At 62.7% G+C, this 48,243-nt stretch carries 28 protein-coding genes and 5 pseudogenes; 21 read left to right on the forward strand and 12 right to left on the reverse strand.

Translation table 11 applies throughout. The features are described from left to right. Nucleotides 1–126: 126 nt before the first annotated feature. The 6 genes and pseudogenes from V5B39_RS10520 to V5B39_RS10545 form a co-directional block, all read left to right on the forward strand. Nucleotides 127–773 (forward strand): annotated as a pseudogene (locus V5B39_RS10520) (IS91 family transposase); the annotation flags it as partial. 411 nt (nucleotides 774–1,184) lie between these two features. Beyond that, nucleotides 1,185–2,525: an SWIM zinc finger family protein gene (locus V5B39_RS10525; RefSeq protein ID WP_332342845.1), complete on the forward strand. Its 1,341-nt coding sequence runs from the start codon at nucleotides 1,185–1,187 to the stop codon at nucleotides 2,523–2,525. Then, a complete protein-coding gene (locus V5B39_RS10530; RefSeq protein ID WP_332342846.1) occupies nucleotides 2,522–4,051 on the forward strand; it encodes a DUF5691 domain-containing protein in 1,530 nt (509 codons plus the stop codon). Before V5B39_RS10525 ends, V5B39_RS10530 begins: the two co-directional genes overlap by 4 nt. A gap of 25 nt (nucleotides 4,052–4,076) precedes the next feature. Further along, on the forward strand, nucleotides 4,077–5,165 hold the full coding sequence (locus tag V5B39_RS10535) for an ATP-binding protein (protein ID WP_332342847.1): 1,089 nt from the start codon (nucleotides 4,077–4,079) through the stop codon (nucleotides 5,163–5,165). 71 nt (nucleotides 5,166–5,236) lie between these two features. Next, nucleotides 5,237–7,495, forward strand: coding sequence for a DUF5682 family protein (locus tag V5B39_RS10540; protein WP_332342869.1), 2,259 nt, complete (start codon nucleotides 5,237–5,239; stop codon nucleotides 7,493–7,495). Beyond that, nucleotides 7,495–8,694, forward strand: a complete 1,200-nt coding sequence (locus tag V5B39_RS10545; RefSeq protein ID WP_332342848.1) for a VWA domain-containing protein — start codon at nucleotides 7,495–7,497, stop codon at nucleotides 8,692–8,694. The genes V5B39_RS10540 and V5B39_RS10545 overlap by 1 nt, the downstream gene beginning before the upstream one ends. Nucleotides 8,695–8,857: 163 nt before the next feature. On the opposite strand, the gene V5B39_RS10550 is transcribed toward V5B39_RS10545, so the two are convergent. The 6 genes from V5B39_RS10550 to urtA form a co-directional block, all read right to left on the reverse strand. Then, nucleotides 8,858–11,062: an SLC26A/SulP transporter family protein gene (locus V5B39_RS10550; RefSeq protein ID WP_332342849.1), complete on the reverse strand. Its 2,205-nt coding sequence runs from the start codon at nucleotides 11,060–11,062 to the stop codon at nucleotides 8,858–8,860. A gap of 260 nt (nucleotides 11,063–11,322) precedes the next feature. Next, complete coding sequence (gene urtE, locus V5B39_RS10555; RefSeq protein ID WP_332342850.1) at nucleotides 11,323–12,015, reverse strand: urea ABC transporter ATP-binding subunit UrtE; 693 nt, start codon at nucleotides 12,013–12,015, stop codon at nucleotides 11,323–11,325. A gap of 7 nt (nucleotides 12,016–12,022) precedes the next feature. Continuing rightward, nucleotides 12,023–12,859 carry an urea ABC transporter ATP-binding protein UrtD gene (urtD, locus tag V5B39_RS10560; protein WP_332342851.1) on the reverse strand — a complete coding sequence of 279 codons (837 nt, stop codon included), beginning with the start codon at nucleotides 12,857–12,859 and terminating at the stop codon, nucleotides 12,023–12,025. Then, nucleotides 12,856–14,013 (reverse strand): urea ABC transporter permease subunit UrtC, encoded by a 1,158-nt coding sequence (gene urtC, locus V5B39_RS10565; protein ID WP_434735683.1) that lies wholly within the window; start codon nucleotides 14,011–14,013, stop codon nucleotides 12,856–12,858. Before urtC ends, urtD begins: the two co-directional genes overlap by 4 nt. A 16-nt stretch (nucleotides 14,014–14,029) precedes the next feature. After that, on the reverse strand, nucleotides 14,030–15,619 hold the full coding sequence (urtB, locus tag V5B39_RS10570) for an urea ABC transporter permease subunit UrtB (protein ID WP_332342852.1): 1,590 nt from the start codon (nucleotides 15,617–15,619) through the stop codon (nucleotides 14,030–14,032). A gap of 85 nt (nucleotides 15,620–15,704) precedes the next feature. Beyond that, the gene (urtA, locus tag V5B39_RS10575) at nucleotides 15,705–16,973 is read right to left on the reverse strand and encodes an urea ABC transporter substrate-binding protein (protein WP_332342853.1); all 1,269 of its coding nucleotides are present in this window, start codon (nucleotides 16,971–16,973) and stop codon (nucleotides 15,705–15,707) included. Nucleotides 16,974–17,312: 339 nt separating this feature from the next. On the opposite strand from urtA, the gene V5B39_RS10580 reads away from it, so the two are divergent. The 3 genes from V5B39_RS10580 (at nucleotide 17,313) to V5B39_RS10590 (ending at nucleotide 19,781) form a co-directional block, all read left to right on the forward strand. After that, nucleotides 17,313–18,497 (forward strand): glycerate kinase, encoded by a 1,185-nt coding sequence (locus V5B39_RS10580; protein WP_332342871.1) that lies wholly within the window; start codon nucleotides 17,313–17,315, stop codon nucleotides 18,495–18,497. Nucleotides 18,498–18,585: 88 nt separating this feature from the next. Then, nucleotides 18,586–18,963 carry a transposase gene (locus tag V5B39_RS10585; RefSeq protein WP_332342854.1) on the forward strand — a complete coding sequence of 126 codons (378 nt, stop codon included), beginning with the start codon at nucleotides 18,586–18,588 and terminating at the stop codon, nucleotides 18,961–18,963. A 275-nt stretch (nucleotides 18,964–19,238) separates the two neighbouring features. Continuing rightward, on the forward strand, nucleotides 19,239–19,781 hold the full coding sequence (locus V5B39_RS10590; protein ID WP_332342855.1) for an OmpA family protein: 543 nt from the start codon (nucleotides 19,239–19,241) through the stop codon (nucleotides 19,779–19,781). 45 nt (nucleotides 19,782–19,826) lie between these two features. On the opposite strand, the gene V5B39_RS10595 is transcribed toward V5B39_RS10590, so the two are convergent. The 3 genes from V5B39_RS10595 to V5B39_RS10605 all read right to left on the reverse strand — a co-directional run bounded on the left by V5B39_RS10595 (nucleotide 19,827) and on the right by V5B39_RS10605 (nucleotide 26,138). After that, on the reverse strand, nucleotides 19,827–21,686 hold the full coding sequence (locus V5B39_RS10595; RefSeq protein ID WP_332342856.1) for a serine/threonine-protein kinase: 1,860 nt from the start codon (nucleotides 21,684–21,686) through the stop codon (nucleotides 19,827–19,829). A 238-nt stretch (nucleotides 21,687–21,924) separates the two neighbouring features. Continuing rightward, the gene (locus V5B39_RS10600) at nucleotides 21,925–24,813 is read right to left on the reverse strand and encodes a caspase family protein (RefSeq protein ID WP_332342857.1); all 2,889 of its coding nucleotides are present in this window, start codon (nucleotides 24,811–24,813) and stop codon (nucleotides 21,925–21,927) included. A gap of 125 nt (nucleotides 24,814–24,938) precedes the next feature. After that, nucleotides 24,939–26,138, reverse strand: coding sequence for an OmpA family protein (locus V5B39_RS10605; protein WP_332342858.1), 1,200 nt, complete (start codon nucleotides 26,136–26,138; stop codon nucleotides 24,939–24,941). A gap of 343 nt (nucleotides 26,139–26,481) precedes the next feature. Between V5B39_RS10605 and V5B39_RS10610 the strand changes: the two are divergent. The 8 genes and pseudogenes from V5B39_RS10610 to V5B39_RS10650 form a co-directional block, all read left to right on the forward strand. Next, nucleotides 26,482–26,637, forward strand: a pseudogene (locus V5B39_RS10610) (dihydroorotase); the annotation flags it as partial. Nucleotides 26,638–27,116: 479 nt separating this feature from the next. After that, the gene (locus V5B39_RS10620) at nucleotides 27,117–27,410 is read left to right on the forward strand and encodes a hypothetical protein (protein WP_434735684.1); all 294 of its coding nucleotides are present in this window, start codon (nucleotides 27,117–27,119) and stop codon (nucleotides 27,408–27,410) included. Nucleotides 27,411–27,574: 164 nt separating this feature from the next. Further along, a complete protein-coding gene (mutL, locus tag V5B39_RS10625) occupies nucleotides 27,575–29,401 on the forward strand; it encodes a DNA mismatch repair endonuclease MutL (protein ID WP_332342874.1) in 1,827 nt (608 codons plus the stop codon). Beyond that, the gene (gene miaA / locus V5B39_RS10630) at nucleotides 29,398–30,354 is read left to right on the forward strand and encodes a tRNA (adenosine(37)-N6)-dimethylallyltransferase MiaA (protein WP_332342859.1); all 957 of its coding nucleotides are present in this window, start codon (nucleotides 29,398–29,400) and stop codon (nucleotides 30,352–30,354) included. Before mutL ends, miaA begins: the two co-directional genes overlap by 4 nt. Before the next feature lie 242 nt (nucleotides 30,355–30,596). Next, complete coding sequence (locus V5B39_RS10635; protein WP_332342860.1) at nucleotides 30,597–32,849, forward strand: TonB-dependent hemoglobin/transferrin/lactoferrin family receptor; 2,253 nt, start codon at nucleotides 30,597–30,599, stop codon at nucleotides 32,847–32,849. A gap of 90 nt (nucleotides 32,850–32,939) precedes the next feature. Then, complete coding sequence (cobN, locus tag V5B39_RS10640) at nucleotides 32,940–36,917, forward strand: cobaltochelatase subunit CobN (protein WP_332342861.1); 3,978 nt, start codon at nucleotides 32,940–32,942, stop codon at nucleotides 36,915–36,917. A gap of 596 nt (nucleotides 36,918–37,513) precedes the next feature. Continuing rightward, complete coding sequence (locus tag V5B39_RS10645) at nucleotides 37,514–38,008, forward strand: MotA/TolQ/ExbB proton channel family protein (protein ID WP_332342862.1); 495 nt, start codon at nucleotides 37,514–37,516, stop codon at nucleotides 38,006–38,008. 2 nt (nucleotides 38,009–38,010) lie between these two features. Next, nucleotides 38,011–38,328 carry a DUF2149 domain-containing protein gene (locus V5B39_RS10650; RefSeq protein ID WP_332342875.1) on the forward strand — a complete coding sequence of 106 codons (318 nt, stop codon included), beginning with the start codon at nucleotides 38,011–38,013 and terminating at the stop codon, nucleotides 38,326–38,328. 237 nt (nucleotides 38,329–38,565) lie between these two features. Here V5B39_RS10650 and V5B39_RS10655 read toward each other — a convergent pair. Further along, nucleotides 38,566–39,678: pseudogene (locus V5B39_RS10655) on the reverse strand (TonB-dependent receptor). A 318-nt stretch (nucleotides 39,679–39,996) separates the two neighbouring features. Here V5B39_RS10655 and katG point away from each other — a divergent pair. Beyond that, nucleotides 39,997–42,183, forward strand: a complete 2,187-nt coding sequence (katG, locus tag V5B39_RS10660) for a catalase/peroxidase HPI (protein WP_332342863.1) — start codon at nucleotides 39,997–39,999, stop codon at nucleotides 42,181–42,183. Between the two features lie 268 nt (nucleotides 42,184–42,451). After that, nucleotides 42,452–44,353 carry an acyltransferase family protein gene (locus V5B39_RS10665; protein WP_332342864.1) on the forward strand — a complete coding sequence of 634 codons (1,902 nt, stop codon included), beginning with the start codon at nucleotides 42,452–42,454 and terminating at the stop codon, nucleotides 44,351–44,353. Between the two features lie 85 nt (nucleotides 44,354–44,438). Here V5B39_RS10665 and V5B39_RS10670 read toward each other — a convergent pair whose 3' ends face one another. Next, the gene (locus tag V5B39_RS10670) at nucleotides 44,439–44,978 is read right to left on the reverse strand and encodes a DUF3617 domain-containing protein (RefSeq protein ID WP_332342865.1); all 540 of its coding nucleotides are present in this window, start codon (nucleotides 44,976–44,978) and stop codon (nucleotides 44,439–44,441) included. 303 nt (nucleotides 44,979–45,281) lie between these two features. Between V5B39_RS10670 and V5B39_RS22185 the strand changes: the two are divergent. Beyond that, a pseudogene (locus V5B39_RS22185) lies at nucleotides 45,282–45,701 on the forward strand (IS66 family transposase); the annotation flags it as partial. Nucleotides 45,702–45,804: 103 nt separating this feature from the next. Beyond that, a pseudogene (locus tag V5B39_RS10680) lies at nucleotides 45,805–47,013 on the forward strand (IS256 family transposase). A gap of 531 nt (nucleotides 47,014–47,544) precedes the next feature. Here V5B39_RS10680 and V5B39_RS10685 read toward each other — a convergent pair. Next, a partial coding sequence (locus V5B39_RS10685) for a GDP-mannose 4,6-dehydratase (protein WP_332342867.1) occupies nucleotides 47,545–48,243 on the reverse strand: 699 nt, incomplete at its 5' end.

Genomic DNA, 48,243 nt, shown 5'->3' on the forward strand with positions numbered 1-48,243 from the left:
CGGCATAAACGCGAGAGAAAATACCTCTCTCGCATTTATTCCACGGTCCTCTTGACCCCCTTTCAGCCATCACTTCCCATGCTCTCCCAAATGAACCAAAAACCATGAAACGAAGCATACAAGGGGATCGCGCCGAAAAAGGGCTTCCTGTTTCCGGTGCACGCCCTGTCGCGCGTCTTTCGCGGCAAGTTCGTCGACGGACTCGAAGCTTGGCACAACGCTGACCGGGACTGCTGGCCACTCCTGCCGACTGGCGACGGCTCAAGCAACGGCTCCCTGTGCATGACTGGGGGGCTATGCCAAGCAACCGCTGGGCGGCCTGGAAGCGGTACTCGAATACCTCGGTCGCTACACGCACCGGGTGGCGGTCTCCAACGAGCGTATCCTCGGCATCGACGGCAACGACGGCAACGACGTGCTCCTGCGCGTCCGCGCCGATCCCACCAGCGGCAAGAAGCGCACCCTGCGCGCGCCCGGCACCGAGTTCATCGACTGTTTTCTGGAACCCGTCTTGTCGGCCGGTTTCAAGCGCATCCGTCACGACGGCCTGCTCTCGCCGGCGCGCAAGAAGGACGCTCTGGCGGCCGCCCGCGCGGCGCCCAATGGGCCGCCACCGGAACCGGCGGTGATCGAGTCGGTCGCCGACTTCAGGCAACGCGTGGCACGCATCGAGCAGGCACGCTGCCCGCATTGCGGCCTTGGAGAGTGTCGTGGGGTTTCCCACCCTTCTGCCTCAACGCGATCAGCCGAAGCCGCGCGAGCCTCCTGGATAGTGGCAGTCCTTCCTTGCTCCCCTCCGCAATCGGACGGCAGCGCCATCCGCGGTGTCGTTCGCCTTATTTGCGGGCAAGCCCTTCCACGCCCCTCGCGTTCACCGCTGCCACCTCTACCGCGTTTCCTTTCGCCCACTTTCCCGCCCCTCGGCGAGTATCGATCCGCTCCAGCACCTCATCCCAAACGATTGACTTTGGCCGGCCCAGCCCTACAATCCCCATAATGATCGCCATTGCGGCGGTTTAGTCCAACGAATATCTTTGCCTCCCGCTTACAGCGGGCATTCTTCTCGTGACGCCGCACAAGAAGTTCATGATCACTGGCTGGTGGCTGCGCGAAATACTCGCTGGCCTGCCGCGATTTCCTTCCTGCGAGGGTATTCGCGAAGAGCTGATCCGGGAGCCTGTGCTTTGACCATCATCGCTGCAGAGGCCGTACTGGCACTGGCGCCGGACGCGGCGTCCGCGAATGCGGCGCGCGCGCTGGTGATGCCTGCCCGGTGGCCGGTTCTGGGGGCCAACGATGTCGCCGTATGGGGCGCATGTCAAGGCAGCGGATCAAAACCGTACCAGACACAAATCGGGATCGCCGGCACCACCCCGGTTTTTCGTTGTAGCTGTCCGAGTCGCAAGTTTCCCTGCAAGCACGCTCTGGCGCTGCTGCTGTTGCGTGCCAAACAGGAAGAACTATTCACCCAGACCGACGCCCCGGCCTGGGTCAGCGAATGGTTGAGCACGCGCGCCGAGAAAGATCGGAAGAAGGAGGAAAAGCAGCGCCCAGAGACCGCCTCTCCTGTCGATCCCGAAGTCGCCGAGCAGCGCGATCTGAAACGCCAGGCACAGCGCTGGAACCGCATCGAAGGTGCGGCGACCGAGTTGGAGGCATGGCTGTACGATCAGATCGGTCGCGGGCTGGGCACCCTTGGCGATGAGCAGCTCGGGGGATGGCATACCATGGCCGCCCGCATGGTGGATGCGCAAGCTCCCGGATTGGCATTGAGAGTGAGGGAGGCGGCGCAAGGCATCCGCCGGGGCACAGACTGGCCCGAGCGGCTGTTGCATCGCATTGGCCTATTGTATTTGCTGTGCGCCGCCATCCGGCGCCGTGCAGGGCTATCCCCGGAGATGCAGGCCGAGCTTCGCACCGTCGCGGGTTGGCCGTATGAAAAATCCGAGGTTCTGAGCACAGGAAAACGTCTGGCCGACCAGTGGACCGTGTTGGGACAAATCAGGGAAGAAAACGAAGACCACCTGACGGAACGGCGGGTATGGTTGCATGGAAAAAGCAGTGGCCGACGCGCCTTGCTGCTGGAGCATGCCTTTGCCGGCAAGGGATTTGAGCATTCCTGGCTGAACGGCTCCACCGTCGAAGCAACCCTGGCCTATTTTCCTGGCACCAGCATGCTACGGGCACTGGTCGCCGAGGTGACGGCAAGCGCACAGACCCAATGGCCGGATTCGACCTTGAGCGCCGAGTGGCAAACGGTTGCCCAACGTGTCGCAAGCAGCCCCTGGGTTCGCTCGCACCCGATGGTTTTGTCGGCGGCAATACCCCTGCGAGCCGGTGACCATGCCTTTTTGATGGTCGAAGATCAAATCATGGCGCTGCATCTGGGCGATGGCGACACCTGGAGATTGCTGGCCCACAGCGGTGGTCACCCACTCACGATGATGGGCGAATGGGATGGACTGGCGCTGCGGCCGCTCAGCGCATGGGGTTTCGATGGGCTATGGCAAAGGAGTCCGGAATGAGTACCTGGGCCGCATTGCTGTCGGTAGCCATGGTGGGTACGGAACGGCAGGTTCCCGTTGTGCCTGGGCTGGATGGAGCGATCGGTGATCTGCTGGCAGAGCTTGCTGTGCTTGGCGACCCCCCCGCCCAATGGGTACTGCAAATGGCCGCCGTATTGGCGACCTGCGCTCAGGCCGGCGTGCAGGGTACGGCCTGGCCGGGGCCTGTGCCGGCTGCAGCGGCCAGGGAAGTGCTGACTACCGTAGACCATACTTCACTCATAGTCTTGTTGGCCTGGACACTGCGCGACGGGCCGCAACGCCTGCAACACCTTGTTTTCCGATCACTGGCATCCCAGGGCTGTCGCTTGCCGATCGATCTGCTGCCATTGGCACTGGAACAAGGGCGCCGCTCGGTGGCTTTGCGCGAATCATTGCAGCCCGTTCTGGGTGAGCGCGGGGTCTGGCTGGCAGGGCAGAATCCCGCCTGGAACTATGCTTTCGGCGTAGCGGCTGCGGCGGCTGAAGAAGTGTGCTGGACTGAAGGCAGTCTGGCGCAACGGCGCGCGCTGTTGCGCGAGGAGCGCCGGCGCAATCCTTCTGCGGCGCGTGAACGGCTGACCCGACTCCTCGGCGATTTGCCTGGACGCGAACGTGCCGAGCTGATAGGCGAGCTGGCAACCGGCTTGTCGATGGACGATGAAGCACTTCTCGACAGCTTGCGCAAAGATCGTAGCCGCGAGGTAAAGCAGGTGACGCTGGGTTTGTTGCTGCGACTGCCCGACTGCGCCCACGTACAGCGGGCGCAGCAGCGCATGCAAGCACTGTTGTGGCAGGAAAGGGGGTTGTTGCGCAAGCACTGGCGGCTCGACGCGCCATCCGCCGTGGCCGACGAGTGGAAAGCTGATGGCATTGAAGCGACACGGCCCACCCACGACGTGCTTGGCGAACGGGCCTGGTGGTTGTTTCAACTGGCCCGGCAGGTACCACTCGCCTGGTGGGACCGATACACCGGCATGAACCCCGGCGATCTGGTCAAGTGGGCGGCTGCCAGTGACTGGGCGGATGCCCTGCTGCGGGCATGGCGCGAAGTGCTGGCTGTCGAACCGGAGGTAGCCTGGTGCGAAGCCTTGTTGGACCACTCACCGAAGACACCGTTTGCCGACCATGACATGACCCTTCTCGCCTGCTTGCCCCTGGCGCGACGCGAACGCTATTGGGAAAAGCAGTTGAAGGATGGCGGCCGATCCCGATTGCGAGTGTTGGTCCATCAACTGCTACAGGCCTGCCCAGCCGGGGAATGCCTCTCAGCCAGTCTGTCGCTGGCCATCGTCAGTGCGGTCGCCGAAGCGGTCGGGCAGCATGCTGATTTCAGCAACGATTACGCCTTGCGTGCCGCCCTGCCGGAGCTTTGCTGCGTATTGCAGGGTGCGGCGCTGGGGCAGATGCTGGCGGTATCCGACGAAGCTGCCGGCAAGCCCGCGTTGCCGGAACTATGGCATACCGTCAGGCAGATCATCGCGACGCGGCAGGCCCTGAATTGTTAACGTATTGCTCGACCCCGAGGACCCCATGACCGCATCCATTGCCATTCGTGAACATGCCGAGACACAATTTGCAGAAGAACTGTCAGAACTGAAAAAACACGACACGCGTGCCCGTCCGCCAAACTGGGAGCTATCGCCATGGGCCGTGATCACCTACCTGATGGGTGGCAAGCTCGACAGCGGTTTGACGATCAGCGCCAAATACATTGGCAATCAGCGCCTGATGGAAATTGCCGTGGCAACCCTGGCAACCGACCGGGCATTGTTGTTGTACGGGGTGCCCGGCACCGCCAAGTCGTGGGTATCGGAACACCTGGCTGCGGCCATCAGCGGCGATTCGACATTGCTTATCCAGGGCACGGCAGGTACCAGTGAGGAACAATTGCGTTATGGCTGGAATTACGCGCAGTTGCTGGCACATGGGCCTTCTGAACAGGCCCTGGTTCCGAGCCCTCTGATGAATGCCATGCGGACCGGCAAGACCGCCCGTGTCGAAGAACTCACCCGCATCCCCGCGGATGTGCAGGATACGCTGATCACCATCCTGTCGGAGAAATCCCTGCCCATCCCCGAGCTCAACAGCGAGGTCCAGGCAAGGCGTGGCTTCAACGTCATCGCCACTGCCAACAACCGCGACAAGGGGGTCAACGAACTGTCTTCGGCGCTCAAGCGCCGTTTCAATACGGTGGTGCTACCGGTGCCCGCCAGTGAAGACGAAGAAGTCTCGATTGTCGTCAAACGGGTGGCCGAAATGGGCCGTGCCCTGCAACTGCCGGCGGAGCCGCCGGCGCTCAAGGAAGTCCGGCGCCTGGTGCAAATCTTTCGGGAACTGCGCAGTGGCCGAACCGCCGATGAAAAAACGCAGGTCAAGTCGCCCACCTCCACGCTATCGACCGCCGAGGCCATCTCGGTCATCAATAGCGGCATGGCGCTGGCTGGCCATTTCGGCGATGGCGTCATGCGCCCGCATGACCTCGCCTCCGGTTTGCTCGGTGCCGTGGTGAAAGATCCGATCCAGGACAATATCGTATGGAACGAGTATCTGGAAACGGTGGTGAAAGAACGTTCCGACTGGAAGGATCTGTACCGCGCCTGCCACGAACAGCAAACCTGAGCGCCACCGCAATGGCTGCACCGCATCTTTTTGGCATACGTCACCACGGCCCCGGTTGTGCTCGCAGCCTGGTGCGCGCATTGGATGCCCTGCTACCCGATTGCATTCTGGTTGAGGGTCCGCCGGAAAGCGAAGGCTTGCTGCAGGCCGTGGTGGCCGAGGGCATGCAGCCACCGGTGGCCTTGCTGAGTTATTGTCCCGATGAGCCACCACTGGCGGTGTATCACCCCTTCGCCGAGTTTTCGCCGGAGTGGCAGGCGATCCAATGGGCGGTATTGCATGCCGTGCCGGTACGCTTGATCGATCTGCCGATGGCCAATGGCCTGGCATTGCAAAAGGCACGTCGGCAAGCGGATAAAGCGTGTCCAAAACCGGCGAGCGCAGAAACCCCCACTGCACCAGACCACCGGGATGATGCCAGTGAAGAAGCCGGCGCACTGGCGAACCAGACAGCCCGCGATGACGACCGCACAGGCGACCCGCTGAACTGGCTGGCGAACGCCGCCGGCTATGCCGATGGCGAAAGCTGGTGGAATCACATGGTGGAGGAACGCGGCGACGGCGAACAGCTTTTTGCCGCGGTGGCCGAAGCCATGACAGCCTTGCGGGCAGACTGGGGTGAGCAGCGCGATGATCCACAGGAATCGCAGCGCGAGGTACTGCGCGAAGCGCACATGCGCCAGTGCCTGCGCGAGGCACAAAAAACCGGCGCGGAGCGCATTGCGGTGGTCTGTGGCGCCTGGCACTTGCCTGCCCTGCAGACCTCCGCCACCATGAAAGCCGATCAAGCCTTGCTCAAGGGTCTGCCCAGGGTCAAGGTGCAGTCCACCTGGGTGCCGTGGACCTACCGGCACCTCACGCGCAGCAGCGGCTATGGCGCCGGCATTGTCTCGCCTGGCTGGTATGAGCATTTGTGGCGCAGCCAGCATCTCCCGCAACTGCGCACGGTCGGATGGCTGGCGCGCGTAGCGCAGCGGATGCGCGAACGGGATCTGGATTGCTCGTCGGCGCACCTGATCGAAGCCACACGTCTGGCCGATGCGCTTGCAGCCATGCGCGAGCGTCCCGCTGCCGGACTCGAAGAATTGCAGGAGGCCACGCGCTCGGTCTTTGCCATGGGGGACGATTCGCTGCTGCATTTCATTGCCGACGAACTGGTGGTGGGTGACCGACTGGGCAGCGTGCCTGCCGACGTACCCACCGTCCCCCTGCAGCGCGATGTGGAACAGGCGCAGAAAACCTTGCGGCTTAAACCGGAGGCCCGGCAGCGCACGCTCGATCTGGATTTGCGCAACAGCAACGACCTGGCCCGCAGCCATTTGCTACACCGCCTGCGGTTACTCGACGTGCACTGGGGTGAGTTGGCCAAAGTGGGCCGCTCGCATGGCACTTTCCACGAAGTGTGGGTACTGCAGTGGCAGCCCGAGTTCCTGTTGCAACTGATTGAGGCCAGCCAGTGGGGACAGACACTGGTTCAGGCGGCCGCCGCTTGGGTGATCGACCAGGTCGGACGCGTCAGTGACCTGGCCGAACTTGCCGCACTGGTGGATCGGGTCCTGCTGGCCGACCTGGATGCTACCGTGCCCGCCGTCACGCAGGCGCTGCAAAGCAGAGCGGCACTCACCGGCGATGTGCTGCAGTTACTGGCCACGCTGCCGCCTCTGGCAAACGTCTTCCGCTATGGCAACGTGCGTCAGACCGATGCCGCGATGGTGGCGCAGGTCTTGGACGGACTGATCGTACGCACCGCAATTGCCATGCCATTGGCTTGCCGTAGCGTGGACGATGCGGCCGCTCAGAGTCTGCGCGAGAAATTGCTGGCCGCCCACACTGCAGTAGCGTTGCGTCAGGGCCAGGAGGAGACCCAGGCCTGGCGGCAGGCACTGCAGCAGATCGCAAGCAGCCCCCACACCAGCCAACTGCTGCAAGGCGTGGCGGTTCGCCTGCTGCTCGACGATGCGGTCTGGTCCGTTGAACAGGTCGCGCAGGCGATGTCGTTCGAACTTTCCATGGGGGCCGAACCGGGCAAAGCCGCAGCCTGGCTGGAGGGGTTCCTGAACCGCAATGCACTGGTGCTTCTCCATGATATGCGGGTATGGCAATTGATTGACGAATGGCTGGTTGGTCTGCGCGAAGAACACTTCGTCTGCGTGCTGCCTCTGGTACGACGCACTTTCTCGACCTTCAGCGCCAGCGAGCGCAGTGATCTGGCGCAACGCGCCGGACAGGGCCGGGTGGTCACAGCCATGCCGAAACCGCTTGCCGGCTGGAACGAAGAGCGGGCTGCCCTGCCCTTGCCGTTCCTGCGCCAGTTGCTGGGAGTAAAGTGATGAACCCAAGGATTTCCACACCGCCGAACGCACAAAGCGGCGTTCAACGCTGGCGACTGGTGCTCGGCCGTGAGGCTGAATCGACTTGCGGCACCCCGCTTGGCGCAGCAGCCGAAATGGACAAGGCACTGTCGGCGCTTTATGACCCCGAGGGTCCTGACGGCATGCACTCCAGAGAACGGCGTGGCGGACGTGGCGGCTCGGCGCCGAGCGTGGCCCGCTGGCTGGGGGACATCCGCAAGTATTTCCCGGCCTCGGTGGTTCAAGTCATGCAGCATGATGCGCTTGAGCGCTTGAACCTGCGAGAGATGTTGTTGCAGCCGGAAATGTTGCGCAATGTTCAAGCCGATGTGCATCTGGTTGCCAACCTCATCGCCTTGTCACGGGTGATTCCCGCTGGTACGAAAGATACGGCGCGAATGGTGGTGCGCAAGGTGGTGGAGGAACTGATGCAGCGCCTGGAAGAGCCCTTGCGCGCAGCGATCAGCGGTGCGCTCGACCGCAGCCAGCGCAATCGCCGACCGCGCCACAGCGAAATCGACTGGCATCGAACCATCCGGAGCAACCTGAAACACTGGCAGGCCGAGTTCCAGACCATCGTACCGGAAACGCTGCTCGGCTATGGCCGCAAGGCGCGGCGGCCACAACGCGAGGTCGTGCTGTGCATCGATCAGAGCGGCTCGATGGCCGCCTCGGTGGTGTATTCCAGCATTTTCGGTGCCGTGATGGCTTCGCTACCGGCAGTTGCGACCAAACTGGTGGTATTCGATACCGCGGTGGTTGACATGAGCGAACAGCTCGACGATCCCGTGGAACTGTTATTTGGTGTGCAACTGGGGGGTGGCACCGACATCAACGGAGCGGTTGCTTATTGCCAATCCATCATCCGTGAGCCACGCAACACGATTCTGGTACTCATCTCCGATCTGTATGAAGGGGGCGTCGAGGCCATGCTGCTGCGCCGTGCCGCAGCACTCGTGGACAGCGGCGTACAGTTCATCACCTTGCTGGCCTTGAGCGACGAGGGTGCGCCAGCCTATGATCGAGACCTTGCCGGCAAACTCGCTGCCCTGGGTGTGCCCTCGTTTGCCTGCACCCCCGATGCCTTCCCCGGCCTGATGGCCGCTGCGATTCGACGTGATGATGTCGCCACCTGGGCAGCAGGCCAAGGCCTGGTGACGAGCCGGGCAGTTCGATAAAGGATGGTCATTCACACGGAGGTCTTCTTGCTGCTCGGTAGCATCTCGTCGAGCAGATGGCCGGCTTTTTCGGCCAGCTTGACGGACGAACTGGCGACCTGCCCGATTTCCGGCCTTGATCATCGTTCCGGCCTCCCCGATGATGCGCCAGGCCCTTTCCTTTCTACTCCTGCATCGCGAGCAATTCCTTGTCAGCGTAGCTCAGGCGCAATGCCAGCACCTGGGCAATGGCCTGCATCAGGTGAAAGGCAAGCCGTCGGTGCTCTTCGCACAGTTTCTCGAAACTCTCTCGGTGCAACACGTAGAGTTCGGTATCCTCCATGGCCGTGGCGTCGGCGCTGAAGCTGACCGCCCGAGTCACGAAGGACAGGCCACCGATAAAATCGCCACGCCCATAGGTCAGGCGGTGGCGGCTGCTGCCCGTTCCGGGAACTGGCGTGGTGATGCGCACAGCCCCCTTGCGTATGAGAAACAACCGATCAGCGGCATCGCCGATCAAGAATACCTTCTCGTTCCTGGCCACCGAGCGACGTTCGAGGCACTCGACAAGCGCGATCAGCGAATCTTCCTTGGAGTCCTTGAAGATTTCCATTTCGTAGATCTCGAGCGGCGGCACTTCGGTCGCCTGCATCAACTTCTCGGCGAGAACCTGGTCTTCAACCCATTCGATCGCATCGTCGAGTTCTCCGAATATTTTGACCTGATCGCTTTTGGTCGTGAGTTCCATCCGTTCAAACAGTTCGGCAAGGTTCTTTCCGTTGGGCAGGGTATGTGTCAAGCCGCTGAAGACCAGGAAAGCCTCGCGTTCAATCAGTGAGTCCCTGATCTGACTCAGGAGATGCACCGCCGTGACGTCAACCGACTGAACACGGCGCATGTCGAGCACGATGTAGTTGCGCTTGCTCAATTCAGGCTCGAGGGCCGTGTAAAGCTGGTCCTTGGTACCGAAAAACAGGCTGCCCTGCAGTTCCAGGATGGTGGTCCGGTCTCCGCGCCGTTCGAGCAGTTCCATCTCGTGTCCCAGACGCACCCGCTTCGAGAATCGTTCGCTACCGTTGGCCTTGCGGCGAATGACCGTGCTCGTCAACTGCTCGCGAATGAACAGGAACATCGCCAAGGCAATGCCCACCGCCGACGCTGCGATCAGGCTGTAGGCAAGCGCCACGGCCACCACGGCCATGATCACCGCGAAGTCAAGCATCGTCCACGAGGATTCGAGCAGGTGGAGGCTCTTGATGTCGATCATCCTGATCCCCACGACAATCAGGATACCCGCCAGGGCAGCGACCGGTATCCAGGCGATGAATGCTCCCAGGGCGAGAAACGCGAGCAGCGCCAGCACCCCTTCAACGACTCCGGAAACGCGCGTCTGACCGCCACTCGCCAGATTGACCAGAGTTGCGCCCATTTGTCCTGCTCCTGGCATCCCGCCGACACAGGCCGAGCCGACATTGCCAAGACCTTGCGCAACCAGTTCGCGGTTGGAGTCATGGCGACTGCGGGTGAGTGCATCGAGCACGACGGCCGTCTTGAGCGTATCGATGGATAGCAACACAGCCAGTGTCAGCGCCGTCCACATGAGGGCGGCGATCTGGCCGAGCTTGAGTTCGCCGATGTCCCGCCAACGTCCGGTAACCGCTTCGAGCATGCCTGCAGCGGAGCCGCCGAGGGGCCCGATGATCAGCTTGTTGCCTTCGAGGACCAGCATCGATCCGTCCACGAAGTATGCCAGTCCGAAATAGGTGAGCACTCCGGCCAGCAGGCCGAGGATGGCCGCCGGTACCACGCGGGTAAGCAAAGGCGCGCCAAGCATCACGGTCGCCGTGACGACGCCGATCAGTGCGCTCTGCCATTGCCATGTCTGCGGTGAGGTCAGCGTCCGCCACAGGGACTGGTTGCCGAATACCCCGAGGAATTTCGGAATCTGGCTGCCGATGATGATCAGGCCCACCCCGGTCAGGTAGCCACTGACCACCGGAAAAGGAATGTATTTGATCAGGCTGCCGACCCGCATCAAGCCCAGAAGAAGCTGAATCAGCCCGGCCACCAGACCGAGGGCAGTGAGCCGCAGCACGATGAACGCCGGGTCGACGTCCTGTTGTACGAGTTCGATGGCAAATGCCGAGAGAACCGCTGCGGCGGGCGCACACGGCGCCGTGATCAGCCGATTGGTGCCGCCCAGACTCGGCGCCACCAAGCCGAGGGCGGCCGCCCCGAGAATCCCCGCGAGTGCACCCAGACCGGCATAAGCTGGACCGATCGAGGCATAAATGGTGACCCCAAAAGCAATCGCCGATGGCAGGGCGACCAGCATCGCCGCGAGGCCTCCCCAGAAATCGCCGACCAGCTTGTCGTTCTTGAAACTCATTGCCAGATCCATGGTACAGGCCCTCCATCCAGACTCTTGCGATCAAAAAAGCCCTCTTTCCGACACCCTCCTTTGTGCACACAAGCAAGTAGTGACCAAGCGAGCGCCTGGCAGACATCGATCGTATCACGGTGTCACTTGCCGGTCAGATTTTTGACGCCAGCGCGGATGATCGCTGAACCAGAGGAACGTGACGGCAGGGCTGTCGTCTCGGTGATCGGGCGGACGCTGTTCGGCTTCCTCGGTCGCTGCGGCTGCCACTAAACCGACAGCGCCGCCAGAACCCCGTCCTTCTCCATGTCTTCGCCGCGTCCGCGCATGACGATCTCGCCCCGTTCCATCACCAGATACTGATCCGCCAGCGAACGGGCAAAATCATAGTACTGTTCGACGAGCAGGATCGCCATTTCGCCACTGCTGGCGAGCGAGCGCACGGCGCGCTCGATGTCCTTGATGATCGATGGCTGGATGCCTTCGGTGGGCTCGTCGAGAATCAGCAGTTTCGGCCCCATCGCCAGCGCGCGCCCAATCGCGAGTTGTTGCTGCTGCCCACCCGAGAGGTCGCCGCCACGCCGGCGCAACATCTGGCGCAGCACCGGGAACATCTCGAAGATACGCTCGGGAACCGGCGTGCGGCCGGGACAGGTGGCGAGTCCCATCAGCAGATTCTCCTGTACCGTCAGACGCGGAAAGATTTCGCGTCCCTGCGGCACGTAGCCGATACCGGCCTTGACGCGCTGATGCGCAGCGGCGCGGGTGAGGTCGTGACCGGCGAACTCGATACGCCCGCTCTTCGCCGGCAGCAAGCCCATCAACGACTTCAGCAGCGTCGATTTGCCGACGCCGTTACGCCCGAGAATTGCCGTCACCTTGCCGGCTTCGGCAGTGAAACTGAGGTTGCGCAGGATGTGGCTACCGCCGTAGTACTGGTTCAGATGGTCTACATTTAACATGGTGGTTCTAACGCCCCAGGTAGACTTCGATCACGCGCGCATCGGACTGGACTTCCTCGAGGGTTCCCTCGGCAAGGACGCTGCCTTCGTGCAGGACGGTGACTTTGCTGCCGAGCTGCTTGACGAAAGCCATGTCGTGCTCGACGACGACCAGTGAGTGCTTGCCGGCGAGCGACAGGAAGAGTTCGCCGGTACGTTCGGTTTCCTCGTCGGTCATGCCGGCGACCGGTTCGTCGAGCAACAGCAGCTTCGGTTCCTGCATCAGCAGCATGCCGATCTCCAGCCACTGTTTCTGGCCATGCGACAGCAGACCGGCCAGCCGGTCGGCCTGAGCATCGAGACGAATCAACTGCAGCGTCTCGGCGATCCGGTCACCGGCCGCCGAATCGAGCTGTGCAAAAAGGCTCCGCCAGACGCGCTTGTCGGTCTTCATCGCCAGTTCGAGATTCTCGAAGACCGTGTGATTCTCGAAAATCGTCGGCTTCTGGAATTTGCGGCCGATCCCGATGTGTGCAATTTCGGGTTCGGAGAGACGCGTCAGGTCGATCGTCTGACCGAAGAAGACGCTGCCCTCGTCGGGTCGCGTCTTGCCGGTGATCACGTCCATCATCGTCGTCTTGCCGGCGCCGTTGGGCCCGATGATGCAGCGCAGCTCGCCGGCGTCGATCGCCAGGGACAGTTTGTTCAGCGCCCGGAAACCGTCGAAGCTGACCGTGATGTCTTCGAGATAAAGGATGACCTTGTGCGACAGGTCGAGTTCACCCGGTTTGAGCAGATGTCCGAGTTCGGCGGTGCCGCTGTCCCAGTCGGGGTTGTTGTTCAGTGGGAGATCGACGGCGTTCATGCCTGAATTCCTTTCGCAGCCGGTGCCAGAGGATGGCGATCACGCTTCACCCCGAGTTTCCGGCACAGGCCGACGACGCCTTGCGGCAGATACAGCGTCGCGACGATGAACAGGGTGCCGAGAAAGAACAGCCAGTATTCGGGAAAGCTGACCGTAAACCAGCTCTTCGCGAGATTGACGATGAACGCGCCGATGACCGGGCCGATCAGCGTCCCGCGCCCGCCAACGGCGACCCAGATGGCGATTTCGATCGAATTGGCGACCGACATTTCGGACGGGTTGATGATTCCCACCTGCGGTACATACAGCGCACCGGCGACGGCGCACAACACCGCCGACAAGGTCCACACGAAAAGCTTGTACCACAGCGGGTTGTAGCCGATGAACATCACTCGTGATTCGGCATCGCGGATCGCCGTCAGGATGCGGCCGTATTTCGAAGTCACCAGGGTGCGCGCGAGCAACAAGGTGCCGAGCAACGCCAGCGCCGAAAGGCCGAAAAGGACGACGCGCGTCTCGGGGGCGGTGATCGAGTAACCCAGAATGCGCTTGAAGTCGGTGAAACCGTTGTTGCCGCCGAAACCGGTTTCATTGCGAAAGAAGAGCAGCATCGCCGCATAGGTCAGCGCCTGCGTGATGATCGAGAAATAGACGCCCTTGATGCGCGAACGAAAGGCGAAGTAACCGAATACGAAAGCGATCAGCGCCGGCACGACGAGCACCAGCAGCGCTACCCACACGAAGCTGTCGCTACCAAGCCAGAACCACGGCAATTCCTTCCAGTCGAGAAAGACCATGAAATCCGGCAGGTCGCTCTGGTAACTGCCGTCACGGCCGATCTGGCGCATCAGGTACATCCCGAAGGCGTAGCCACCCAGCGCGAAGAACAGACCATGCCCGAGCGAGAGGATGCCGCCGTACCCCCAGATCAGATCCATGGCCACGGCGACGATCGCGTAGCAGAGAATCTTGCCGATCAGGGTGATGAAGTAGGTCGACAGGTGCAGCGGATGGGCAGGCGGCAGCACGAGGTGCATGATCGGCACGGCAAGCAGCGCGAAAGCAGCGAACAACCCTGCCATCTGCCAGCTACGTGCGTCGAAGCTTTGCCCGATGCGGACGATCAAAGGGGTTCGTGCAGACGAAGGGCGCATGAAATCTCCCGGGACTTTAGGATTCGACAAAGCGGCCCTTGAGGGCGAACAGCCCCTGTGGACGCTTCTGGATGAAGATGATGATGAATATCAGCACGACGATCTTGGCGACCACCGCTCCCGTCCAGCCTTCGAGAAACTTGGTGAACACGCCCAGACCCAAGGCCGCCCAGACCGCGCCGGCAAGCTGCCCGACGCCGCCGAGAACGACGACCATGAATGAATCGACGATGTAGCCCTGCCCCATGTCCGGGCCGACGTTGGCAATCTGCGACAGTGCCACGCCGCCGAGTCCGGCGATCCCGGCACCGAGGCCGAAGGCCAGAGTATCGACGCGCCCGGTCGGCACGCCGACGCAGCCGGCCATGGCACGGTTCTGCGTCACCGCGCGGACGAACATCCCCAGGCGCGAGAGATTGAGAATCGCCCACATCACGACGAGCACGGCAATCGAGAAGCCGACGATGATGATCCGGTTCCAAGGCAGCATCAGGTTGGGCAAAACCTCGATGCCGCCGGCCATCCACACCGGGTTGGCAACCTCGACGTTCTGCGCGCCGAACAACGTGCGCGCCACCTGCATCAGAAACAGCGAGATTCCCCAGGTGGCGAGCAGCGTCTCCAGCGGGCGGCCATAGAGGTGGCGGATGACGATCCGTTCCATGAGGATACCGACCAGTGCGGCCGAGAAAAAGCCGACCGGGATGGCCGCCAGCAGATACCAGTCGAGCAGCCCCGGCAGGTGGGCGCGAAAAACGCTCTGCATCACCCACGCCGAATAGGCGCCGACCATCAGCAGTTCGCCGTGCGCCATGTTGATGACCCCCATGACGCCGTAGGTAATCGCCAGACCCAGGGCGGCAAGCAGGAGGATCGATCCGAGCGACAGGCCGGTGAAGGCGCGGCCGAGATTGTCAGCCCAAGCCAGTCGCTGCTCTATCGACCGGATCGATGTCCCGGCCGCAGCGCGCACTGCGCTGTCGGGCTCGATCCAGGCGTCGCCGCGCTTCTCGGTCAGTGGCAGCAGCATTTGCCGGACGTTGGGGTCGCTGCTTTCGCCGAGGACACGAACGGCGGCAAGCCGTACCTGCGCCTCGGTCGAACCAAGACTGGCCTGCGCATGCGCCAGTTGCAGACGCGTCCTGATCCCGGTGTCGGTTTCGACGGCCAGCGCACGGTCGAGCAGCGGCAGCATTTTGGCATCAGCGCTCGCTGTCAGCTCCTGGGCAGCCTGCCAGCGCATCGCGCGTTCGTTCGAGAACAGCCGCAGCGCGGCGAGGGCACCCGACAGCTCGCGGCGCACGCGGTTGTTGATCCCGATGGTCTCGGTCGCCGTCGGCTTGATTTCGGTGTGGCTGGCCGCGTCGAGGACGCGCGCGCCGTCGACGATCACCACTCGCTCGCCGGCCAGCGCCAGCGAGTCGTCGGCCAGTGCCTTGAGGACTGGCAGGGCTTCGTCGGGCGCCGCTTGCGCCAGCGCGGCAATCGCGGCGATCTTGGTTTCCGAGTCTTCGGACGCGAGTGGCTTGAGCAGTGTCGGGTCGATCGCCGCCAGGCAAGCCGTACTCAGCAACCATCCGCAAAGCAGTAATCCAGTGGTGCGCATGCTTTCTCCCTACTCCTCGGCCTCCTCTGAGCCGAGAGAGGCCAAAGGACACTGCCTGAGCCGCGGCTGCGGCCCAGGCACTGCTTTACTTGCCTTCCGGCTCGTCTTTTTTCTTGTCGTTGCCCGGAATATACGGACTCCACGGCTGTGCCTTGACTGGTCCAGGCGTCTTCCAGACGACGTTGAACTGTCCATCGGCCTTGATTTCGCCGATGAACACCGGTTTATGCAGGTGGTGGTTCTTTTCGTCCATCTTGATCGTGAAACCCGACGGCGCCTTGAAGGTCTGCCCGCCCATGGCCGCGATCACCTTGTCGACATCGGTCGACTTGGCCTTCTCGACGGCCTGTTTCCACATATAGACGCCGACGTAAGTGGCTTCCATCGGGTCGTTGGTCACCGCCTTATCGGCATTTGGCAGCTTCTGCTTGACCGCCCAGGCGCGGTACAGCTTGGTGAACTTGTCGTTCTCGACGTTTTTCAACGACATGAAGTAGTTCCACGACGCCAGGTGTCCCACCAGCGGCTTGGTATCGACGCCGCGCAGTTCCTCCTCGCCGACCGAAAAGGCGACCACCGGCACTTCGGTGGCCTTCAGACCGGCGTTGCCGAGTTCCTTGTAGAACGGCACGTTGGAATCGCCGTTGATGGTCGAAACCACTGCCGTCTTCTTGCCTTCGCTGGAGAACTTCTTGATCTTGGCGATGATCGTCTGGTAGTCGCTGTGACCGAAAGGCGTGTACTCTTCCATGATGTCGGCGTCGGCGACGCCCTTCGACTTGAGGAAAGCGCGCAGGATCTTGTTGGTCGTGCGCGGATAGACGTAGTCGGTGCCGAGCAGGACGAAGCGCTTGGCTTCACCGCCGTCCTTGCTCATCAGATACTCGACCGCCGGAATCGCCTGCTGGTTTGGCGCAGCGCCAGTGTAGAAGACGTTCCGCTCGAGTTCCTCGCCTTCGTACTGCACCGGGTAGAACAGCAGCCCGTTGAGTTCCTTGTAGACTGGCAGGACCGACTTGCGCGACACTGAGGTCCAGCAGCCAAAAGTGACCGCCACCTTGTCCTTGCTTAGCAACTGGCGCGCCTTCTCGGCGAACAGTGGCCAGTTCGAGGCCGGGTCGACAACCACCGGTTCGAGTTTCTTGCCAAGCACGCCGCCCTTGCTGTTGATCTCGTCAATGGCCATCAGGACGGTCTCCTTGAGCGCCGTCTCGGAAATGGCCATGGTCCCGGACAGGGAATGCAGAACACCGACCTTGATCGTCTCCGCGGCCAGTGCGCTGACCGAGGTGAACCCGAAAGCGGTGGTGATGGCAGCGGCTGAAAGCGTCTTCATGAAATTGCGACGTAGCATCTGTTTTGGCTCCTCGAAGGTTGAGAACTGGGAAGAAAGGAAGAAATCTTCCTGCCCGGACCACAAAGCAACCACCGTGCCAGACACTGACGGAAACGGATTGAGGTCATCAGAGGCATGGCTGGGGCTCCTTGCCCGGTCTGGTGGCCGAATCACGCACCGTGATGGTGCGCAAGTTCAAAACCGGCACCAGGATGAGACAATGGGACACCGGAGAGAAAAGTGACAAGGCCAGGGACGGGGGGCCGCAAACTCTCGGTGCTTGTCGCTGCTGCCTCTGGGCAATTCCCTTCAGCAGGGCGATCATCCTCTTCAATCGTTGCTGGAGAAGCAGGCATGTTGCGTATCGTGGTGGCACCGGATTCGTACAAGGGCAGCGTGTCGGCAGTGGCGGTCGCCGAGGCCATGGCACGGGGAGTCCTGCAGGTTTTCCCGACGGCCGAAGTGCGCCAGATCCCGATCGCCGACGGTGGTGAGGGAACCGTACAGGCGCTGGTCAGCGCAACCGCTGGCCAACTGCGCATGTGCGAGGTCAGCGACCCCCTCGGCGAGAAAATCACCGCCGTGTGGGGGGTTCTCGGCGATGGCCAGACTGCGGTGATCGAAATGGCGGCGGCTTCGGGCCTGACACTGCTGCCCGCCAGCCGGCGCGACCCGCGCATCACCAGCACCTACGGTACCGGCGAACTGATCCGCGCGGCGCTCGATGCCGGATTGCGCAAGATCATCATCGGTATCGGCGGCAGTGCCACCAACGACGGTGGCACCGGCATGGCGCGTGCGCTCGGCGTTCGTTTCACCAACGCCCAAGGTGTTGAACTGCCGGCAGGCGGTGCCGCGCTGGCGCAACTCCGGCATATCGATCTGACGGGCCTCGACGCACGCCTGCTGGAAACCGAAATCACCGTCGCCTGTGATGTGGACAACCCGCTCTGCGGTGCGCGCGGTGCTTCGGCCGTTTTTGGCCCACAGAAAGGCGCGACCCCGGCAGTCGTCGCCGAACTCGATGCTGCACTCGCACATTTTGCTGCCCATGCACAGGCGGCGACCGGCCGCCAGGTGGCTGAACTCGCGGGCGCAGGAGCCGCTGGCGGCCTTGGCGCCGGGCTGCTGTTCTTCACTCCGGCGAAACTCAGCCCCGGCATCGACATCGTCCTCGCCGCGGTCAATTTTGCCGAGGTCGTCAGCGACGCGGCTTTCGTGCTGACCGGCGAGGGCCACACCGATTTTCAGACCGCTTTTGGCAAGGCCCCAGTCGGTGTCGCGCGAATCGCCAAACAGTTCCAGGTGCCGGTATTCTGCCTGTCGGGCGGTCTGGGTCAGGACGCCGACGCGGTCCTGGCCCAGGGAATCGATGCCGTTCTCAGCATCTGCGACCGACCGATGCGGCTCGAAGAATGCATGCACAACGGTAGCGCGCTGATCGAAGCCGCATCAGGCCGTTTGTGCCGGATCATCCGGGCGGTTAATGTGAAAGTCGCGTCAGCGACTCACGAATCTCCCCTCCCCCTCGCGCCGCCGTAGCCGGCCCGCGATGCAGCGCGGGCCGTGGGAGTGGTCGGGGGAGAGGGAAACGGTCATGACTTTCATGATCGGGGGGCATGGAAAAGTCATGGCCGTTAGCAAGAAACTGGGAGGCAAGCCGCTCAAGGCCCCCGAGCCCGGAGCACGGGACAATGATCAGATCAATCTGACCGATGAAGAATCGCGCCTCATGCCGGTAGCCGGTGGCGGTTTTGAACCAGCGTACAACGCCCAGGTCGGGGTGGATACGGCGACGATGCGGGTGGTTGCGGTCGGCGTGACGCAATCCCCCAATCGCAGGGAGCAGGTTGAGCCGATGCTGGCGACGCTTCAGGCGCAGGCCGAGGTACTGGGTCACGTGGAAAGTCTGATCGCCAACGGCGGTTTCTGCCGCGAGAAGAACCTCCCGCTGTGTGAGGACGCCGGCATTGAGCCCCTGATCGCTGTGACACGCGGATTCGGTTGATCGTCTGACCCACCCCCCCATTGCGGCATGATCAATGATGAGCATGGGCGAGTGTGAATGGCGTATGCTGTGTGTACGAATGTTCCCGGCGCAAGCCTGTATCGATTACAGTCGCTTCGAGTTGCGTGCGTATTCCGGGCGGTGACCAAGGGCAGGGCGAGTTGCTCGATCGTACTCCCCTGTCGGCATGGCGCCCAGGTATCACACCGTTCCTGCCGGAGCGCGTTCAGGGTGGTAGTATTATCAATTCGTAGTTGTTTTCAAGGAGTTTTCAGATGAAATACGTGAGAATGATGGGATTGCTATGGTGCACGCTGGTTCCGACGGTATCGCTCGCACAGGCTGAGAAGGTGCTCAGGGCTGAGGAGATTAACGAACGCGCGCTGGTCGATCTGCTTGCCCCGGCCCCGGCCCGGACGAAATCGCGCTCGATCAATGTCACTCGCGATGAAAGTTCGTTGGCGCCTGCGAAACCGGCGGCAGCGTCCTTGCTGATTACCTTTGAAACGAACTCGGCGGGCCTGACAGCGAACGGCAAGCAGTCGCTGGATGTGGTAGGAAGAGCCTTGAATTCGGAGAAACTCGTTCCTTTCCGCTTTGCTATCGAGGGCCATACCGATCCGCGTGGTGGCGAGGAATACAACCGACAGTTGTCACAATCACGTGCCGAAAGCGTCGTTGGCTATCTGTCACAAAACCACCAGATCGATCGTAGTCGCCTCAAGCCCGTCGGCAAGGGCCCGTCACAACTGCTCAACCCGGTTCGGCCCGAAGCCCCCGAAAATCGTCGGGTGACCATCAGACGGCTCGACGAGTAGACGAGTAGGAGTATTCTGGTTCTCTACGTCTATTGACGGTTACGGTCAGCTAATCTCGTCGATGACAAACAGGGCTGCACCGTAGCTGGACGAGCAAGCGCGACTGGCTGGGCAGATGACCTTGCCGGCAAAAGGATTGGTGGTCGCAAAGTTCGCCTCATGTGCAATGCGGTCGGCAATATCGAGCGGGAACTCGGCAAATGGATTGACCTTGCGCAGGCCGGTTGCAGAGAAATCCCGTCGATTGTCGGAAACGATCACCAAGAAGCGATTGCTTCCTGGCGGCCCTTCAGGCGTCATTGCCCAGCCGGGGCGAGGCAGGCTTAGATCACCCTCTCCGGCAATCCCGTTATCGGCATCGATGGCATTCGGGAAAAGCAGGTTGAAGCGGCCATTGGTGCCCAGCATCAGAATGTACACATAGCCCGGCTTGTGCGAACTGACGCGGAAACGTAGCTTGTCCTGACCGATTTTGACCCTGGCCTTCTCCGGAACCACCGCCACCACATGCTCGGGGTCGCGGTGTCGATAAATCTCCTGCAAGATGTCAGCCGGGTCAAACGGCTTGACGGCCTTTGTTGACGAGTTGGTCGCGCCATTTTTGCCGAGCAGGAGGTCGACCAGCTGCTGCTCGTTGAGTGACTTCCGGTCTGCCGTCTGAATCTCTGCTGCCAGTGGCGAAGCGGTCGCCCCAGCAGCCGGTGTGGCTGCCGGTGGTGTGGCTGCCGGAGATGGCGCTACCGTGACTGGTGGCGATACGGGAGTGGGTGGCGACCGGAGTGCGTAATACGCCCCACCGGCGGCAACCGCCGCGAGAGTGCCGCCAACACCAACTAACAGCATCGCCTTGCTCCGTTTCTTTTCCACCGGTGCCTGGCTGACCGTGGCCGCTGCAGCCTGCTGCGCGGTCACCTGCGGCACGGTTACCTGTAGCGTATCCGGCACGTCCGACCCGGCCAGCAGGGCACGAAACTCAGCGACGCTCTGCGGACGATCTTCAGGCCTGACCGCCAGCGCCCGATCCATGGCCTGCAGGAAGGTCTTGCTGTAGCGTCCAGCTGCAGCCTGCGTTAGCGGGACCATGGTGTCGTTGATTGAGCGGGCTACCGATGCCATGGGTGGTCTGCGGGTGATTGCGTTATAGACCACGGCGGCCAGTGCATAGAGGTCGGTCCATGCGCCTTGTTTGACATGCGGGTCTTCCGCATACTGCTCCAGAGGCGCATAACCCGGTTTGAGAATAACCGTCAGTGCCTGCGTCCTGTCGCCGATGACCCGCCGAGCCGCCCCGAAATCGAGCAATAGGGGTCGTCCGTCGGCGAGCAACAGAATGTTGTCTGGAGCAATGTCGCGGTGAAAGCAGTTTTCCTGGTGAATGACCTCCAGCGCATCGAGCAGAGGGTCGATCAAGCCTCTCAGCCATTGCTCTGAGGGCGGCTCAGGCATTTTTTGCAAGGCCTGCCTGAGGGTAATCCCCTCGTAGAACGGCATCACCATGTAGGCCGTACCGTTCGCCTCCCAGAAGCGATACACTTTCACCAGCGAGCGATGATCGAACTGGGCGAGCATCCGTGCTTCATTGACGAAACTGCGCAGACCAATGGCAAAAGTTTCGGCCAGGCGCGCCGATTTGACGGCGACGGTCAAACCCTCGACTCTCTCTGCCAGCGAGGATGGCATGTACTCCTTCAGCGCGACATAGCGCCCGAGCGAGAGATCGTGGGCGAGGTATACGATTCCGAAACCGCCAATGCCGACCAGGTTGATGAGTTCGAATTCCCCAATGTGCGTGCCCAGCGGTAACGCATTGCAGCCGACACTAGCTTCGGCTGCAGCCGCCGGGGGTGAGGATGCTGCGGGTTGGCGTACAACCCAAGTCCGTTCGTACTCTTCTGGTTCCGACATCGAGTTCCCTGTAGTCAATACGGCGAAGGCAATCCTCGCATTCTGCCGCAGTTTGCCTTTCCGGCAAAGCCGAAGTGATCAGGCATGTGCCGAGAACGCCTTGTTTACCGGCGGATTCCATAAGATGAACAGGCCTTGCCATGGGGTGCCCTGCCAAGGGAGACGAGAGCCTGCAGTCTAAGCTTCACCTCCACAAGTGGGGATGGGAGGTTCGTGAGCCGCTGACGCGACTCTCACATTAACGCTGGCCGAGAACGAGAGGAAAGTCGGGGACGCCGCTGGGGACGATGGTTACCGGCGATTGCGCGCCTTCAGTCAGAGACTTGACACGTTCCGAGACATAGAGGTCGAGCATCTTGTGCGTGATACGACCGGACTTGTTGTAATCGGCCTTCCCGCGCAAACCCTCGAGGATGGCCTTGGTGAAAGCACCGTTGCCCCAGTCGGGCGATTCCTGGGCATATTGGCGTCCAGTTGCCGCAGCAAATACGATGACTCCGTTATCGGCACTCGACAACTCATTGATGACGGCGGTGGTATCGAGGCGAAGCGAGCGCGCGCCAGTGCCGAGAACATTGCCCGCATGGCAGGTGTCGATGAAGAACATCGCCTTGCCGGGCAAGGAAACGAGCGTGTTACGAATCTCGCTGAAGATCACGCCGGTGCGCTTCAGGGCCTTGACGTTGACATCCTGTGGCAGGAAGTAATACGTGCCGTCGGCATCATTCACCCCATGCCCGGCAATGAAAACCATTCCTACGTCCCGCGAAGTCAGTTCCCGGCGAATCCACTCCAGTCCGTCGAGGACGTCGTCTCGTTTGGCGGAATGGTCGGTGAGCAGACGAACCGAAACCTTGCGGTACAGACCGCCTTCCTGGGTCCTGAAGAAATTCGATAGATCGGTCGAGTCCTTGGCAGCGAACTCCAGCTGAATCGAAGGATCCTGGTATTTGCTGATGCCGATCGCAAGAACGTACAGCGCTGGTCGCAGGTCCACTCCACCGGTGGCCGGCGCTGACGCAGCAGCGGACGGACTATTGGCCGCGGCGGCTTCCTTGGCAGTCACTGGGGGTTTCTTGAGCGTCAAGGTCGCTTCAGGCGAGACGCCATGCTTGTTCTCAGCAAACAGCAAGATCTGGGCTTCGAGTCCCGACAGGGAAAGCGGCACCTCATAGAGGCTCTCGTTGGCATCGGAGCGCGAACTGCGCAGGGCAGACAACGCCGGCAGGACAACAGGTTGGCCGTTGATTCGCGCGCGGAGTTTGGTTGGCGGGGCATCGGCGGGTGCGCGAACGGCCACCTGGAGCTTGATGTTGTCGCCAGTGGTCCAGTTGCTTGTGTCAGGTGGAACGATGCGCACGGTCGGCGGCAGCCGTTCACGGATGGCCTGGCCACCGGGCGGCGGAGCCGCCGCGCCAGCCGGGAGCGCAGCCAGTGCGGCGTCCGTACTGCCCTTGCCGATGACTTCGCTGATCAGTTCGGGCCGATAATACTCGGTACGGAAGTGCGATACCGGATAGAAATCCGCGGCCTGTGCCGAACCGCGGTCAACCTGCCAGCCGACCAGATTCTCTCCGCCCGGGCTGGCAGCGAAATAGCCCCCGGGCGTCCACATGACCCAACGGCGGCCGTCCGCTTGCGGGAAGAACACGAGTTGCTCACTGCCGTCGTGTTGCCGGTACCAGCGTAACGTGCCATCGCTGAACGCGGCGACTACCCAGCGGCCGTCGTCGCTGGTGTTCACCTGCCACGGCGTCGCGGGGGCTGCAGTCTTCCACAAAGCGCGGCTGTTGCGGTCGTAGAGGCGGATTTGGAAGTTGGTGGCGATGGCAATGCGGTTGCCGTCACGAGAGACGCTCGCCGCCAGCGACCACTCGTTGGCATCCAGGCCGAGGACTTTGCCATTGATGGACGGTTGTTGCCGCTCAAACCAGTTGTCGACCATGGTTTTGCCGGCGGATGTCCGTGGTGCCTGCCAATCCTTGGCGGCTTTTGCCCAGGCTAGTTGACGAGTGTCGAAGGCATCGCCGGTGTCACCGGGCCGTGCGTCCTGAAAGGCGAGCGCACTGCCATCCGCAGCCAGGCGAAAGCGGCTGCGCTGGTTGCGAAAATCCAGCAAGCTGCTGCTGACGATGAACTGCGCCTGTCCGTTGGCGGCAAGCATTCCCCACGCGGGATCGGCAGTCGCATACAGCAGATTGCCATCACGTGTAGCGTGCAGCGCAGTGATCGTGTTGCGCGCTACCGGGATGACAGAGGGCTCACTCTGCCCAGCATCAGGCCAGACCAGAATCGCAAACTGTCCTTTGTCGTTGGCCCAACTGCCAGCCGCGTAGACGCGTTTGCCATCCATTGACCAAGCGACGACGCTGAGGCTGCGCGCGATACTGCCCTTGGCCGGAGGCGACAACACCTTGCGTGTTTTCAGTGTCTTGGCGTCGAGCAGGGCGACGCTTCCCTGGTCCGAAGCGCCAACGGCCACGGTCTGCCCATCGGGTGAAAAAGCCAGGCCGAAAGGCACGCCCGTTCCGGCCGGTGTGCTGCGCGAAAGTAGCTTGAGGCCTTTCGATGTCGCTTCGTAAGCACGGACGAAACCCTCGGCACTACTGACTACGATGGTCTTGTCGTCAGGCGACCAGACACTTGCATTCACCTCATCCGAGAAGTCCGAGTCACCCTGCAGTTCGCGTGCGCTGGTCCAGGATTCGCTGCCCTGGAAGACGCGTACCCCCTGTCTGCCCCACAGGCCGGCGATGAGCATTCGGCCATCGCGAGAGAAAGACAGATGCGTGACGACATCGGGCAGTCCGGTGATGCGGTGGATGATCTGGCCGTCGCTGCGGCGGACCAGGTAAACATCATTGCTTGCGGACCAGCCTGCCGTGGCAAAAACTGCACCGTCCGGAGCCATTGCTACTGCATACAGCTTGCCATCGTTGCCAGGTCCGGACGGTGGTCGGAAAACCGACAGCAGTGAACCACTGGCCGCGTCCCAAACGCGCGAGGTCTTGTCCTCGGATGCCGTGACGGCATAGCGGCCGTCACGATCCATGCTGGCCGCGCGAATCGGGGCGACGTGGGTACCGGTTTCAATGCGCAGGCTGGGTGTCGTTCCGGTTGCTTGCACAGTCGCTCCTGCGGTCGACGGAAAGCCGCCCAGCAGTGAGCAGAAGAGTGCCCAGATGAATTGTCGAAGAGCTACCCTGATGCCGAGCACGGTGGTTGGAATGGGTGGTCGGAATGGGTGATCGGTCAGCAGGACACTTTCTTGAATTCGATGCGCTGATCGAGAGCGTCCGACTCATTACCCTTGCCGGTACCGATGATTGCGCGCTGCGAACCATATCCCTTGGCCATCGACCGTTTCGCCAGGGCCGGTTTGGCTGCCACCAGCTTCTGCCGGACGAACTCGGCGCGCTGCAGGGAAAGGCGTTCGTCCATCTGCTCCGAGGTGCCCCGCCGGGTGTGTCCGGCGACCTCGATGCAGGACGACTGTCGCAGGGACTGTTTGGCGATCTCCGACAACCACAGCGAATAAGGTTGCTGTTCCTGGCTGAAGGCGGTTGCCCCAGGCTTGAAATCGAAGCGCACGGCGAGTCGGTCGCTTGCCAGGCCCATTTGAACCAACTGCCCGAAGGCCTGCATGGCAGGCTTCGTGCGCCCCAGTTTCTGATTGTCGAGGTAAATCCCGGCATAAACGCGCGCCTGGTTACCGGCCGGATTGGTCAGGACCGACTGGTAGAGGGCCAGCGAATCCTTGTATTTCTTCGCCTGATAGGCCTTGGTTGCTTCGCTGATCGTCGATGCGGCCAGCACGGCGTCAATGTAGGCGGGATTGATCGGGTCGCCGGCTTTCGTTCCCTGACAGGTCTTCACGTATCCGTCGACAGCCGTATCCTTGGCCCACACCGGCATCTCGCGGAAGAAAGGCAGAGGTGTCGGATCGAATCCTTCGGGCAGCGCACGTGCCAGTCCCTTGCTGATGATCTTGCCGGTCTTCAGATCGGCAAGTGCGAAGCAGATGCGATAGGCATCGCGCTCGCCGTCAGCCTTGCCCTGCAGGTTGATCGGCGTGAAGGTGCCGACCATCAGCAAGGGAAGCGTAGCGACGGTTTCGTTGTTGAAGGGTTTGACGTCGACCTGCTGATAGTTTTCCTTCACCAGTTGAACGACCGATTGTTCCATCGCCACCGTCGCTTCGGTCTGCATGCCGCTGTTACCGTCCACCAGTGGATCAACCACCATGCTGTATTTCTGATCCTTGGCCAGATTGGCGTTGGTCAGCAGGTCCTGCGCAGCCTTGCGCACCGCCTGTTCATAGGGAAGGGCAACCACCTGTGGTGCGGGCGGGGGCGCTGCCACGGTCGGCTTTTCTTCCGTGCTGCTGCAACCGGCGGCAAGTACGCCGACAGCAAGACAAGCGCTAACGAGAAAGCGGGATGGAAATGGCATGAGTATTCTCCCTGTTATTGGTCAAGACAAGCTAATAATAAGACAAACGATGGCCAAAGCGAGTTCATTGCAAAGTAAACTCATGCTTGATTCCCGCAAACCCTTGCAACGAGGGAGGTCTCGTCATGTCGTCCGCCGCGCCTACTACGATGACGTCACCCATGACCACGCTAATCCACGGGGATTATGCACCATTGCTACATCGCCCTTCCGCGGCACCGCCGTCCACTTTGCTACAACGCCGCAAACCCTTGTTTCTTCGGCGAGATTTACGGCAGCGGGCCGATGACTTCGCTAACCCGCTGCTCCTGTGCAGATATTCAATCGCCCAACGAGATTTGGCATGAACACCCTATTCATCCGCAACGCTCGCCTGGTTAATGAAGGCCAGATCGTCGATACCGACCTGCTCGTCCACCACGGCCGCATCGACAAGATCGCGCCGTGCATCGCCGCCAGAGCCGATGCAGAAATCGATGCCGCCGGACAATGGCTGTTGACGGCTGTGTGCCGTCGACTGCTGCGATTGCTCCTGCGGCGCGGCCTGCTGTCGGCCGACGATGCGCAGGTGATGGCCGAGTGGGAACACGGCGGCGGCTTCTCGGTCGATGCCCAGGGGCGCATCGAGGCGCACGAGCGCAACGGTCTGGAACGTCTGCTGCGCGACTGTGCCCGTCCGGCCCTTGCGCTGGAGCGGCGGCGTGAAATCGATCCCGAGCACCTGGTCTATGAGAGCGTGCAACCCGGCCCAGGCAGCAGCGTCAGCTGATGCTAATGGTCATCACTTTTCCGGGCACCCCCGATCATGAAAGTCATGACCGTTTCCTTCTCCCTCGGCCCCTTCCACGGCCCGCGCTGCAGCGCGGGCCGGTTACGGCGGCGCGGAGCAGTGCTCCGCGAAACCTCGCCTTCACCCCCGCGAGGGGGAGGGGAGGGTCGTGAGTCGCATACGCGATTTTCACATTAACGCCAATGCCGTTGCTCGATCGCCTTGCGGTGCTGGTTCCACCGCCGCGCCGCCATCGTTACCGCACCTACGGGGTGCTGGCGTCGAACTCGCTGCTGCGCGAGGCGGTCACCGCGCTGGCGCAGCCAACCGAGATGGCCGCCACGCCGACGCGGGCAGAGCCCATCCCGCCGGAAGCGGCCCGTCAGAGCCGGCACATCGCCAAGGCAGCGCGCTACGCCTGGGCGCTGTTGCTGGCGCGCATCTACGAGGTGCTGCCGCTGCTCTGCCCGAGTGCGGTGGCGAGATGCGCCTCATCGCCTTGATCACCGAAGCGGTGGTGATCCGGGAGATTCTCGGTCACTTGAGCGAGCCGACGATACCGCCGCGTCTGATGCCGGCGTGCGGGCCACCGCGGTGGGAGATGCCGGGCAGCGACCCGGCCGTGAAGGCGCGATTCTACCGGAAGCCGGGCCGGTATAATGGACCGATGCTTGACCCCCCCCGCATCCATCTCCTGCCCGATCTCTTGATCAGCCAGATCGCTGCCGGCGAAGTCATCGATCGGCCGGCCTCGGTGCTCAAGGAACTGCTGGAAAATGCCCTCGACGCCGGCAGCTCGACCCTCCAGATTCAGCTCGAGGAAGGCGGCGTCAAACTGATCCGCGTCATTGACGACGGCCACGGCATCGCCCGCGACGAGCTGGCGCTGGCACTGGTCCGGCACGCGACCTCGAAGATCAGTTCGCTTGACGATCTCGAACGCGTCGGCACGCTCGGTTTTCGTGGTGAAGCGCTGGCTTCGGTGGCTGCCATCGCGCGGGTCACTCTCACCAGCCGGCAGCCGGCGGGCAGCACCGCCGGACAGCATGCCTGGCGGCTCTGCGCGGAAGCTGGAGCGACACCTGAACCGGCGGCCCTGTCCGTCGGGACCGTGATCGAAACGCGCGACCTCTATTACAACACGCCGGCACGCCGGAAATTCCTCAAGTCCGGCCATACTGAATTTGCCCATTGTGCCGAGGCCGTCAAGCGCATTGCGCTGGCCCATCCGGGGGTTGCATTCACGCTCACGCACAACGGTCGCGTCAGCCTGCATCTGGCCAGGAGTGATACGCGAACGCGTGCCGGCGCGATCCTTGGCGAGGAGTTTCTTGCCGAGTCGCGCAGCCTTGACGCCGCCGCCGGGCCACTGCGCGTCTTTGGCTACTGCGCACTGCCGACCTACTCGCGCGCGCGCGGCGACGCCCAGTACCTCTACGTCAACGGCCGCTTCGTTCGCGACAAGCTATTGAACCATGCGCTACGCGAGGCTTACCAGGATCTGCTGCACGGCAGCCGCTACCCGGCTTACTGCCTGTTCCTGGAGGTTGACCCGGCAACTGTCGATGTCAATGTCCACCCACAGAAGACCGAGGTCCGTTTCCGTGACGCTCGCGCGGTTCACCAGTTTGTCTTTCATGCCGTGCAGCGGCTGTTGTCGGGGCCGCTGGCAACGCCGCCAGCGCCAAGTGCGCAGATGCCGGTAGCAGACGAGGCGTCATCGCGCTGGCCCGATCATCCGGCGAGCGCGACCCAGACCGGGCGCCCGACCTTCGTCAACCGGGTAGCGCACCAGGGTTCACTGGGCATCCGCGAACCTGCCGGCAGCCATCCTTACCTGGCGTTCGTACAGGCCGCGCAAACCCCGGATCGACTGCCAGCAGCAGCCACCGCCACGACAGAAGCCGAAGCAGCGCCGCTCGGTTATGCCCTCGCGCAACTGCACGGCATCTACATCCTGGCGGAAAATCATCAGGGTCTGGTGGTCGTAGACATGCATGCGGCGCACGAACGCATCCTGTACGAGAAGCTCAAGCACGCGCTCGACGAACAACCCCTGGCGACGCAGGCGCTACTGATTCCCGCAGTGTTCAATGCCGAGGCGATCGACGTCGCCACCGCCGAAGAACACGCCGCGGCGCTGCGGCAACTCGGTTTCGATCTCGCGCCGGTGGGTCCCCGACAGCTCGCGGTGCGTGCCGTTCCGGTCCTGCTGCAGGCCGCCGACCCGGCCGCACTGGCACGCGCGCTCTTGGGCGAACTGCGCGAACATGGTGTCACGCAACTGCTGACCGCAGCGCGCAACGAGTTTCTGGCCAGCATGGCCTGCCAGGGTGCAGTGCATGCCCGGCGACGGCTGTCGCTGGCGGAAATGAACGCCCTGTTGCGCCAGATGGAGGAAACCGAACGTTCCGGTCTCTGCAACCACGGCCGCCCGACCTGGACGCAGTTGAGCATGACCGATCTCGACCGCCACTTTCTGCGCGGCCGATGAGCAAGATCGCAGCGCACCCGGAAGTTTTGCCACTGGCAATCCTGCTGATGGGACCGACTGCCAGCGGCAAGACCGCAGTGGCGCTCGAATTGTCACGGCGCTTCCCCGTCGAGCTGATCAGCGTCGATTCGGCGCAGGTCTTTCGCGACATGAATATCGGCACCGCCAAACCCGACGCAGCAACCCTGGCTGAATTCCCGCATCACCTGATCGACCTGATCAGCCCGCAGGAAGCCTACTCGGCAGCCCGTTTCCGTGCCGACGCGCTGCGCATAATGGCTGCGATCACGGCGCGTGGCCGCGTACCCTTGCTCGTCGGCGGCACCATGCTCTATTTCAAAGCGCTGGTCGACGGCCTGGTCGACTTGCCGGCAGCCGACCCGGCAATGCGTGCAGCGATCGACCGGGACGCCGCTGCTCGGGGTTGGCCGGCGCTGCACGCTGAACTCGCCGAAGTCGATCCGGCAACGGCGGCGCGCCTGCAGCGCAGCGATGCACAACGCATCCAGCGCGCGCTCGAGGTCTTTCGCCTTTCCGGCCGGCCGCTGTCGGCGTTGATCATGAACGGCGAGAAAACGGCGCCCCGCTACCACTTCGTGTCGATCGGCCTGCTGCCTTCGAATCGCGGCACACTGCACCAGCGTATCGCCGACCGCTTTGCAGCGATGCTCGCCGCCGGCCTGGAAAGCGAAGTCGAGTGGTTACGCGGAAAATACCCGTTACAGCCTGCTCTGCCGTCAATGCGCTGTGTCGGCTACCGGCAGGTATGGGAAGTTCAGGATGGTCTCGCGCCACGTCACGAACTGCGCGAGCGTGGCATCTACGCCACCCGCCAGCTCGCCAAGCGACAGATCACCTGGATCGGCAACACACTGCGACCACAGATTGTCGATTGCCTGAGTCCCGATCCGGCCGCTCAGATCAGCCGGCTCATCGGCCATCTCTTTGCCTGACCGCAAACCATTCGTGGCCATCCACTTCCCCTTTCCCGCATACGGTGTCGCTTGCCCCAGACTCGTGGCTGCCAATACCACCACAGCAAGTGACGCACCTCTTGCCTGAAAGCCCGCAGACAGATATAATGATAACCATTCTCATTTATACAAACGGAACGTTGTAATTTCTTCGTTTCGCCGTTCATTCGCCAGCCAGCCATGCGCCAGCCAGCCAGTCACCATGCTTTCTGGAGGTTTGCATGTCTGTCGGACTCTCCGGCGCTGGCCGGACTTTTCAGTATTCCCTCCTTGCCGCAGCACTAGCGGCCACCTCGCACGCAGTGTTCGCCGATCAGCAGATGCGCGACACCGTCGTTACCGCGACGCGCAGCAGTACGGCCATCGACGATCTGCCGCTGACCGTCACCGCCATCAGTCGCGAGGACATGGACCGTCGACTGCCGTCCGAAGAAGCTGACCTGTTCCGCGACGATCCGGACGTGGTGATGTCCCGCGATCTGCGCCGCTTTGGCGCAACGCGTATCAATATCCGGGGCATCGAGGACAACCGCGTCGTGACGGTGGTCGACGGCGTGCGGCTACCCGATTACTACAACGGTGGCGGCCCGACCAACTTCACGATGAGTGCCTCGCCTTCGGCCCTCGCCGATTTCCTGAAGCAGGTCGAGATCGTTCGTGGCCCGGCCTCCAGTCTCTATGGTTCTGACGCCATCGGTGGCGTCATCGGTTTTGTGACGCTCGATCCGTCCGACATTGCGCCGGGCGACAAACCCTACGGCGTACGCGTGCGTGGCGGCTACTTCGGCGCCAACGACCAGTTCTCGGGCAGTGTCATTGGCGCCGTGCGTGGAGCTGCAGCCGAGTTGATGGTCGGCTACGGCGAAGCGCGCGGGCACGAGACCGACAACCAGGGCCAGGACGGTAGCACCAGCCCCTTCCGCAGCAAGCCGAACCCGGCCGACACCACCGATCGCGGCATGATCGCCAAACTGGTGCTGAAGCCTGCGGCCGGTCACCGCATCACCACCTTGATCGAATCGCGCGAACAGGACGTGCAGACGGACATCTTGCGCCTCTCGGGCTCGCTGCCGCGCGTTACGACGATGACCGGCGACGACAACGTCAAGCGCACGCGCTACAGCGTCGAGTACGAGAACAAGCCTGGCGGCGCCTTCTACGACCGCTTGGTCGCCAAAGCCTACTATCAGGACGCGAAGACGCACAACAAGAACTACCAGCGTCGCAGCAACACCAGCGCCACCTGTTCGGCGACGATCGCCGGCGCCAGTCAGTGCGACCTTTACCAGGACTTCCATTTCGACCAGACAACATCCGGCTTCAACCTCCAGCTTGAGTCGCTGCTTGGCGGTACCGGCATGACGCATCTGATCACCTACGGTGTCGACCTGATGCGCCAGGAAGTCGAGGAACTGCGCGATGCCACCCGTTACAACCGGACGACCGGCACGGTATCGAAGTCGATTGCCGGCGAGAACTACCCACTGCGCGATTTCGCCAACGGGCAGACCGACACCATCGGCCTCTTCGTGCAGGACGAAATCGGCGGCCTCTTCGGCAGTCGACTGACACTGACGCCGGGCGTGCGCTATGACCGCACCCGCCTGGAGCCGAAGGTCGACGACCTGTCGCAACAGGTGCTCACCCTGCTCAAGCGTGGTGTCGAGGGGCAGACCTACAGCCGATTCAGCCCGAAGCTTGGCGCCCAGTGGAAATTCGACGAGGTGCTGTCCGGTTACGGACAACTCGCGGCCGGCTTCCGGGCGCCGAACTATAACGAGGTCAATGGGTCGTTCCGCAACACCGCCCAGCTCTACGGAATCGTGCCGAACGGCGAACTGAAGCCGGAAACAAGCGTCGGCATCGAACTGGGCCTGCGTGCGAAAGGCGCTACGGCCCGCGGCCAGGTAGCGATCTACAACAACAACTACAAGAATTTCATCGAGAACGTCCGGCTCAACTGCCCATCCGATCCGTCGTGCATTCCCGGCTTCACCACCTTCCAGTCGCGCAACCTCACCAAGGTCCGCATCCATGGCGCCGAAGCGCGCGGCAGTTGGGACTTCCAGCCCGGCTGGCGTGTTGACGGCGCCATGGCCTACGCCCACGGCGACAACGAAGAAACCGATCAGCCACTGAACAGCATCGAACCGATGCGCGCAAGCTTCGGCCTGGTGCGTGATGCCGGCCACTGGGGCGCCGAAGCACGCCTGCGTGCGGCGACGCGCAAACGCCGGATCGACGACAGCGCGGGCCGTTACTACCGCACCCCAGGCTATGGCGTGACCGACCTGGCCGCGTGGATCAAGCCGAGCAAGGATACGCGCGTGACTCTCGTGCTGAACAACGTGTTCGACAAAAAGTACTGGCTGTGGAGCGACATCCGCCAGGCCGACGCCCCGGACCCGGTCGGCGTCGACTTCTACTCGCAGCCCGGCCGCAACGTTCGCGTTGCTTTCCAGGCGGATTTCTGACAGGAGAAAAAGGAGACCGAGCCGGCCCTCCGGCGCGCCCGAACAGCCAGTCGCTGCCTATCTCCACCTCACGACGAGCAAGCCACCTCCATGCTTCTGAAAAAAATCCTGGGCCGTTCCCTCATTCTCGCTGCCGCAACGCTGGTCACGCCGGCAGACGCCGACACGGTGCTGTTCGTCTCCGTCAGTCCGGTGCCACAAGGGAAATTTACCCACCTTGCCGAGATCGGCGCCGCACACGGCTTCAAGGTCGAATCGCGACAGGCCGAAAAGCTTCCGGCCGAGACCGACGCCTCGCTCTGGCGCGGGGCCGACATCGTGATCTTTGACGCGCCGCGCGACCACCTGCAGGAGCAGATGCGCGTGAAGCTCGCCAGGGCCCTGCCCGGCCTCGCCGCGCCGCACCTGTGGATGCACGATACGAAGCCAGAGGCAAAAGGATTTCCGGAACCCCTCGCCGACCTCCTGCACGCCTATTACATCAACGGTGCGCGGTCCAACTTCGAAAACTTCTTCCACTCGCTCGCCGCATACCGCCAGGGCAAGCCCCTCGACGGCATTGCGCCGCCGATCGTCTTTCCGAAAGCGGCGATCTACCACCCGCAGGCGCCCGGCCTTGTTTTTGCCAACACCGCCGACTACCTGAAATGGAAGGAAGTCGATCTCGCCAACAAGCCTCCGGTGATTGCCGTCGCGCTGCACCAGACCTACATCGGCAGCGAGCAGACCGCCTTCGTCGACGACCTGATCGCGCGCATCGAGGCCGCTGGCGCCGTACCGCTGGCCTGGTACGCACCGGTCATGGGGTCGCATGCTGGCCTGCTGAAAATGGACGGCAAGCTTGTCGCCGACGCCGTGATCAATACCCAGATCGTGCTCGACCCGGACGGCCGCAAAAAGGAACTGGAAGCGCTCGGCATTCCGTGGGTCCAGGCGCTAGCGTACCGCAGAGGCGACGAAGCCGACTGGCGTGCCGACCCGCAGGGCGTGCCGCTGCTCGACATCCCCTTCTTCCTCGCACAGGGCGAGTACGCTGGCATCACCGACGCGGTCATCGCCGGCGCGCAGAAAAAGGGCGACCACGCGCTGACGGTCATCCCCGAACAGTCTTCCGCCGTCGTCGCCAAGGCACTCAACCAGGTGCGCCTGCAGCGCTTGCCGAATGCCGAAAAAACGGTCGCGGTGATGTTCTGGAATTACCCGTCGGGCGAAAAAAACCTATCCGCCTCCTACCTCAACCTGCCACAGAGCTTTGTCGCCACGCTCAAGTCGCTGAAGGCGGCCGGCTACCAGGTCCTGCCGGAAGAGGAGACGATCCTCATCAACAACCTGCAGCGCCTGCTCGCCCCCTTCTACCGTGACGGTCAATTGCAGTCGCTCCTGCGCGACGGGCTCGCCGAAAAACTGCCGGTTGCCGCCTACCGCCAGTGGCTCGCCACCCTGCCCGAGGGCGTGCGCCACGAATTGCAGGAACGCTGGGGCGATCCCGAGCAGTCGTCGATGGTGGTGCGGAACGATGGCGCCCCCTACTTCGTCATCCCGCGTTTCGCGGCCGGCAAGGTGATCTTCACGCCGCAGGCACCGCGCGGCGAGAAGTGGGAAGACCAGGAAAAGGCGCTCTACCACTCGACCACGGCCATCCCCTCACACTACTACCTCGCCCAGTATCTATGGGTGCGCGAGCATTACCAGGCCGACGCGCTGGTGCATTACGGCACGCACGGCTCGCAGGAATGGCTGCCGGGCAAGGAGCGCGGCCTGGCGATGACTGACTACCCGATGCTCGCTGTCGGCAATCTGCCGGTAATCTACCCCTACATCGTCGACAACATCGGCGAGGCGATGCAGGCCAAGCGCCGCGGCCGCGCGACCATCGTCACGCACCAGACCCCGGCCTTCGCACCGGCTGGCCTGCACGAGGCGACGGTGAAGATTCACGACCTCCTGCACGCCTGGCTCGCACAGGACGACGGCGCCGTCAAGCAAAAGCTCGCCGCCGACCTCAAGGCCGCCGTCAAGAAGGAACGCATCGACCGGGACATGGGCTGGAGCGAGGCGAAGATCGAGGCCGAGTTCCGCGGCTTCGTCGATACCCTGCACGACTACCTGCACGAACTGGCGCAGACCGCGCAGCCGCTCGGTCTGCACACCTTCGGAACGCCACCGCAGGAAACGCACCGCCTCGGCAGTGTGCTGCTGATGCTCGGCAAACCGTTCTGGGAAAGCGTCGCCAGTGCCGCCGGCGTCAAGGGCGACGACCTCGACGAGATGTTCGTCGACAGCTACGAAAAAACCGTCGAGGCGCCGCCGTTCAAGCTGTTCCGCGACTGGCTCGCGGGCCGCGCGGCAAAGCCCGCCGACGCGGCGCTGGCCGAACGCTTCGAACAAGGGCGCATCTGGTACGACCATCTCGCCGCCGCCGACGAAGTGGCCGGCCTGCTCGCCGGCCTTGCCGGCCGCTACATCCCGACCTCTTACGGCGGCGACCCGATGAAGAACCCGGACGCTCTGCCGACCGGCCGCAACCTCTACGGCTTCGATCCCTCGCGCGTGCCGACCAGACAGGCCTGGGAAGCCGGCAAGGAAGCGGCGGAAGCGCTGATCGCCGCGCACCGTGCGAAAACCGGCAAGTTCCCGAAGAAGCTGGCCTTCTCGCTGTGGTCGGTCGAGACGATGCGCCATCAGGGCATGCTGGAGGCGCAGGCGTTGTGGACTCTGGGCGTCGAGCCGGTGTGGGAGCCGGGTGGGCGCGTCGTCGACGTGACACTCTCGCCACGCGAGAAGCTCGGCCGACCGCGCGTCGACGTCGTGCTCTCGGCGACCGGCCTCTACCGCGACCATTTCCCGAATACCATGAAGCAGCTCGCCAAGGCCGTGCAGCTCGCTGCCCGCGCCAACGAGGCCGACAACCCTCTCCATGAGAACAGCCGCGCGATCACCGCCCGGCTGATCAAGCAGGGCATCCCGGAAGCGGCGGCGGTGAAGGCCGCCGAGACGCGCATCTTCTCGTCCGAATCGGGCAAGTACGGCACCGGGCTCGACGACGCGACGCTCGCCACCAACACCTGGAAAGGCAAAGCCGAGGGCGACAGGAAGCTCGCCGACCTCTACCTCTCGCGCATGCAGTTCGCCTACGGTGTCGACGAGGAAGACTGGGGCAGGCAGGGCATTGCGGGCGCAGAAGGCAAGGCTGCCCGCATCAACCTCTACGCCGAGCACCTGCAGGGCACCGAAGGCGCCGTGCTATCGCGCAGCTCCAACCTCTACGGCCTGCTGACCACCGATGACCCCTTCCAGTATCTTGGCGGCATCGGCCTCGCCGTACGCCGCCTGGACGGCAAGGCGCCCGAGCTATACATCTCCAACCTGCGCGGTTCCGGTAGCGGGAAAGTCGAAGGCGCCGACCAGTTCCTTGCCAAGGAACTCGCCACGCGCAACTTCCACCCCGGCTACATCAAGGGGCTGATGGCCGAGGGCTACGCCGGCACGCTGCAGGTGCTCGATTCGATGAACAACTTCTCCGGCTGGACCATCGTCGCCCGCGAAATCGTGCGCGACGACCAGTGGCAGGAATTCGTCGACGTCTATGTGCGCGACAAGCACAAGCTGGGCATCAAGGAATGGTTCGAGGCGAAAAACCCGACGGCGTTGGCGCAGACCATCGAGCGCATGATCGAAGCCGCGCGTCAGGGCTACTGGCAGGCCGACCCCAAGGTGCTGGTCGAGCTGCAGGAACGCTACCGCGACCTCGCCAGGCGCCACGACGTCGTCACCGACAACCCGGTCTTCAAGGCATTCGTCGATGCCGGCGCGAACGCGGGCTTCGGCCTCGTCGCGCCGCTCCCGGCTACCCGCCCGCAGCAGGCCGCCGACCTCGTGGCGCCGCACGAAGTCCCGGCAGCGCCGCAGATCGAAGGCATGAAACTCGAACGCGTCGAGGAAAAGCCGCTGCCGCCAGCCCTGCCTTTCGCGCTGCTCGGCATCGCGCTGCTGCTGCTCGCCACCGGCGGTGGCGCCGTACGAACGCTGACCAATCCGACGCTGCGACGGGTGGAGGGAGTGGCATGATCAAACAGGCATCCGCCTCCCTCGTCATTCCGGCCGGCATCGACGCTGGCGAGCATACCGGCGACGGCGCGCATCAACTCGAACACCGGAACGCGCAAGCTTTGGCAGAAAGACCGCGAACGCGGCCCCTACGATCCGAACGAGCTGATCCTCTCGCCGCGCCTGACCTGGAAGCAGGCCGGCGACAACCTGACGTTGTGGCCCAGCCTCTACCGCAACGAAGGCACGTGCGCGACGACGCTGACCCGATCGGCCTACGCCAACCCGCCGCCGGCACCGGCCTCACCGCAGCCGGTGGGCATTCCGACAAGGAAGACAGCGATCTCACCATTGCCCGTCTGCGTGCCGAGGGCGACATCGAGCTCGATGGTGGCAGCAAGCTCTCCGGCCGCGCCGCGGTCATGGCACGCTCGGCTACGAGCAGTCCTTTTCCTCGCTCTCCTCCTCGACCGGCTTTCCACTCACGAGGAACGGCGAGTCACGTACCGACATTCCCGGCGAATTCGCCGACGACACGATGCGCGGCACGCTGTTCGACACGCATTGGGTGCGGAAGCTTTCCTCCTCGATGAACCCACCTCACCACGGAAACCAGCATGTTCAATTTTGTTGAAACCACGATGTACCAAGTCTCGCAGCTTTTTCTGCTGCCGACGCTGGTGCTCATCGCGATTCTCTTTCTCTATGCCTTCTGGGTGCTCGGCGAATTCGCCGTGCTCGCGCTGCGCCGCAGAAGCGGTGCCGGGCGCGCCCTCGTCGCCCGCTTCTCGGCACAGCCGACCCTCTCCGCCGACGAGCTCGACGTGCTCGCGCACAAGGTGCTGGAGGTGCCGCGTATCGCCAGTCGCGTGACGCCGATGCTCGGCCTCGTCGCGACGATGATCCCGATCGGTCCGGCCCTGAAGTCGCTGTCCGACGGCAACCTCGCCGAGGTCTCCAACAACCTCACCATCGCCTTCTCGGCGGTGATCCTGGCACTGATCGCAGCCTCGATCACCTATTGGGTCTCGAACATCCGCCGTCGCTGGCTGGCCGAGGAACTGCTGGAGATCGCGAGCATCCGTGACGCCCGGCACGAAACGAAAGCATGAGCATGAAACTCCTCCACGAACCGGAGTCCGACGATCCGATCCTGTCGGTGGTGAACCTGATCGACATTTTCCTCGTCATCATCGCCGCGCTGCTCATCACCGTGGCGCAGAACCCACTGATCAACCCGTTCAACAAGCAGGACGTAACAGTGATTACCGATCCCGGAAAACCGAGCATGGAAATGCTGGTCAAGAAGGGCGAGAAGATCGAGAAGTACAAGGCCAACGGCAACATCGGCAGCGGCGACGGCGAGAAGGCCGGTGTCGCCTACCGCATGAAGGACGGCTCGATGATCTACGTGCCGGAAGGGAAGCCGTGACGCAATTGCGCCCCTCATCTGCGCGCTGATGCTGGCATTGACCTGCGGCCTGCTTGTGACGGCCATGGCCGCCAAACGCATCGTCGACACCCCGGCAGCGGGCACGAGCTTTCCTTCGAAGTGCTGGTCGCGGCGCTGCGACACAGTGATTCCGTGCTGCTCGGCGAGCGCCGCGATAACACCCGGCATCACGAACGGCGCGCCAACATCGCGCACGGAGTGTGAATGAGACTGTTATCAGAAATCGCCTTTCCATGAGAGGTAGAGACTGCGGCCCGGCATGTGGATTTCCTGTCCGGACATGCCCTCGGTCAGAGCCGCCTCGTGGTACTCGCGGTCGAACAGATTCCTGAGCGCCACGCGGAAGGTATGCGGCTTGTTCAGCCGGTAGGTGGCGCCAAGGTCGGCGGTGGCGAAGCCGGCGGTCTTGTCCTCGCTGCCGCGTGAGAAGATCGTCGCGACTCGCTCCTGCTCGCGCACGAAGCAGCCGGTGACCTCCATTGTCCAGCCCGGCGCGACAAAGCCTTCCCAACCGAGCGACAGTGCGTCGGCGGGCATCTGGAAGAACGGCTCGTCGAGTTCCTTGTTCTCGCCGCGCAGACTGGTAAGGCCGGCCTTCAGCCACTGGCGCTGCCAGGCCTGCCACCGGCCCTGCGCCTAGAAACCATCGATGACGACCTTGCCGATGTTGACGGTTTCCTTGCAGGCGCCGGCATGGGCGACGCCGCAGCGCGTCGTGGCGCGGGCGGTGCCGGAGATGTCCCGGCCACTCATGTAGTCGCGGATCTGATTGCGAAAAATCGCAACCGACCAGACGAGCTTGTCAGTCGGGCCCTTGATGCCAGGCTCGAGTTGCGTCGAGATTTCCGGCCTGATCTGCGGATCGCCGACATCGTAGTAGCCGTCGCCGTGCGGTGAAGACTCGTAGCGCTCACGCATCTCGCTGGCGCGGAAGCCGCGCGACAGTCTGGCGTAGGGGCGGAACAGCGGGGCGACCTCGTAGCTGGCGCCGAGGCTGCCGGAAAAGGCGCTGTCGTCGCGGTCGAGCCCGCTGTGGCGGCGGATGCCGAGCGGGTTGGCCGGCTTGGCGACCGAATCGGCGCTGCCCGAAACCTTGTCGTAGCGGCCGGCGGCAAGCACGTTCCGTTTGCCGAAGCGCATGTCGTCCTGCAGGTAGAGGTCGGCAGCCTTGATGCGACCGTCGTCGAAAGGGTCGGAACGGACGTAGGCTGGCGTCGGCTGACCTGCTCGAGTGGATGCATCAAACACGATGAGAATGATTCGTGTTTGATGCGAATCAAAATGCACCGGAGCGGCTCTGACCGGACATGCAAAAGGCGAGAATAACATAGTTAAAAACTATCGAAACAATATAAACAATTCGCTTTACATATTATTTGAGCCTGCCTACACTGGTTTTACGGAACGGCAAGAGGGCCGGCGTAGAAAGCAAGGTTGCCAATGGCGGCCGATGCCAGCCTGCCCCCAGGTGATTTCTGTCGGGATCTGCTCGCAGGGGCTTCCCACCCATTCACTGGCGCGCAATGCCGGTCGTGCGCAGAACCCCGTCGGGCCTCGTCGTGGACTGATCGAGGGCTCATTTTTCAACGGCACTTCCGCAGGCACCCTCGCGGAGATCTCTTTTCCACTTCACTCAGGAGAAAGCAAATGGCTACGAACGAAAATGGCACGAACAACGGCGGGCGCTGCCCGGTCATGCACGGCGGCACGACCTCGGCCGACATGACACGGCAGTGGTGGCCGAAGGCGCTGAATCTCGACATCCTGCACCAGCATGACCGCAAGACCGACCCGATGGGCCCGGACTTCGATTACCGAGAGGAACTGAAGAAGCTCGATGTCCAAGCGCTAAAAGAAGACCTGAAGGCACTGATGACCAACAGCCAGGCCTGGTGGCCGGCGGACTGGGGCCACTACGGCGGCCTGATGATCCGCATGGCCTGGCACTCGGCGGGCACCTACCGCATCGCCGACGGCCGCGGCGGCGGTGGCACCGGCAACCAGCGTTTCGCGCCGATCAGCTCGTGGCCGGACAACGCCAACCTCGACAAGGCCCGCCGCCTGCTCTGGCCGATCAAGAAGAAGTACGGCAGGCAGGTGAGCTGGGCCGACCTGATGATCCTCGCCGGCAACATGGCCTACGAGTCGATGGGCCTGAAGACCTTTGGCTTCGCCTTCGGCCGGGAAGACATCTGGCATCCGGAAAAGGACATCTACTGGGGCTCCGAGAAGGAATGGCTGGCCCCGACCGGCAGCGAAGGCAGCCGCTACTCCGGCGAACGCAATCTGGAGAACCCGCTCGCCGCGGTGATGATGGGTCTCATCTACGTCAATCCCGAGGGCGTCGACGGCCAGCCCAATCCGCTCAGGACGGCCCGCGACATGCGCACGACCTTCGCTCGCATGGCGATGAACGACGAGGAAACCGTGGCGCTGACCGCCGGTGGCCACACCGTCGGCAAAGCGCACGGTAACGGCAGCGCGGCCAGGCTCGGCCCGGCGCCGGAAGGTGCCGAACTGGAGGAGCAGGGCCTCGGCTGGAACAACCACACGACCCGCGGCATCGGCCGCGACACCGTGACCAGTGGCCTTGAAGGCGCCTGGACCACGCACCCGACGAAGTGGAATGTCGGTAAGGGCGGCTACTTCGACCTGCTCCTCCGGTACGACTGGTGGCTGCAGAAGTCGCCGGCCGGCGCGAACCAGTGGGAGCCGGTGCACATCGACGAAGCCGACATGCCGGTCGACGTCGAGGATCCGACGATACGCTGCAAGCCGATCATGACCGACGCCGACATGGCGCTGCGCTTCGATCCCGAGTACCGCAGAATCGCCGAGCGCTTCCGTGCGGACCCAGCCTACTTCTCCGACGTGTTCGCCCGTGCCTGGTTCAAGCTGACGCACCGCGACATGGGGCCCAAGTCCCGCCACTTCGGGCCGGACGTGCCGCAAGAGGATCTCCTTTGGCAGGACCCGGTGCCCACCGGCCGTACTGACTACGATGTCGCCGCGGTGAAGGCGAAGATCGCCGCCGCCGGCCTTTCCGTCGCCGAAAGGGTGGCCACCGCCTGGGACAGCGCCCGTACCTTCCGCGGCTCCGACAAGCGCGGCGGTGCCAACGGCGCGCGCATCCGGCTGGTGCCGCAGAAGGATTGGGAAGGCAACGAACCGGCGCGCCTCGCCAGGATGCTGGCGGTTTACGAAAGGATCGCCGCCGAGACCGGTGCCAGTGTCGCCGACGTGATCGTACTTGCCGGCAACCTCGGCGTTGAACAGGCGGCGCAAGCGGCCGGCTTCGCGGTGACAGTGCCGTTTGCGCCGGGTCGCGGCGACGCCGTGCAGGAAATGACCGACATCGAATCGTTCGCAGTGCTCGAGCCACTGGCGGACGGCTTCCGCAACTGGCTGAAGCAGGACTACGTGGTGACGCCGGAGGAGCTGCTGCTCGACCGCGCGCAACTGATGCGGCTGACCGCCTGCGAGATGACGGTGTTGGTCGGTGGCCTGCGCGTGCTCGGCGCCAACCACGGCGGCAGCCCGCACGGCGTGTTCACCGACCGCGTTGGCGCACTCACCAACGACTTTTTCGTCAATCTCACCGACATGGCCTACATGTGGAAGCCGACCGGCCGCAACAGCTATGCGATCGTCGATCGCGCAAGCGGCGCCACCCGATGGACGGCGACCCGCGTCGATCTGATCTTTGGCTCGAACTCGGTGCTGCGCGCCTACGCCGAGGTCTATGCGCAGGACGACCATAGGGCAAAGTTTGTGCAGGACTTCATTGCCGCCTGGACGAAGGTGATGAACGCGGATCGGTTTGATCTGGCCTGAGCAGAGCGATCTGGAAGCTCCTCGTCGCAGTGAGGTGCGGCGAGGAGCTTCTTTCTTTTGTCGCGAGCCACACCGGACGCTTCCTCGCGCCGTTGTTGGCGACTGCCGAACGTGGCGGTGAAACTTGAGCGGCATCCGGTATCATTACGGATTCGACGATGAGAAAGCGGCTTAGGTATTCAGGATGGCGACGACACGCCAAGGAGAACCGGTAGTGTTACTCGCTGACGCACGACAACCATCCACGACTGCGACCGCCGCAGGTTTAATGCAACCGCCGTACCGTCCCGATATCGACGGCCTGCGCGCGCTCGGTGTTCTCCTCGTCGTCGCCTTCCACGCCTTCCCGAAAGCACTACCCGGTGGTTACGTCGGCGTCGATGTCTTTTTCGTCGTTTCCGGTTACCTGATCAGCAGCATCATCTTTGGCAGTCTTGAGCACGGACGCTTCAGTTTCACCGAGTTCTACGCGCGGAGAATTCGTCGCATCTTTCCAGCGCTGGCACTGGTTCTTCTCGCCGGCTGGGGGCTCGGCTGGTTTCTGTTGCTGGTCGACGAACAACAGCGCTTGGGCCTCCACATCGCGGGCGGCGCTGGCTTCGTCTCCAACTTCGTGCTCTGGAGCGAGGCCGGTTACTTTGACAGCGATGCCTACGCCAAACCGCTACTGCATCTTTGGTCACTCGGCATCGAAGAGCAGTTCTACATTCTCTGGCCCTTGCTCCTCGCTTTTCTCTGGCGACGCGAGAGCGACTTTCTGAAAATTACCCTGCTTATCGCAATCGCGTCGTTCGCCGCCAACATCCTGATCGTCAGGGTGGATGCCGTTGCTGCGTTCTACGCGCCGTGGACGCGTTTCTGGGAGCTGATGACGGGCGGCATGCTGGCCTACCTCAGCCGCCACCGTGGTTGTCAATTGCTGCGCTCGGCGAACCTTCAATCGGCGCTCGGCGCCGTGTTAATCCTGGCCGCCGTTGCCCTGCTCAACAAGAAATCAGCGTTTCCGGGCTGGTGGGCCTTGCTGCCCACGCTTGGAACTTTCCTGATCATCAGCGCCGGTCGCGACGCTTGGCTTAATCGCAAGTTTCTCTCCGCGCGCGCGATCGTCGGCATTGGTCTGATCAGCTACCCCCTGTATCTTTGGCACTGGCTGCTGCTCTCCTTCGCCTGGATCGCGAAGGGCAAGATGCCGCCCAGCTCGACACGCGGGATACTGGTCGTCGCCAGCTTTGTCCTCGCCTATCTGACCTATCGCTACGTCGAGAAGCCGATACGGACAGGTGGGCGCCGTGTCGCGCTAATCCTGCTGGCCGTGATGAGCACCCTGCTGATCCTCGGCGTACTGACCGACGCGATCCCGCTACGTTCGCGTCATCACGACCCGAGCATCGGGCCGATGCTGGAGGCGCTTCGCGATTGGGACTATCCTGCCGGGCTCGAGCGCGCCCAGTTCAAGGACAGCGCCGTCAAGTCGCGTCTGAACGGTGGCAAGCCGGTACTCTTCATCGGCGATTCACACTTGGAGCAGTATTCGTCGCGCATCGTTCGCCTGCTCGACGAGCATGTTGCCGAGCGCAAATCGGTGATCTTTCTTACCAGTCCCGGCTGTTCGCCGATTCCTGGCAGCGATCAGACCAACCCCTATGCGCTCGAGCGGTGTCCGGCGTACCGCGAACAGGTGGCCAAATTGGTGGCCGATCCCGAGATCGACACCATCGTCGTCGGTGGTGCCTGGAATCTTTATTTCCTGGACGCGCGCGCGCACTATGCCGGCAGGGTCGACGTCGACAATGAGTTCGCGCTGATCACCCGTTTCCTGCAAGGCGTCGCCGGCAGCAAAAAGGTGTACTTCGTCCTCGACAATCCAAGCGGTCCTCAATTCGAACCACGGAATTTCTTCGCCGGTAGCCGGCTGACAACACTGACCGCTACACGTCGGCGCGAGACGACTCCGCTTGACGAACAGCAGGCGGCACTGCGTAACCGGCTGGCGCAACTCGCTCGCGCCGCCGGCGCGACGCTTGTCGATCCCATCGAGGCGCTCTGTCCACTAGGCCAGTGTCGGGCATTTTCCGCCGACGGCAAGCCGATCTACAAAGATAGCCACCACTTCCGCGCCAGCTTCGCGCGTGAGCATACCGACTTCATCGATGTCACGCTGCGCAATTGAATGCCAGGCCTGATTACGCCCTCAAATGAATTCCACAAGCGCAGGGCAACGCTGATGAAGAGGAAATTCGGTAGCCAGCGCGAACTCATTTCTGCCGCTTCATCAACTCCTGAATCTTTGGGTCCTTCATCATTTCGTTGACGTTGACCGTCCCGGCGTTGGGCATGATCACGTCACCTGGCTTCTGTCCCGGCTTGCACGGCCCCAGCCAACGCGCTTCGAGGGACATCTTGCTTTCGCTGGTCCCTTGCAGGGGTGGGCTGAAGCGGGTATGCATGTCGCCCTTGTATGCGGAGTCGAACGATCCGACAAAGACGGCATCCGTAGTCGCGGTGCTTCCCTGGATTTTGCACACCGAGTTAACCGTCACCTGGTTGCCCGATGGTCTGACTTCAAGCACGCTGCAGTTGGGCTGCTCCTTGCGCGCTTGTTGCTGCAGCAGATCGTCGGTTTTCTGATCGATACATTGCTGCATCGGCCCCATCGCCGGCATGCCGGCCATGCGCGTGTTGATTTCCCATAGACCAGGTTTGCGTTTGGGCAGATCGGCGGCGTACCCCGCCGTCGCGCTGCCGATCAGGAGGACGAAAAGAACGGCATGGCCGCGAGCAGATGGGAAGAGCATGTGGAACTCCTGTGCAGAGCGAGTGGATCAATGTCGACAGACCCCATGTTAAACCGCAAACGGGCAAGCGTGTCGGCCGGACATACGCGCGGGCAATGGATCGCCGCCAGCCGGCTGTTGGAAGCACGCCTGCACCATCCGATGCCGGGTCGAAACGGCGGTTGCCGGGCGTTTTGCGGGCATCCGGCATGATAGGGAACAGGTTGCGCGTAATCTTTCACACCCCCTTAAGAAAAGCCGCCAGCCTGATGATTTGTAGGGCGTAGTTGCGGAACTTGCACACGACCTGAGAGATGCGGCACGATGCACCTGAGCAGACATGACCGGTTCCAGATAAACGACGAGCGGCTCAAGAAGCTGCTGGCGGATCTCTTGCTGGAAGTGTCGAAGCGCCTGCTCCACGATGTGAAGGAGTGGCAGGATCGCCTGAATCAGAACCCGGACAAGCGCTCGCGTCCGCCGACCAGCCAAGCGCCCTGGGCGAAGACAGGTGGTTCGGAGGAATAGCTTGGCGCGGCGAACGAGTGCGGCACTGTCGACGTCGCCGCGGAGATGGCGGGAAGCTCTACGGCAGGGACGGAACAGGCTCCACCGGTCGATGGCCAGCGGTCATCGGCTGGGAAGGGGTCTGGGAAGCGACCCAGCAAGCAACCGGGCAGTCCATGTCATGGCCGTAGTCAGAAGCTGGCGATCACCGCCCGGTGCGAGCACCGCCCCGAACTCGATTGAGTCCGTAAACTGCTGTAAATCGGATGGCTGGTCAGCCACCGCTTCGGTTCGGTAAGATGACGTTGTCAGAGCGTTGATCGACCGAAGAAGAGAAGCGATGGCTGGGTATGAGCTTAGGGTGGGAAAGGATTGGTTGCCAGGGTTGTTGAGTGGTCAGGACGGGCTGGCGAAGCGGGTGGAGGCGGTGTTGAACCAGGTACTGGAGGCGCAGGTGAGCGAAGGTTGGGAGCGGAACGGCACGAATGCAGGGAGTCGGCAGGGCTACCGGAACGGGTAGCGGGCGCGCACGCTGTACACGCGGGTGGTGCCGGTGACGTTGCAGATACCGCAGACGCGGGAAGGCGTGTTCTCGACCGAGATCTTCCAGCGCTACCAGCGCAGTGAGCGGGCGTTTGTTCTGGCGCTGATGGAAATGGTCGTCCAGGGCGTATCGACGCGCAAGGTGTCGGCGATCACCGAAGAGCTTTGTGGAGCGAGCTTCTCGAAATCGACGGTCAGCGCGCTGTGCGCGGGTCTGGACGTGCGCGTACGGGCATTCAACGAACGGCCGCTGGCGGGCGAGTCCCCGTTCATTCTGGTCGACGCCCTGTTTCTCAAGAGCCGGGAGGACGAGCGCGTTGTCCAACGGGCCGCGCCGATCCTCTCGGGCATCCGGAGCGACGGCCATCGGGAGATTCTCGGTGTGCAGATCGGCGACAGGGAGAGTTTCGCGACCTGGGACGAGGCCTTTCGTTGGCTGAAGGGCCGTGGCCTCAAAGGCGCGAGGTTGGTCGTCTCCGACGAGCATGGCGGGCTGACGCAGGCAATCGCCACGCCCTTTCAGGGCGCCACCTGGCAACGCTGCCAGGGGCATCGGATGCGCAATCTGCTGTCGCACAGCCTGGTCAAGGCCCGTGCCGAGGTCGCCGCTGCCGCCAGGCTCGTGCTGCAGGCATCGGACCTCAGTGAGGCCAGGCGGCGGTTGGCAGAGTTCTCTGAACGGTTCGCGAAGACCGCGTCCAAGGCAGGGGGCTGCCTGGAAGCCCCTTTCGACGATGCCTGGGCGGTCATGGCACTGCCGGAGAAGTCCCGTCGCCGGTTGCGCAGCACGAACCTGCAGGAGCGGCTCAACGAGGAGATCCGGCGCTGCGAACGGGTCCTCCGGATCTTCCCGAACGACGACTCGGCGCGTCGCTTGATCGGCGCCTTGCTGGCCGAGCAGAACGAGATCTGGCAGGAGCGGAAGTCTCTGGATCTGGACGAATTCCACGAGAGGCTGGCCGCCCGCCGCGAGGGCGCCCAGGTGGTTGCTCTGACCACTGGCTGACCGATGGACAGAGCGCCTCGGGAGTCCCCGGTGCGGGGCCCCACCCCTTACCCCGCCCCAGGGCGGGGAAATCCTCGCCGCCGGACGGGCTCGGGAGCGGGCCGCAAAAACTCGCGACCCGCCCCAGCCCTGGAGTGTCGGTGCGTCGCGGTCGCCGTCAAGGGTACGCTGCGCCGGGCCTCGCCCGCCCTTGACTGCGCCCACCACGCGTATAGGGCGCCCCACCGGGGCACGAGCAGCTCGCCGGACAGCGTCGCTGACCGGCGTTTATCGAGCAAGAGCAGGAGGCACTGCTAACTCATTGTCATCAAACCGACCGAGAGAATTTACAGCAAATTTTGGACTTGACTCACGGGCATTGAGTCCAAAACCGTCCAGTTCCTGAAATGTGACGCGGCCAGCCAGACTCGGTCTTGCTGATCCCTGCACGGCACTCAATGGTTTGGCGAATCGCGTCATGCGGCAGGGTTCACCCCTGGAAATTTACAGAAGCTGCCTTGGTTTTCTTCATCGGCGGCAGGATTGGAGCAATCACTTTGTCAAGATGTGGCGAAAGTAGGCGATGGTCTCTTTCAGGCCATCTTCCAGCGCAATTCTCGGTTTCCAGTCCAACACTTGTGCGGCCAGCGAGAGATCTGGCTGTCTTTGCCGCGGATCATCTTCGGGCAGTGGTTTGAAGCAAAGCTTTGAAGGTCCCCCTGTGATTGCGACAATCTTTTCCGCGAGTTCAAGCATGGTGAATTCGACCGCATTCCCCAGATTGACCGGCCCGCTAAAGTCGGCGGCCGAATCCATCATCCGCATCATGCCGTCGATCAGGTCATCGACATAGCAGAAGCTGCGGGTCTGGGAGCCGCTGCCGTAGATCGTCAAATCCTTTCCGGCCAGAGCCTGGCAGATGAAATTGCTGACCACGCGTCCATCATCAGGATGCATGCGCGGCCCGTAGGTGTTGAATATCCGGATGACCTTAATTTCGAGGTGATGCTGCCGCCAGTAGTCGAAAAACAAGGTCTCGGCACAGCGCTTGCCTTCGTCATAACAGCTGCGGATGCCGATCGGATTGACCCTGCCCCAGTAGCTTTCCGGTTGCGGATGAATTTCGGGGTCACCATAGACCTCGCTGGTCGAGGCCTGAAGGATGCGTGCCTTGACACGCTTGGCCAGCCCAAGCATGTTGATCGCGCCGTGCACGCTGGTCTTGGTGGTCTGCACCGGATCAAACTGATA

Origin of the sequence: Accumulibacter sp. (genome assembly GCF_036625275.1) — a bacterium.
Lineage (GTDB): Bacteria > Pseudomonadota > Gammaproteobacteria > Burkholderiales > Rhodocyclaceae > Accumulibacter.

Excerpts from the sequence above, each read along its gene's own strand:
- V5B39_RS10530 (WP_332342846.1), top strand. The coding sequence starts at position 2,522 with ATGAGTACCTGGGCCGCATTGCTGTCGGTAGCCATGGTGGGTACGGAA.
- V5B39_RS10535 (WP_332342847.1), top strand. The coding sequence starts at position 4,077 with ATGACCGCATCCATTGCCATTCGTGAACATGCCGAGACACAATTTGCA.
- V5B39_RS10545 (WP_332342848.1), top strand. The coding sequence starts at position 7,495 with ATGAACCCAAGGATTTCCACACCGCCGAACGCACAAAGCGGCGTTCAA.
- V5B39_RS10550 (WP_332342849.1), bottom strand. The coding sequence starts at position 11,062 with ATGAGTTTCAAGAACGACAAGCTGGTCGGCGATTTCTGGGGAGGCCTC.
- urtE (WP_332342850.1), bottom strand. The coding sequence starts at position 12,015 with ATGTTAAATGTAGACCATCTGAACCAGTACTACGGCGGTAGCCACATC.
- urtD (WP_332342851.1), bottom strand. The coding sequence starts at position 12,859 with ATGAACGCCGTCGATCTCCCACTGAACAACAACCCCGACTGGGACAGC.
- urtC (WP_434735683.1), bottom strand. The coding sequence starts at position 14,013 with ATGCGCCCTTCGTCTGCACGAACCCCTTTGATCGTCCGCATCGGGCAA.
- urtB (WP_332342852.1), bottom strand. The coding sequence starts at position 15,619 with ATGCGCACCACTGGATTACTGCTTTGCGGATGGTTGCTGAGTACGGCT.
- urtA (WP_332342853.1), bottom strand. The coding sequence starts at position 16,973 with ATGCTACGTCGCAATTTCATGAAGACGCTTTCAGCCGCTGCCATCACC.
- V5B39_RS10585 (WP_332342854.1), top strand. The coding sequence starts at position 18,586 with ATGGCCGTTAGCAAGAAACTGGGAGGCAAGCCGCTCAAGGCCCCCGAG.
- V5B39_RS10590 (WP_332342855.1), top strand. The coding sequence starts at position 19,239 with ATGAAATACGTGAGAATGATGGGATTGCTATGGTGCACGCTGGTTCCG.
- V5B39_RS10595 (WP_332342856.1), bottom strand. The coding sequence starts at position 21,686 with ATGTCGGAACCAGAAGAGTACGAACGGACTTGGGTTGTACGCCAACCC.
- V5B39_RS10605 (WP_332342858.1), bottom strand. The coding sequence starts at position 26,138 with ATGCCATTTCCATCCCGCTTTCTCGTTAGCGCTTGTCTTGCTGTCGGC.
- mutL (WP_332342874.1), top strand. The coding sequence starts at position 27,575 with ATGCTTGACCCCCCCCGCATCCATCTCCTGCCCGATCTCTTGATCAGC.
- miaA (WP_332342859.1), top strand. The coding sequence starts at position 29,398 with ATGAGCAAGATCGCAGCGCACCCGGAAGTTTTGCCACTGGCAATCCTG.
- V5B39_RS10635 (WP_332342860.1), top strand. The coding sequence starts at position 30,597 with ATGTCTGTCGGACTCTCCGGCGCTGGCCGGACTTTTCAGTATTCCCTC.
- cobN (WP_332342861.1), top strand. The coding sequence starts at position 32,940 with ATGCTTCTGAAAAAAATCCTGGGCCGTTCCCTCATTCTCGCTGCCGCA.
- V5B39_RS10645 (WP_332342862.1), top strand. The coding sequence starts at position 37,514 with ATGTTCAATTTTGTTGAAACCACGATGTACCAAGTCTCGCAGCTTTTT.
- V5B39_RS10650 (WP_332342875.1), top strand. The coding sequence starts at position 38,011 with ATGAAACTCCTCCACGAACCGGAGTCCGACGATCCGATCCTGTCGGTG.
- katG (WP_332342863.1), top strand. The coding sequence starts at position 39,997 with ATGGCTACGAACGAAAATGGCACGAACAACGGCGGGCGCTGCCCGGTC.
- V5B39_RS10665 (WP_332342864.1), top strand. The coding sequence starts at position 42,452 with ATGCAACCGCCGTACCGTCCCGATATCGACGGCCTGCGCGCGCTCGGT.
- V5B39_RS10670 (WP_332342865.1), bottom strand. The coding sequence starts at position 44,978 with ATGCTCTTCCCATCTGCTCGCGGCCATGCCGTTCTTTTCGTCCTCCTG.